Source organism: Segatella copri (assembly GCF_026015465.1).
Lineage (GTDB): Bacteria > Bacteroidota > Bacteroidia > Bacteroidales > Bacteroidaceae > Prevotella > Prevotella copri_E.
Map to the genome: position 1 here is coordinate 1 of NZ_JAPDUQ010000006.1, position 57,671 is coordinate 57,671.

Below are 57,671 nucleotides of genomic sequence, written 5' to 3' on the forward strand. Positions count from 1 at the left end.
TCATAATTGTAAACAGTAGCATTGCCATTTACTAATTCTTGGGCGTTTGTTTTCCATTTTCCACCTTTCAAGATATATATCTTGGTTTTATCGTCGGCATTCATTCCGTTCTGGATGAATGTTCCTGCTACATAGAGTGTTACGCCAGAGAATGGTTGGTTGCATTCTACAGTTTCGCCTGCTGCCACATAATAAGTTCCAGGAGTCAATGACCAAGTAGGATAGTCTTTCAGATTCTTGGCATCAGCAGGAATAGAAGCTGGAGCCTCTGGCATGCTGATGATATTTGAGAAATATGACTTGTTAGTTTCGTCAATAGTTCTTGACTTAGTTGCAATTTTGCTCTTGTAATTAAAAACACGGCTTGCCAATTCCTGGGCATTCGTGTTTTGCACCAAGTCGCTTCCTATAATCTTGGAATTCATGCTGGCGATAGGCACATTTGTTGTACCATCGCTATTGCTATCACTACATGATGCGAATACGAATGCCGCCAAACCGATGGCAGCAAGTTTAGAATTGAATACTTTCATATCTATTTAAGTTTAAATTGTACTTTCAGTTTTTTAATATCACTTACTTATATTCTTGTCCTTCAGCTCGTGTTTTTTTGGTAGTTTGACTATCGTTTTGGTAGTTTGACTATCATCATCTTGCGTACACTTACAAGTGGAGCTGTTAAACGCTGCAAATTTAATGTAATTTTTTCATAATCAGTTGATTTTTGCCGTTAAATAAAGTTAATCCGTTGCTTTTCGCTCTGATGGTCACGAGGTTGGCTTGGTGTGGGCGGTAACGAATTGGCTCTTCCACTTGTCAAATGATAACTATTTCTGAAATCAATAACACGAAAATTACTCCGAAAGATAGCAGAATATCTCCGAAGAATACGAAAATATCTCCGAAAGATAGCAGAATATCTCCGAAGAATAAACCAGGAAAACAAATGTTGGGAATACGATGATGGATATGTGTTGTGGTGTCGAGGTGAAGGGTGAAGGGTATATTTTAAATCTTATATTATATTCTTTTTTTAGGATTTTTGGAAAATCCAGAAAGTCAGAAAAATGAAAAAACAGATTTTTTCCCTTGCCGCGCGTATATATAAAAAAGAGTTTTCAAACCTTCACCCTTCACCTTTTTATTTAACGTTTTATGTGTCAAATAGTTACGGGTGAAGGGTGGTGAAGGGTGTTTTTCGCTTTTTATAAACATATTTTAAGAATACGGTATGATTTTACATATTTTAAGCGTTTATTTTTGGTTCCGAAAGAGGTGCCATTTTTTTAGGGTCCCATTTTTTCTCTTTTCTTACCGCTGAAATCTTTGAAAAGCGAGTGGGGCAGGCAATCCCGTCTTATGTTGTGTTAAACAATTATCAGATAAAAGAAGTTAACGATACTGAAAAAGGACTGATTTTTAAACAAATATTAACGCAGAAAATTTGAAGTTTCGCATATTTGGTTGAACTTTCGCATGTGAGAAAGTTAAGGGAAGTTAAAGAAATTGTCACTCTCTACGGTCGTTCAGTAAACCAGGAAAACAATACTGTTTCAGTGAGTAACGAATACTGTTTCAGTGACTAACGAAGGCTGTTTCTGTAAGAACAGGAGGCTGTTCCTGTGAGAACAGCTTCCTGCTTCACTTTTTTGTATTTTTTTCTCTTTCCCTGCAACCTTTATGTGTCTTCTGCCAGTGAAATGAAGGGAAATCTCAACTTTATGCAGGATGATTTGAGCGAGAAACCTTTCAAGGCTATTCTTCTTTGTTGGCAATGCCTATAGCCCATTCCGGAATCTCCTTCACGTATTCCTTAAATATTTTACCTTCTGTCATTCTGAAAAGAAGTTGAGCTTCTACACCGTCTTTTGAGTTGTCATATACGTATGTGCGGTCGGCGTATTGGGATGCTATTTCGCAATTGATGATGGATTTGGCATATCTTGAAATAATCTTTGTAATCGGTACATCGTGTCCACCTTTCATTACTCTAGTAGCAATTCTTGAAGCATTTATTGTTGGCGAGGAAGTTCCTACAAAAAAGAGACGAATAAAAAATCCAGCTTCTTTAGCTCTTTTGATAAAGTCAATTTTCTCGGCAGTGGACATTACTGTTTCGAAAATCATACTATGTTTATTGTTGAGGCATTCTTCTCTTTGAGCCTGGCAGTATTGGGCTGCTTTTAATACTGCATCTTGATTGTTCCAATCGCCAAACATATTTTGTGCAATATTGTCTGGGTTGATATAAATAGAATCTTCTAGCCATTCGTGGTGTAATACACGACTGGTTATTGTTGTCTTCCCAGAACCATTAGGTCCTGCAATGACAATTAAAACGGGTTTGTGTATTTTTGCCTCCATTAGTTCAAATTGAATTTTTGTCGTTGTTCTTTAGCCTGTTTTTGCATATTGGCAAAATAACTTCTGTAAGCTTCTTCGTTTTCTCTGTTGTATATTTCGGCTGCCTCATGCATAATCTGAGCCAGCATTTCATCTGTTGGCTCTTCCATGCTTGTCAGCCGATAGCTATTTAATTCTTTTTCTGAAATCATAATTCTCATATTTAAAATATGGCGCAAATATACGATTATTTTCTGAAACGTGCAAGAAAATCTTGTTTTTTTATAAAACTTGCATAATAAGCAAGGCAATTGAGGCTCTTTTTGCAATCTTTTTGGGTTTTCCTGCAACCTTTCTGCATCTTCTTACGTCTAACCATCAGATTTCCGAAACAGAATAGGTATTCGGTATATCACGTATTTAGAAACATAAAATTAGATATGAGTATGAAGAAATTTGGTATTTGGGCGGTGGCTGCCGCTTTATTCTTTGCCCCAATGGGCTTGAGTTCTTGCAGTATGGGATCTTCTGCCAGTGAAATGAAGGGAAGTCTCAACTTTACGCAGGATGATTTGACCGAGAAGCCTTTCAAGGCGATCGATGTGGATGTGATTGCCAACGTTTATTATACCCAGAACAATGGCGATGAATGCAGCGTTCGATTGGATTACTCTGCCATCAAGGATGCTGAGTTCGTACAGAAGCTCAAGGAGAAACTCAAGGTGGTTTATCGTGACGGCGAGGTGAAGATCGGACTCAACGGGAAACTCAAAGTGCCTGCCGCGTGTAACTCTGAAAAGAATAGACTCAAGATTTATATCACCAGCCCCGACCTGGTGAAGATTGCACAGGAAGGCGTGGGCTCATTCTATGCCAAGAGCATCAATAGCGACCGCCTGGAAATCGATAACGAGGGTGTAGGCTCTGTCAAGATTGGGAAGATTCTTGCCAACAAACTGGAGATAACCAACGAGGGTGTTGGCTCGGTAAATATCGATGATGTGGCTGGAGATGATATGAACATTGATAACGAAGGCGTAGGCTCGTTGAAAATCTCTAAGATTGAGATGGGAAGTGTGAAACTGGATAATGAGGGCGTAGGCTCTGTTAATCTAGGAATGTTTAAGGGCGGCAGTCTGATTATCAAGAACGACGGCGTGGGCAGCGTGAATGCCAAGGTTGATTGCCAAAGTGTAAAGGCTACATCCGGGGGTGTAGGCGGAGTTAACTTGAGCGGTGTAACCCGTCAGTATAGTAAGGAAAAAGGTGGAATTGGAGGAATTTCTGATGGCGGATTGACGGTAAGAAAGTAACGTAAGTTGTTGGAAAACAGAAAATAAAGTGGTTAAGAATTAGTGCGGAAAATTTTTAAAATGAATTTTTGAAAATTTTCCGCAGCTAAGAAAATTCGTAATTAGAAGTCCCACTTTACACCGAGGCAAGGGCGAACCATCCAGCCGGCATTGCTGCCGAAGTTGTGGCTGATTTCTACCTCGCTACCTACGCTCAGGTTCTCGCAGCCGAAGTGCTGGCCTATATTATACCAAAGCTGTGGCTCAGTAGTGAAGACGGTGTGCTCAGCTTTGTAGTCGATGTTGCCATCCTTGTCGAGCTTCGGGTCGCCATCCTTATCCAGGAAAGAACTGTGGTCCTCCCACCAGAAATCTGCGAAACCGCTAAAGTTCAATCCTTTTAATCCAAAGATGTCTTTGCATCCCCAAACAGCAGTCAACTGCATCGGTACGTTCTGGTCGGTCTTGCGGATAGTCTTGTAGAGTGCCTGGAGTGTCAAGGTGTTCTTGAAACTCTTGTCGTGCATGAAATACTCCACACCGAAGAGCCAGGCATTGTTGATAGGGTAGTTCTTGGTGATACCGCCATTATACTCAACGTGGAGGCTCCAGTTCTTCATCGGGCTGTTCTGCCAGAAGTTCAATGCACGTGAAATCTCAGTATAGGTTCCACCCTGTGCCACGTTTGGACTGCTGGTGTCCATTTTGTCGTAATTGAAGTCGTGGTCTACAAAGAAATAGGTGTTACCCCATTTGTCCTGCTTGAACATTTCGAGTGTGAGGGTAACAAACTTGCGGTCACTGCCGAAGTCGTAGAAAACTTGGGCGTTGGTCTGTGCTAAAGTTTTGCTCGCAGGGAGCAACGCAAGTGCCATGAGCAGTAGGCTTTTCATCTTTTTCATATTTTTTTTCTTTTCTTTATTATTTATTAAATGAAACAAAAAACTGCGGACGGAAGGCCCGCAGTTTGTAATTATATTTATCCGTAACGATTAGTATGCGAAGAGAGGGTAATCCTTCATTGTAGCATTCACCTTTTCGCGAACGCGGGCAATGACCTTCTCGTCCTCAGGAGCATTCAGAACCTCCTCGATGAGTTCGGCAATGAGGTGCATCATATCTTCCTTGGCGCCACGTGTGGTCATGGCTGCTGTACCCAGGCGGATACCTGATGTCTGAAAGGCAGAACGGCTGTCGAATGGAACCATGTTCTTGTTGACAGTGATGTCGGCTGCAACCAGCGCATTCTCAGCTACTTTACCTGTAAGGTCTGGATATTTACTTCGGAGGTCTACGAGCATAGAGTGGTTATCTGTACCACCGCTCACAATACCGAATCCGCGACCGATGAGGTCATCTGCGAGTACGGCAGCATTCTTCTTTACCTGAACTGCATACTCCTTCCATGAAGGCTGCAGATTCTCGTTGAAGGCTACTGCCTTGGCAGCGATAACGTGCTCCAGCGGACCACCCTGCTGACCTGGGAATACGGCAGAATTCAAGAGCATGCTCATCTTCTTAACCTCGCCCTTCTTGGTAGTCAAACCCCATGGGTTGTCAAAATCTTTGCCCATCAGAATGATACCGCCACGAGGACCACGCAGGGTCTTGTGAGTAGTAGAAGTAACGATGTGCGCATACTTCAACGGGTTGTCGAGCAGACCGGCTGCAATCAGACCTGCAGGGTGAGCCATATCAATCATGAGGAGAGCGCCTACCTCATCGGCAATCTTGCGCATGCGGGCATAATCCCACTCGCGGCTGTAAGCGCTACCACCACCGATAATCAGTTTTGGTTTGTGCTCAAGAGCCAGTTTCTCCATCTCGTCGTAGTCTACACGGCCTGTTTCCTTGTTCAGGTTGTAACCGATAGGGTTGTAAAGAATACCGGATGTATTGACGTGGCTACCATGAGAGAGGTGGCCGCCGTGGTCGAGGTTCAAGCCCATGAAAGTATCACCTGGCTTCAATACGGCAAGCAGAACAGCAGCGTTAGCCTGTGCACCAGAGTGAGGCTGTACGTTGGCATACTCAGCACCGAACACCTTCTTTACACGCTCGATGGCGAGGTTCTCTACGATGTCAACTACCTGGCATCCGCCATAATAACGCTTGCCTGGCAGACCCTCTGCATACTTGTTAGTAAGGTAAGAACCCATAGCGTTCATCACCTCGTCACTCACGAAATTCTCAGAAGCGATAAGCTCCATACCCTTCAGCTGGCGCTGATGTTCTCTTTCGATTAAGTCGAAAATCTCTTGATCTTTTACCATTTCCCTTTACTTTTTATGGTTGATGTTTAATGAAATCGGGTGCAAAAATAAGCAATATCTCTCAAACTACCAAATAAATCGTAACATTTTGAGTGATATTGCTTACTTTTTGTTATAAACTACCTGTTTTTATTACTTGCAGAGCTCTACTTTGCCCAATTGCTGCTCTTTGTCGCAGTAGTGGCAACGTACGATACCGAGCATCTTGTCTACGGTATGGAAGAGGGTCTGCATAGGCTCGTTGTTGGTGATACACTTAGGGTTGTTGCACTTTACGATGCCCTTCAATGTATCAGGAGTCTTGACGGTCTTCTTCTCTACGATTTCGTAGTCTTTGATGATACTCAGTCCGATGTTAGGTGCAACGACAGAGAGTCGGTTGATTTCCTCATCGGTAAAATACTTGTTGGCAACCTTGATGATGCCCTTCTTGCCAATCTTCTTGCTTGGCAGGTTGTAGCCGATAGTAACAGGAGTCTCCATCTTCTCCAACTGGAGCAGATTTACTACCTGATAGGTCTTTTCGGCTGGTATATGGTCGATTACGGTACCGTTCTCGATAGCCGCAACCACTAATTGACTTTTATTGTTTCCCATCTGTCTATTAACTATAAACTATTAACTATAAACTACTCAATAATGGTCTTATCGTTCTTCACATCATCGAGCGAGATGCCGAGGCAGTGGCAGAAGATAGCCTCACGCGCATAGAGGCCGTTCTGAGCCTGCTGGATATAGTATGCATGTGGATCATCGTCTACATCGTAAGCAATCTCGTTGACGCGTGGCAGCGGATGCATGATCTTCATGTTTTCCTTCGCCTTGCAGAGCATGTCGCGCTTCAGAATATACACGTTCTTTACGCGCTCATACTCCATCAGGTCGCTGAAACGCTCCTTCTGTACACGGGTCATGTAGAGGATGTCGGCACCTGCAATCACATCTTCGTTAAAGTCCTCGTGCTCAACATATTTGATGTTGTGCTCCTTGCAGTAGAGTTTATACTCTTCTGGCATGGCGAGTTCCTTAGGTGCGATGAAATGGAAAGTAGGATTGAAGTGGCGCATAGCTGTGATAAGTGAGTGAACGGTGCGGCCATATTTGAGGTCACCCACAAGATAGATGTTCAAGTTCTCCAGGGTACCCTGGGTCTTGTAGATAGAGTAGAGGTCGAGCAGGCACTGTGAAGGATGCATGTGAGCGCCGTCGCCTGCATTTACGATAGGCACTGGTGCTACCTCACTGGCATACTGGGCTGCTCCCTCGATGAAATGGCGCATGGCGATTACATCGGCATAGTTGCTTACCATCAGGATGGTATCCTTGAGGGTCTCGCCCTTGGTGGTACTGGATGTCTTGGCATCAGAGAAACCAATGACACGGGCACCAAGGCGGTTGGCAGCGGTTTGGAAACTGAGTTGGGTACGAGTAGATGGCTCGAAGAAAAGGGTCGCTACGACCTTTCCCTTCAACAACTCCCTGTTCGGGTGCTTTTCGAACTCTTGCGCCATTTCCAGGAGGTACATGATTTTCTCCTTGGAAAGGTCTGCAATGGTCACAAAATTATGTTTTTCCATTTGAAATATGATTGAATGTTCTAAAATCGCCCCCAAAGTTACATAAAAAATCTGATTTATGTGCGATAAGTCAAAACTTTTATGTAATTTTGCACAAATATTTAAAGAAATAGTGATGAGAAAGCGATTTATACATATTTTATGGGCTGTTTTTGGCACCGGAATACTCACGGTAATTCTTGCCTTTGTTGCCATCTGGTTTGGAAAGATTGGCTACATGCCCGACATCGAGGATCTGCAGAATCCTATCAACAGATTTGCCACTCAGGTTTACTCTGCCGATGGCAAGGTGCTTGGTACGTGGAACCTGAACAAGGAGAACCGTATCGTAATTCCTTACAAGAAAATGTCACCTTATTTAATAAAGGCACTGGTGGCTACTGAGGATGAGCGATTCTATGAGCATTCAGGTATCGACTTCCGTGCACTGGGACGTGCCATCGTCAAGCGTGGTATCCTGGGGCAGACTAATGCGGGTGGTGGAAGTACCATCACGCAGCAGCTCGCCAAGCAGCTCTATTCTGAGAAGGCAGGCAGTACGATGGAACGATTGTTGCAGAAGCCGATAGAGTGGGTGATTGCGGTGAAGCTGGAACGCTATTATACCAAAGAGGAGATTCTGGCTCTCTATCTCAATTACTTCGATTTCCTGCACAATGCTGTAGGAATCAAGACGGCGGCCAATACCTATTTTAATAAGGAACCGAAGAATCTGACCCTCTGTGAGTCGGCAACGCTCATCGGACTGTGCAAGAATCCGTCGCTCTTCAATCCGGTTCGCTATCCGGAGAGAGCGAGGGAGCGCAGAAATGTGGTTCTTTCGCAGATGGTGAAGGCGGGATATCTGAGCCGGAGCGAGTATAGCCAGTATGCTGCTGAGCCGCTGACACTCAATTTCCACCGTACCGACCATAAGGATGGTTCGGCTACTTATCTGCGTGAGTTCCTTCGCCAGTATATGATGGCTAAGCGTCCGGATCGTAGTGATTATCCATCCTGGAACCGTGCCCAGTTTGCGGTGGATTCTATCCAGTGGGAGAATGATCCGCTCTATGGATGGTGTAACAAGAACTATAAGAAGGATGGTTCGCCATATAATGTATACAGTGATGGACTGAAGGTGTTTACAACTATCGATAGCCGTATACAGCAGTATGCGGAAGAGGCTATGTATCAGCATGTAGCCCGCTATCTGCAGCCTCGCTTCAGTGCAGAGATAGCCCGCAAACCAAGCTCACCATACAGCGACAAGCTGACACCGAAACAGATTAAGAGTATACTGAACCGCAGTATCACCCAGAGTGAGCGTTACCGTACGATGAAGGCTGCGGGATATTCTGAGGATGAAATTAAGGCGGCATTCCGCAAGAAGCAGGAAATGACCGTATTTACCTATCATGGTGATATTGATACGCTGATGAGTCCGCTTGATTCTATCCGTTATTACAAGAGTTTTCTGCGTAGCGGTTTTATGAGCATGGATCCTAAGACGGGTGCTGTGAAGGCGTATGTGGGTGGATTGGATTATACTCATTTTATGTATGATATGGTGAGTCTGGGACGCCGGCAGGTGGGTTCTACCATCAAGCCATTCCTTTACAGTCTGGCGATGTCTAACGGCTTCCAGCCTTGCGATCTGGCGCCTAACCGTCAGCAGACCTATATGGTGGCTGGTCGTCCGTGGACGCCTCGTAACGCCAACCATTCACGTGCCGGACAGATGGTTCCGCTGAGTTGGGGTTTGGCACAGAGTAGCAACTGGGTGAGTGCTTATCTGATGAGTAAACTCAATCCGCAGCAGTTTGTCCAGATTTTGCGCGACTTCGGCATCAACAGTCCTGACATCCATGCATCCATGAGTCTCTGTCTGGGACCATGTGAGGTAAGTGTCAGCGAGATGGTGAGTGCCTATACCGTATTTGCCAACCACGGCATCCGTACTGCTCCAATGTTTGTGAGCCGTATCGAGGATAATGAAGGTAATACGATTGCTACCTTCCAGCCACGTATGAACGAGGTAATCAGTGCCGATAATGCCATGAAGATGCTCACCATGCTGATGGGCGTTGTGGATAATGGTACGGCAGGAAGACTGCGCTACCGTTATAACCTGGAAGGACAGATTGGCGCCAAGACCGGTACTACCAATAACAACAGCGACGGTTGGTTTATCGGCTTTACTCCACAACTCGTAAGTGGCTGCTGGGTAGGTGGTGAGGAGCGTGATATCCACTTCGATTCCATGAGTATGGGCCAGGGCGCTACCATGGCTTTGCCTATCTGGGCGATATTCATGAAGAAGGTTTATGCCGACCCGTCGCTGGGCATCAGTCCTGCTATCAAGTTCGATTTGCCGGAAGACTACAATCCTTGTTCCCGCAAGGCAGCCGAACAGGATGACTTTGAGGAAGTAGGAGCTGGCAGTATCGACGAAGTTTTCGAATAAAAAACAAGGCATTCGCCATTTTTGCATGTATTTATTTTAAATAGTGCAAAAATGGCGAATGTTATTTGTTTATATGCATTTTTTTTTGTATTTTTGCAGAGTTTTAGAACATGCATAGCCCGAATGATGTTTCTTCGGGTTTTTCAAAATAGAAATAAAATAAAAAATCATTATAATGAACGTTTCATACAAATGGCTTAAAGAATACGTCGATTTCGATTTGACACCACAGGAGACTGCGGACGCGTTGACCTCTTGCGGACTCGAAGTTGACGCTTTGGAAGAAGTTCAGTCTGTCAAGGGCGGACTGAAAGGTCTCTATGTTGGTAAAGTATTGACATGCGAGGAGCATCCTAATAGTGATCACCTCCATGTTACAACCGTTGACTTGGGTAAGGGCGAACCTCAGCAGATTGTCTGTGGTGCTCCTAATGTTGCTGCAGGTCAGAAGGTTATCGTTGCAGATTTGGGCTGCGTGCTCTACGACGGCGACCAGAGTTTTACCATTAAGAAGAGTAAGCTCCGCGGGGTAGAGAGTTTGGGTATGATTTGTGCTGAGGATGAGATTGGTGTAGGTACCTCTCACGATGGCATCATCGTACTCCCGGAAGATGCTCCGGTAGGTCAGCCTGCTGCTGAGTATTATCACCTGGAGAGCGACTGGCTCATTGAGATTGATATCACTGCCAACCGTGCTGATGCTCTCGGCCATTGGGGTGTAGCCCGCGACCTGTATGCCTGGTTGAAGCAGAATGGTTACAAGACAAGTTTGCATCGCCCATCTTGCGATGAGTTTGTTGTAGATAACGAAAATCTTCCTATCGATGTCGAAATTCAGAATACTGAGGCTTGCAAGCGTTATGCCTGTGTAAGCATCACCGGTTGTGAGGTGAAGGAAAGTCCTAAGTGGTTGCAGGATAAGCTGAACATCATCGGCTTGCGTCCAATCAACAATATCGTGGACATCACCAACTACATCATGATGGCATACGGCCAGCCATTGCACTGCTTCGATGCAGACATGGTTACCGGTCATAAGATTGTAGTTCGTACCCAGCCAGAGGGCACTAAGTTTGTTACTCTCGATGGCGAGGAGCATACCTTGGGTGAGCACGACCTGAGCATCTGCAATGCTGAGGAGCCTATGTGTATCGCCGGTATCTTCGGCGGTAAGGGTTCTGGTACTTACGAGACAACCAAGGATGTAGTCTTGGAGAGTGCTTACTTCCATCCAACATGGATCCGCAAGAGCGCTCGCCGTCATGGTTTGAGTACAGATGCCAGCTACCGTTTTGAGCGTGGTGTAGATCCGAACGGACAGATTTATGCTTTGAAGCAGGCAGCCATCCTCTGCAAGCAGTTGGCTGGCGGTAAGGTTTCCATGCAGATCAAGGATGTATATCCAGAGCCAATGCAGGATTTCCCTGTTCGCCTGAACTATGAGTATGCGCATCGCCTCATCGGTAAGGAGATTGGTGCTGAGACCATCAAGAACATTGCCACATCTCTCGAGATGAAGATCGTGAAGGAGGATGCTGAGGGCATCGACCTCCTGGTTCCTGCTTATCGCGTAGACGTTCAGCGTCCTTGCGACGTGGTAGAGGATATTCTCCGTATCTACGGATATAATAATGTGGAGATTCCAACCCAGTTGAAGAGCTCCCTGACAGTTCAGGGCGAGGCAGACAAGGCTTATCACAGCCAGAACCTCGTGGCTGAGCAGCTGGTAGGAGAGGGCTTCATGGAGATTCTCAACAACTCTCTGAGCAAGGCTAGCTACTATACCGACTTCGACCTCAACAAGTATCCTAACGAGACAACCGTGAAGGTGATGAACCCATTGAGTGCTGATCTCGGTGTGATGCGCCAGACGATGCTGTTCGGTGGTTTGGAGAGCGTGGTTCGCAACATCAACCATAAGAGCGCTAACCTGAAATTCTTCGAGGTAGGTAATACCTATTTATATAATAAGGAGAAATGGAGCGAGGAGAGTCCTATCAAGGCTTACTCTCAGGAGGCTCACATGTCTCTCTTCATCACAGGTAAGCGCGTAGAGGGCAGTTGGGCTCATGCTGATGAGCAGAGCAGTATCTACGAGTTGAAGGCTGTGGTAGAGAATATTCTCCGCCGTGTGGGTATGCCACAGAACAACGTGGTTATCAAGCACAGCGACAATAACATCTTCTCTAAGGGCGTAAGTTACGAGACCCGTGCCGGCAAGGTATTGGTAGAGCTCGGTATCTTGAGCCTGAAGCTCAAGAAGGCATTCGATATCGAGCAGGATGTATTCTATGCTGATATCCACTGGGATAACCTGATGAAAGCAGTGAAGAAGGTGAACCTTACTTACACCGACATCAGCAAGTATCCTTCAGTGAGCCGCGACCTTGCATTGCTCGTAGACAAGAATGTAGAGTTCGCTCAGATTGAGCAGATTGCCCAACAGACAGAGAAGAAACTTCTGAAGAGCGTTGTTCTCTTCGATGTTTACGAGGGTGAGCATTTGCCAGAGGGCAAGAAGAGTTATGCCGTTAACTTCATCCTGCAGGATGAGGAGAAGACTCTGAATGACAAGCAGATAGATGCTATCATGAAGAAGCTCATAGCCAACCTTACAGGCAAGCTCAATGCAGAATTAAGATAATATTATAAACAAACGATAAACATTTAAAATTTTATTCCAATGGGAAGAGCATTTGAATATCGTAAAGCTACAAAGCTGAAAAGATGGGGCCACATGGCCAAGACATTTACTAAGTTGGGTAAGCAGATTGCTATTGCTGTGAAGGCAGGCGGTCCAGAACCAGAGAACAACCCAACCTTGCGTGCTATCATCGCTAACTGTAAGCGTGAGAACATGCCTAAGGATAACATCGCTCGTGCCATCAAGAACGCTTGTGGCAAGGATACCAGCGATTACAAGGAGGTAACATACGAGGGATATGGCCCTCACGGAGTGGCTGTCTTCGTTGATACTCTGACAGACAACACTACACGTACTGTTGCTGACGTTCGTTCTATCTTCAACAAGTTCAGCGGAAACTTGGGTACAACAGGTTCTCTGTCTTTCCTCTTCGACCACAAGGCTGTGTTCACATTCAAGAAGAAGGAAGGTCTGGATATGGATGAGATGATTCTCGACCTGATTGACTACGGCGTAGAAGATGAGTTTGATGAGGATGAGGAGAACAACGAAATCACAATCTACGGTGCTCCTACAAGCTTCGGCGAAATTCAGAAGCACCTGGAGGCTGAGGGTTTCGAGGTAACTGGTGCTGAGTTCACTTACATTCCTAACGATTTGAAGGATGTAACTCCTGAGGAGCGCGAAACTATCGACAAGATGGTTGAGAAGTTGGAAGAGTTTGACGATGTTCAGACTGTATATACCAACATGAAGCCAGAAATTCCTGCAGACGCAGAATAAGCATTATGTTGCAGCAAGACAAACAGGATAAGTTGCAGAAGGTAACTTATCAGACTCATGGCACCTGCTCAAAATACATCTGCATCAGTATAGATGAAGATGGAAATGTGCAGGATGCCCAGTTCATCGGAGGCTGCGATGGCAATACCAAGGGCGTTTGTGCTCTGATTAAAGGCATGAAGGCAAAGGAGGTCATCGCCCGACTGAAGGGTATCACTTGTGGCAATAAGCCTACAAGCTGTCCAGACCAGTTGGCGACAGCTTTGCAGGAAATGGGATATTAAGAGTGTTTTAGGCACGGATTACACGGATTACACGGATTTAGGGCACTATATAATAAAGCGTATCTATAAATCCGTGTAATCCGTGTACTCCGTGCCTTTTCTAATACTTGAAGGTATCATCCAGCAACACCTCCTTCGGGTTCTTAGCCGAATGATATACGAAACGGAAGGTGAAATGCTCTTCCTTATATTTCTTCAGACCAGGGTTGTTGTCCAGGGCTTCCCTCTGAATCTTATGGAGTTTATCCTTGTTGGCATCAATCGCCTTCTTGTTATCTGCCTTGTTTCTCAAAGAGATATAGTATGTATACATCTTCTTGGTTTTATCAAATGCAGCACTGTCAGTCCTGGCGTCGTTGACGTATGGAGTAGGACAGTACTTTTCAGTATATTCCTTGGCTTCACGAGCCGCTTTGTCCTCCAGACTTTCTGTACAAGAAACGAGCAAAGAAGCAAAAATACCGATGTAAATCAACTTTTTCTTCATGATTTTTCTATATTTTATCTAAAAAACTCTATTATTTTCAATATTTTGTGCAAAGATACGAAAAAAAATACTATCTTTGCACTATAAAGAGAGAAAATTATATGGAGAATATAAATAAAATAAGAAATTTCTGCATTATTGCACATATAGACCATGGTAAAAGTACCTTGGCAGACCGACTTCTGGAGAAGACTCAGACCATCAAGATTACTGAAGGACAGATGCTTGATGATATGGATTTGGAAAGAGAACGTGGCATCACAATCAAGAGCCATGCTATCCAAATGGAATATAAGGCAAAGGATGGACAGACCTATATCCTGAATCTTATTGATACTCCGGGACACGTTGACTTCTCATACGAAGTTTCCCGTTCCATCGCTGCTTGCGAGGGAGCACTGCTGGTTGTTGACGCAACTCAAGGCGTTCAGGCACAGACCATTTCAAACCTCTATATGGCTATCGAGCACGACCTGGAGATTATTCCGGTAATCAATAAGATAGATATGCCTTCAGCTATGCCTGATGAGGTAGAAGATGAAATAGTAGACCTGATCGGTTGTAAGCATGAAGATATTCTCCGTGCTTCAGGTAAGACCGGTGAGGGTGTAGAAGATATACTGGAAGCTGTTGTTAATCGTGTTCCTGCTCCGGTAGGAGACGAGAAGGCACCGCTTCAGGCTTTGATTTTCGACTCTGTATTCAACTCTTTCCGCGGTATCATCGCCTATTTCAAGATAGAGAATGGCGTGATCCGTAAGGGCGATAAGGTGAAGTTCTTCAATACCGGCATGGAATATGATGCAGATGAAATCGGTGTATTGAAGATGGATATGATTCCACGCCAGGAATTGGGTACCGGTGAGGTAGGTTATATCATCTCGGGCATCAAGAATGCTACCGAGGTAAAGGTGGGTGATACCATTACTCATATCGCCCGTCCTTGCGACAAGGCGATCGCGGGTTTCCAGGAAGTGAAACCTATGGTCTTTGCCGGTGTTTATCCTATCGATCCTAGCGATTACGAGAATCTGCGAGCATCGCTCGAAAAACTGCAGCTCAATGATGCTTCATTGACTTTCTCGCCAGAGAGTTCTGTGGCTTTGGGCTTCGGTTTCCGTTGCGGATTCCTCGGTTTGCTCCACATGGAAATCGTACAGGAGAGACTGGACCGTGAGTTTAATATGGATGTCATCACTACCGTACCTAACGTATCTTATATGGTATACGACAAGCAGGGCGGTGAGAAAGAGGTTCACAATCCTTCCGGATTGCCAGACCCAACTCTGATTGATCATATTGAGGAACCATATATCCGGGCAACCATCATTACGGCTACCAATTATATTGGACCTATCATGAAACTCTGTCTGGATAAACGAGGCGAACTCATCAACCAGGAATATGTGAGTGGAAACCGTGTTGAGCTCCACTTCATGTTGCCGTTGGGAGAAATCGTCATCGACTTCTATGACAAGCTGAAGAGTATCTCCAAGGGATATGCTTCGTTCGACTATCATATCGATTCATTCCGTCATTCCGACCTGGTGAAGCTCGATATCCTGTTGAATGGAGAGCCTGTAGATGCTTTGAGTACTTTGACTCACCGCGATAACTCTGTGAGCTTCGGCCGCAGAATGTGCGAGAAGTTGAAGGACCTCATACCTCGTCAGCAGTTCGATATTGCTATCCAGGCAGCTATCGGTGCCAAGATCGTGGCACGTGAGACTGTTAAGCAGGTGCGCAAGGATGTTACTGCCAAATGTTATGGTGGTGACGTGAGCCGTAAGCGCAAGTTGCTGGAGAAGCAGAAGAAGGGTAAGAAGCGCATGAAGCAGATTGGAAATGTAGAAGTTCCACAGAAAGCCTTTCTGGCTGTGCTCAAACTCGACTAATGATTTAATATATGTATAAAGGAAAAGGAGGTTAAGTATTATGGCAGACTTTAAAGTAATTACCCCTAAGCGTGATATTGCACGCGAACTGGCGCGTAAATATAGTACGATGACTCATGATGAGCTCGATGTGGTGGAAGATATCCTTGAGCCTATCAAGTATGGCAAGGGCGAGATGATCTTGCCTGAAGGTGAACAGTGCATGGGTATCTCGTATATCGAGAAGGGATTGGTACGCCAATTTTACTTTAAGAATGGCAAGGAGGTGACCGAACATCTAGGTGTGGATCATACCATCTTTATGTGCATTGAGAGCCTCTTTAAGGAAGAACCTACCCGCTTGCAGGTGGAAGCTTTGGAGCCTACTCTGGTGTATATGCTACCGAAGAAGAAGCTGGAGGCGGCTGCTATGCGTAATGTCAATATCCAGATGCTTTATCGTAAAATACTGGAAGAGAGTTTGATTCAGTCTCAGATTCATGCCGATCTGATGCGATTTGAGTCGGCACCTAATAAATATAAGCGCCTGTGTGAAATGAACCCACAGGTGGTTCTGCGTGCTCCGCTCACCTATATCGCAAGTTATCTGCAGATGACTCCGGAAACGCTGTCCAGAATCCGCTCGAATACTTTATTATAATTTATAACTTATAAAAAATGGTGTGACTTCAAAACCGAAGTCACACCATTTTTTTATTTCATAATACAGGTTCTTTCTTTATTCTGCCGTATAGAGGAATCGCTTGATGCTCTTCTTAGGAGTCTTTTCAAACTCATCTTCATGTATACGTATTTCTGATACTTTGCTGTAAGCAGGAATCATGGTGTTGAGCTCCTGGCGGTTCTGCTCCATGACATCTGTCAGTTCTTTGGTACCGAGGTTCAGGGTCTGAGCTTCATCATAGTCTGGGTGAACCAGAGCAATGAGCTTGTCGCCCTTCTGTACAACCACGCTTTCTGCTACCAGAGCCAAAGAGTTGAGCTTATCCTCAATCTCCTCAGGGTAGATATTCTGACCGTTTGCGCCGAGCAGCATGTTCTTGCTACGGCCCTTGATGAAGACGTTGCCGTCACCATCCATGGTTCCGAGGTCGCCTGTATGATACCATCCGTTCTCGTCGATGGTCTGCTTGGTAGCTTCCTCATTCTTATAGTAACCCAACATTACGTTAGGACCCTTGGCAAGGATTTCGCCTGGTACATTCTCAGGATCAGGACTGTCGATGCGGACCATCATGTGGAGGGCAGCCTTACCGCAAGAGCCCGGTACGAAGTTTTTGTAATCCTCGTAGCAGATGATAGGGGCACATTCTGTTGCGCCATATCCCACGGTATATTTGAAACCTACGCTATGGAGGAAACTTTCCACTTCCTGGTTAAAGGCTGCACCACCGATAATCACCTCGTAGAAGTTGCCACCGAAGGCATTGGATACCTGGTCGCATATCTTCTCCTTCACCTTCTTGCTGATTACAGGCATGTGGAGCAGCATACGCATGCGGTTGTTCTGGATCTTAGGGAATACCTTCTTGCGGATAATCTTCTCGATAACCAGAGGTACAGCTATGATGACAGCTGGCTTGATGCGGCCGAATGCCTCGGCGATGATGGCTGGACTAGGGATGCGGGTGAGATAGAAGATGTGGCAGCCCTTGATGAATTCGAAGATAAACTCAAACGCCATGCCGTACATGTGGGCCATCGGCAGGATACTGATGACAGAATCTCCCGGCTTAATCTTCTTACCCAGTACGTCCTCAGCGAAATCTGCATTGCCCCAGAGTGCACGGTATGGAACCATTACTCCCTTGGAGAAACCGGTAGTTCCGCTGGTATAGTTAATCATAGCCAACTCATCCGGATTCTGTTCCATATAGTAGTTGACATGGTTTTTGCGGAAGTACTTAGGATACTTGATACCGAACATCTCGTTGAGGTGTTCGCGGGCATAAGTCAACTTGTCGGTACGTGAAACGACAAGTGAATAATCCGGTATATAGATGATGCCTTCAAGACCTGGCATCTTCGTTGCATCAATCTGTGTTGCTACAACATCACCCACGAAGAGCAGTTTGGCATCGCTGTGGTTTACGATGTTGTGAATCTGGTCTGGCATGAATTCATGCAGGATAGGTACGGCAATGGCACCATAGGTAAGGGTAGCAAGGAATGCTACAGCCCAGTTTGCGCTATTTCGACCGCAAAGTGCTATCTTGTCGCCCTTTACTACACCAGAGTTCTCAAACATGATGTGTAGCTTCTCAATTTTGCGTGCTACATCATGGTACTGCAAGGTTGCTCCCTTGTAGTCTGTCAGAGCATCCATATCCCAATGGTCTACGATGCTCTTTTGGATTAATGCGTTAAAGCTTGGAATCTCCATATTCTTGTTATTTAACGATTTGCTTTTTTATATTTTTCTCGTACTGAAGTCTGTTTGCTGATGATAGACCTTATCTGCTGATGGTCTGTCAGCAGATAGGGCCTGTCTCTAGATTGCGTTCTGATAGAGGTAACGCTTGATAGACTTCTTGGCTGTCTTTTCAAATTCCTGATTATGAAGTTTGATGCGTGATACCTTTGCGAAGCTAGGCATCTGCAAGTTCAGTTCCTTGCGGTTCTGCTCCATGATGTTCTCCAGGTCTTCGTCTGTAAAGCCGAGGTTGTTAACTTCTTCCATATCCGGATGAACCAGAGCTACCAGCTTGTCATCGTTCTGTATTACGATGCTCTCGTTGACCATAGCCATGGAGTTGAGCTTGTCCTCAATCTCTTCCGGATAGATGTTCTGTCCGTTAGGTCCCAGCAGCATGTTCTTGCTTCTTCCTCTTACGAAGAAATGTCCGTCGGCGTCCATCGTTGCCAGGTCGCCTGTATGGAACCATCCGTCTTTATCTATTACGGCATCTGTTGCCTCCTGGTTCTTGTAATAGCCCTTCATCACATTGATGCCGCGGCAAACCAGTTCACCGGCTACGTTCTCCGGGTCATCGCTCAAAACCTTTACCTCCATGTGCTTCACGGCAACACCACAGCTTCCTGCCACATAATTGTCCTGATGGGCAAAGGTGATAAGTGGAGCAGTCTCAGTGGTACCATATCCCATGGCGATAGGGAAACCTACGCTGATGAAGAAGTTCTCTATCTCCTTGTTGAGCGGAGCACCACCCACAACAACCTCGCAAGGACGTTCGCCAAACTTTCTCAATACAAACTCGCGAACCTTCTCCTTGATGCGCTTATTGATGACAGGCATGTTCATCAGCAGTCGTGCACGGTTGGTTTGGATATGTGGGAATACTTCCTTTCTTACAATCTTGTCTACTACAAGCGGCACCGCATAGAGAATGTCTGGCTTGATTTCTGACAACGCTTCTGAGATGAGCGTTGGGCTCGGCAGACGGGTAAGGAAGAAGATATGGTTACCCAATACTATATTGAAGAGAAATTCTGTCATGAGTCCATACATGTGAGCCATCGGAAGGGTAGAAAGGATGTTGCAGTTCTTACCTATATGAGGTTTCACTGAATCGATGAGGTAGTCAAGATTACCCCAAAGTGCTCTGTATGGGAGCATCACACCTTTTGAGAAACCGGTAGTTCCACTGGTATAGTTGATCATTGCCAGTTCTTCAGGATCGTCTACGTGATACTTCACGTGTTCTGGTCTGAAATACTTAGGATATCTGTGTCCGAACATTGCATTGAGGTTCTCGCGCGCATAAGTCAGTTTCTCAGAGCGCGAGATGACAAGCGAATTGTCCGGAAGATAGATGATTCCTTCCAGCGAAGGCATCTCCTCTGGTGTTATCTCTGTAGCTACCACGTCACCAACGAACAGAAGTTTGCTTTCGCTGTGGTTCACGATGTTGTGAATCTGCTCAGGCTTGAATTCGTTCTGTATAGGTACGACAATGGCTCCGTAAGTAATAATGGCCAGGAAGGCTACTGCCCACTGGCTACTATTTCTTCCGCAGACGGCAATCTTGTCGCCCTTCTTTACATCGCTGTTTTCGAACAGGATGTGTAGCTTCTCAATCTTTCTGGCAATATCGTGATATTGGAGGGTTGTGCCCTTGTAATCGGTGAGCGCATCCAGATTCCAATTCTTGATAATGCTGTTCTCAATATACGAGTTAAAACTTGGTATTGAATTCATTGCACAATTTACAAAATTTTGTGCAAAGATAATGAAAATAGTGCACACTGCAAAATAAAATGTGCACTATTTTCAAAAACTATATAAAATAATTAGTTTTTTTCCTTTTTAGTCTACATATTGTGGTATTATAGACTGTATTTTACTCATATCTCATTGATTTGGCTGGATGGATATGAGAAATCAGATAGCTTGGTGCTACGAGCATGAAGATGCTTATCAGCAGCGTAGCAATGTTCAGGGCTATGATGGCTAGCCAGTTGAATTCTACCGGAACGGTACTTACATAATAGGTCTGTGCATCGAGTTTGATGATGCCTGTAAAGTACTGGAGGGTAAGAATGCCGAGGGCGATGGTGTTGCCCAGAAGCATACCCTTGCCAATGATGAAGACGGCAAACCACAGGAAGGTGTGGCGGATGGTCTTGTTGCGGGCACCCAATGCCTTCATTACGCCTATCATGGAGGTGCGTTCCAGAATGATGATGAGCAGACCGCTGATCATGGTGACACCGGCTACTATCAGCATCAGACCGAGAATTATCCAGACATTCAGATCCATCAGGCTCAGCCATTGGAAGATGTTTGGATTCAGGTCCTTGATGGTAGAACTGCTGTAGGTTTCTCCATAGTGATCTACCGTGCGGTTCACCTTATTAATAATATAATCTTCAGTCTCGTTGAGCTTGTTGAAGTCGTTTACTGTCAGTTCTGCACCGCTCGTCTGGTCTTCTTCCCATCCGTTCAGCTTCACGGCAGTATAGAGGTCGGTGTATACCATTACCTCATCATACTTCTTCAGGTTGGTCTGATAGATACCCTTGATGGTGAAGCGGCGCATACGCACTCCGTTGTCATCAAAGAAATAGGCAAAGATGCGTTCTCCCGTCTTCAACTTCAACTTATCAGCCATCAGCTGTGAGATGAGAATCTGGTTATGACTCGCTTTGTCATCAAACTTAGGGATGCTGCCTTCAATCATGTTCTGATGGATAAAGGTAGAATCGAAATCAGGTCCTACACCTTTGAACATGACGCCCAGGAAATCGCTGTCCGTCTTCAGGATTCCCTCTTTCATGGCAAATTTCTGCACATGTTTTACGCCAGGTATCTTTTTCAGTACGTTGACCATCGAGTCGTTCATAACCACCGGATACTGGTTTTGCTGCTGCAGCGTCATGAAGTCGGCCACCTGTATATGGCTTCCGAATCCTATTACCTTGTCGCGTATGGTATGCTTGAATCCGAGCACAACGCATACCGACATAATCATAATGGCGAGTCCGATAGCAACACCTGCTGTGGCTATATGAATAGCAGGGCGAGAAACTTTACGTTTATCGCCCTGATCGCTATATAATCTCTTTGCTATAAATAGAGGAAAATTCATCTTTACTTTGAATTTTGAACTTTGATCTTTGAACTTTATGATTAGTGAAGCTGTTGTATTCTTCACTCTTCACTCTTCGTTCTTCACTTTCTTACAGTCCTTCGTCTTCCACTCTTCCCGGATAAGCCTCAAGCGCCTTACCCAGAACTATCAGGGCACGCTCCAGATCGTGTTTCTTCAAGACGTAAGCTACACGAACCTGATTGTGGCCGGCTCCCGGAGTTGTATAGAAACCGGAGGCTGGAGCCATCATGATGGTTTCGCCCTCATAGTTGAATTCCTCCAGACACCAGCGGCAGAACTTTTCAGAATCATCGATAGGCAGTTTGGCTACGGTGTAGAAGGCTCCCATAGGAATAGGAGAGTATACGCCCGGAATGCGGTTCAAGCCGTCTATCAGGCACTTACGGCGCTCTACATACTCATCGTATACATCGCGGTAGTACTCTTCAGGAGCATCCAGAGAAGCTTCGGCTACAATCTGACCAATCAGTGGAGGAGAGAGACGGGCCTGGCAGAACTTCATCACCGCCTTGCGGATTTCTGCATTCTTGGTGATGAGGGCACCCACACGGATACCGCACTCACTGTAACGCTTCGAAACAGAATCGATGAGAACCGTGTTCTGCTCGATGCCTTCCAGGTGCATCGCACTGATATAAGGACTGCCGGTATAGATATACTCACGGTAAACCTCATCAGAGAAGAGATAGAGGTCGTACTTCTTCACCAGGTCACGAATCTGATTCATCTCTCTGCGGGTATAGAGATAGCCCGTAGGGTTGTTAGGATTGCAGATCAGAATGGCACGGGTGCGCTCATTAATCAGCTCCTCAAACTTCTCCACCTTAGGCAGGGAGAAACCTTCTTCTATCGTTGTGGCGATGGTACGGATCTTGGCACCCGCCGAGATGGCAAACGCCATATAGTTAGCGTAAGCTGGTTCTGGTACGATAATCTCGTCGCCAGGGTTGAGGCAGCTCATGAAAGAGAAGAGTACAGCCTCAGAACCTCCCGATGTAATGATGATATCATCGGCAGTTACGTTGATGTTGAATTTCTTATAGTAATCTACAAGCTTCTCGCGATAGCTGAGATAGCCCTGACTTGGAGAATACTCCAAGACCGTGCGGTCTATATGCTTCAGGGCATCTAGGCCACATTGAGGAGTTGGAAGGTCAGGCTGACCGATGTTGAGGTGATATACCTTTACTCCACGTTTTTTTGCTGCGGCAGCCAGAGGAGCCAACTTTCTGATAGGTGACTCTGGCATTTCAAGACCGCGTACAGATATTTCTGGCATCTTAAAATATTGTTTCTTTCTATTAATTATCCGTGTCGAAAATTGAATTCTATGACCTTCTGGTCTTTTCAATTTACGCTAATCGGCTGCAAAGATAAGAAAATTAGATGAGAATTGAGAATAACTTTCGGTTAAATTTTATTTTTTGATTAAAAACTCTTTAAATATGTCGCTCTTTGCTTTCTTTTTTATAACTTTGCACTTAATTTCAAGAATTGTTATAAGATTATACTAATTAATTAAAATAAGTAAGAAGAAAATTATGAGAAGTAGAACAAGTACATGGTTTGAGACCAAAGTGAAATATCAGAAGACAATGGAGGATGGTTCAGAAAAGGTTGTCTCTGAAGCATACGTAGTAGATGCTTTGAGCTTTACCGAGGCTGAGAGCGCCATCATCGATGAGATGTCGGTTTATGTAAGCGGCGAGTTGAAGGTGAGCGGTATCGGTAAGGCTGGCTACGGCGAAATCTTCTTCAGCGATGTGGATGATGATGATAAGTGGTATAAGGCTAAACTCCAGTTCATCACGATTGATGAGAAGAGTGAGAAGGAGAAGCGCAGCAATGTTACTTATCTTGTTCAGGCTAAGTCTCTCGCCCGTGCCCTCCGTTATATTGATGAGGTGATGGGCAAGACGATGATTGATTATGATGTGATTGGTTTGAACGAAACCAAACTCATGGATGTATTCGAGCACCATGCTCCTAACGAGAAGAAAGAGGAGAAGAATGATGTGCCTGAATACGAGGAGCAAAAATAATTGAACTATGTATGATGTAAAAGGAAATCTCCATGAGGTGCTGGGCAGCTTGCCTGCCGGCGTCCGTCTTGTTGCCATCAGCAAGTTCCATCCCAACGAGTATATCGAGGAGGCTTATGCTGAAGGACAGCGTATCTTCGGCGAGAGTCACGAACAGGAACTCGCCAGGAAGGTGGCTTCGCTGCCTGAGGACATCGAGTGGCATTTCATCGGTCATCTGCAGACCAATAAGGTGAAGTATATCGCACCTTATATCTCGATGATTGAATCGGTAGACAGTCTGAAACTTCTCAAGGAGATTGAGAAGCAGGCTGCCAAGCACAATCGTGTGGTGAAGGTTCTTCTGGAACTTCATCTGGCAGAGGAAGATACCAAATCGGGTCTTTCTCTTGATGCTTGCCGCGAACTCCTGGAGGCAGGCGAATGGCGGGAGATGAAGCATGTGCAGATTTGTGGCTTCATGATGATGGCATCTAATACAGACGATGAGCAGCAGATTGCTCAGGAGTTTGATGAGGCTGCCCGGTTCTTTGATGAGATAAAGGCCAGATATTTTGCTGATGATGATGCTTTCTGCGAGCGTAGCTGGGGTATGAGTCACGATTATCATATTGCCGTCAAGCACGGCAGCACGATGGTTCGTGTAGGTACCACCATCTTCGGTCCTAGAATATATTAAAAAGCAAGGGAATTTATAAATTAGGCACGGATTACGCGGATTACACGGATTTATGGCGCTAATGCCAATAAACCATATTTATGGTTTTGTAAAAATCCGTGTAATCCGTGTAATCCGTGCCTTATCTTTCGTTTAGAATATTATCTTCTGTCCCTTGCTGGTGATGTAAATCTTGCCCTTTTGTGGAACAGAAACCTTTCTGCCTTCCAGATCAAAGTATGCTGTCGGTCTGTCTTTACCGATGATGACCGAAGAGATTCCGGTAGGAGAGAAGTTCTTGAGATAATCGAAGGTTACCAGACCGGTTGCTTCATCCTTTGTGATGTTGTAGAGCGGATGACTCGTATCAACACTGTTGTTCAGGGTGATACTGGTCAGACTGTTCACCTCATACTCTGTAGCAGAGCCCGCCTTGTAGGTTGGGAACGGGTCGTTCTGAAGACTCGTTATAATATCAGCATCGCTAACTTTCTTGTTATAGCTGTTGTATACCATTCCGTCTGCAGGAACAATCATTACCCTTGGCTTACCTGTCGTGTTGTTGGGATTATCAAACAGATTAACCGATGGCAATTCATCGTAGTCGATGCGCCATACCAGCAATCCGTAACCCAGAGCCTCCTTGTACCATCCCTCGTTTCTGATATTCTGCAGCAGCAGGTATTCGCCCTGGCTGTTGGCTATAATCTTGTATGCATCCGATGCCTTGTCGTATGGTTCCAGCTTTATCTGCTGCGCCTCGGTATCCGAAAGGAGGGTAGGCTGTTTCCATCCTACGATGCTCTTCTCCCATGGAGAATAGGGGATAGGCTGGTAGCCGTTAGCCTGATAACTGCCCATATCCATGACGTCCCAATATTCAGGACTCTGGTTATGGTTTGTGAGGTTGTTGGTCGGATAGATGTCTGGCAAACCGAGGGTATGCGAAAACTCATGGCAGAAGAGACCGATACCATTGATGTAGTATTTGCCGTCTTGGGTATCTGCAGGCTTATTGTTCAGCTCGTTGTTGATGCCGAATCGGGATACGTATTTCCCGTCATAGGTTCCCACTCCTACGGTACCCGATTTCGGCCAGAGACAATCGCCAGAATTACCTGAGATGCTTTCAGAATAGCCGGCATAGATTACATATACGAGGTCTACATATCCGTCGCCGTCGCTGTCGTAATCGGCAAAGTTAACCTTGGCGTTTACCTGCTGGCAAGCTTCCTTTATCATCTGAGGAAAGTTGGTGTCACTTCCGTCGTCAACTCCGTTCTTGCCATAATAAGCTGAATTCTTGCTTACCGTAACAGGACCCACTACGTCAAACTGTGGTATAAACTGGTTATCGCTCATGTCAGCGAAATACTGCTGTACGCTGCCGTAGTTCTGGCAGTAAGTCTCGTCGGTGATAAACACTTCTTTATCAGCCTCAGGCATAGCTTCTCCTTTCTTTCCGTTGAGGTAATGGTTGAATGTAGCAACCGGATCCTTACTCTTGAACTTCACATCCTGAAACTGCACCAGGAGTACCAATGCCTTCGGACTTCCCTTATGAGGGAAATAGCTTGGGCTCACGGTTCCTATTTCTGAAGCTCTTGTAAGATTCTCTGAAGAGAAAGCACGGGTCTTTCGGGTGTTCAGCTCTTCAGCAGTTATCTTTTCGTATTTTCCGTCTTGGGTTTCCCGCAGGGGCGTACCGTCCAGCAGCATGTAGTAGTGGAAGGTTTCGTCGCCATGCAGGGTAGCACATGCTACGGTTCCATCAGCCAGCATAATCTTGGCGATGCCCGGTTTAGCCTTTACGGCATAGAGATTGGCGATGCCCAGGAAGGCGAGCGCCAGAGAGATGATTGTCTTCTTCATAAACAGTTAGGATAGATGGGGGATTATTTATAAAAGTATTGTCCTTTCTTCTGAGTCTGGTGACCAAACTCGATGGCGTGATGCGGACAATGGTGATAGCAGGTAAAGCAGGTGAGGCAATCCTTGTGATGCAGCCATTCCGGATATTCTCCATGACCGCCCTTGATATCGCCTACAGGACAGACGTTGGCACAGATGCCACACTTCACGCACTTGTCTTTCTCTACATGAAATCGCTTGTCGGTGATGAGCACCTTCTCAAAGAATCCGCCCACAACCTTGGTGAAGAACCAGGGGATAGGACCTTTTACCAGACGGTTCACTCCCTCTTTCCTGTCGAATATCTCTTCGCAGATAACCGCCAGTTCCTGTGCCGATTTCGATTTTTTACGAACTTCGCGTTCCTTCGGATCAACATCCATGAAAGGAAGTCCTACATAAGATTCCGGCATGATGAGAGAGTAGGAGGATTTTACCTCCGTAATACCCAATGCCAGAAGCGATGCATTCAGCGCAATCGTATCGTTGAGGTTTTCGATGGTGAGTCCGATGCTGTCGCCTGCTGTACAGACGCAATAGGCGAAAGGATGTTTCCTGAACGTCTCCTTGTCTTCAGCTGTAGCATCAGGAGTTTCTCTCCGTATCTTCATCTTCCTGATAAACTCCCTTACAAGGCGTGGAACTCTCCAGCCATGTACGGGGAAAACGAATCCGAGCCGTTCATTCTCTTTCAGAATAAACGGCTCGGCTATATTGTGGCTTGAATCGTCCGCCCGCATATAGGGGGCGATAGGAATCAAGTCTTCGTGTGTAGCCGCTGCCAGTCTGGCTGCTGCCCACTTGGTATTTCCAGTTCCGGAGAAATAGAAAATCATGCTTACTTTTAAATATGTATTGAGCTAGATTATTTCTTTTCTGTCATAACACCTTCTATATAAAGACGTGACATTTCTACATTGCCGTTAGAACGGACGGTGATGCTCTTCTTGAAATGACCAGGGAACATGCCCTTGCCGTTATAGGTAACACTAATCTGTCCCTTCTCGCCTGGAGCGATAGGCTTCTTGGTATAAGAAGGTACGGTGCAGCCGCAGCTGGCAATAGCCTGGTTGATAATCAAAGGCTTGTTGCCTACATTGGTGAAGGTAAAGGTAGCCTTCTGTACCGGATTTGACTCTTCGAACGAACCGAAGTTGTGTATCAGTTTGTCGAACTTAATCTCTGCCTGAGCAGATGCAGTAGCTACAAGAGCCACCAGCATAGTGAGTGTCAATATGATTCTTTTCATCTTCATATCCTTTCTTCTTTTTTATATTTCCTCTTTAATTTGTTTCTTATTTTTATATAATTCGATGCAAAAGTACATATAAAGTTTAGTATTACGCTACTTTTTTACATTATTTAACCGAACTTTCGCAAGTTTTGTCCCACACGCCCTGTTTTACTCTAATTGAGCAAGCTTTGAGCGTATTTTTTAACGTTAATTATATTTAACGACCCTTGGGTCTTGCCTAATGAAGTTTGCGTCATAGTATTCACCTTTTTCCACGAGGGTGAATATGATCCTTAGCAACTTGTTTGCTATGGCATTTAGCACATAATGACGCGGCTTTTTATCTATTAAAGTACGTCTCTCGTAGTACAGTTTAATCTCCTTGTTGTGCAATCTGGCGCTTTCTGCGCAGATGTACAACAAGGTCTTTGACCGTCTATTACCAATCTTGGATATATGTGCTCCCTTGTCCATTTTCCCCGATGATTTTTCGTATGGCGCAGTTCCTGCATAAGCAGCATATTGGCGCGCTGTAGTTATTTTTGTGAAATTCTCTGTTTTTACCAATAGTTCTACTGCGGTAATCAGCCCAACTCCATCGACACTTTTAACAAGCTCATAGTTGTGGCGAATGCTCTCATGTCCATTTATGACTTTCAACATTTCTTTTTCCGTCTCTGCAATTTCCGTGTCCAACATCTCTTTGATGCGGTCCATGCTTCGCTTGACGGCAAGACTTCTGATAGGACGACAATCCTCGCTCTTGTCGGCTGTTATTAGCTGCTTACGCTGTTCTACGAGCATTTCTCGGTGGCGTGCCAATTGACGAAGCTCATATAGAGCCTCTTCTGGAAACGTCTTGTATTTCAGCTTATCAGGATATCTCTCTCCAAAATCTCTGAGCAGTGCACAATCCAGGACATCCGTCTTGGCACGGTCAGGTGTAGCTCTGTATCTATGGATGACATATCCACCCACAAAGGCAATCTTCACATTGCTATCCATGCAGCACTTCAAGAGAGTATCACCATAAACTCCGGTATGCTCAGCAACCAATACAGCATCGCTTGGAAGGGTTTCTAAAAACCTTCCGATACTCTTAAAATTGTTCTTTACAACCTTATGTGAAGGTTGGTTTGATACTTTTTTTGATGTCAAGTCGAAAAAACTTACGTCAAATTTCTCTTTTGCCAAATCTATTCCGTATATTTGCATATTGAATAAAGTTTTTAATAAGAAGGGTGCTCCGTTCTGAGCGGCTACAACTATACTACGAGTCCTGTCTTGTTCTACACAAGCAGGCTAATTTACTCTCAAGCTTCTGTTCAGAAAATATCCAGTTCCCCAAACAGGGCTAAGCCTTTACTATGCTAGAAAGGGCACAGGGTTAACGCTGGATATGGAGTATTCTTCTTTTTTTATTGTACTTATCTAATTTTCTGCAAAGTTAACAAAAGTTTGCAGATATAAAGATTTTTACCTCTTTATTTTTCCAAGTGCAAATATAATAGAAAGGGCAGAAGCTCCTAGCCCAGGGCATCGCCCTGGGTATAATGGCAGTCAACAATGCGCCCTATAAGGGCAAAAGCTTTAAAATACCGGGCAATAAACAAAGCTTTTGCCCTTTCTAACGCTTTCTGAAATAAAGGAGACAAAAAAATCCCCCAACCTTAATCACTTAAGATTGGGGGATAGAGTAGAAAAAATAATAAAGTATGAACAATATCAACAGAATAGAGGGCTAAATGTGGAAATTGATTTCATTCAGCCAAGCCTGAACACTGAAGCAGGGACAGGACTTGTGGACGTTCGGGAGATCACGATGACCTAGGATCTCGGCTTCGGGATAGTCTACGCACAGACTCGTCAGGAGATTCTGGAGCGACTGCTTCTGAGCCTTCGTACGGGTATCTGCCGGATTGCCGTCGGCGTCGAGTCCGCCTTCGTAACAGATGCCGATACTGTGTGCATTGAAATGGCGGGCGTGGGCACCGATTTCTGATTCGGGACGTCCGGGGTAGATGACGCCGTCTTTCGTGATGTAATAGTGATAACCGATACTGCGGAAACCACGGGCTAAATGACAGGCTTCGAGCTTTTCGAAGGTGAAGTCCTGTGTGACGCGGGTGGCAGAACAGTGGATGACAATAAGTGATATTTTTCTTGTGTTTTTCATAGTGCTGAATCTTTAAAGGGTTGATACTACTGGCAGCTCTGCACACAAAAGGCAGAGGCTACGGCGGTGAGAACGGTAATGACGAAATTCAGAATTTTCTTGAGTGTTTCTCTTTTCATTTTCATTTGATTTAAGGTTAATAAATGGATTGGGGGCTCGGATTTTCTATATCCGGGCGATACTGGAGAAGGAAGGCTGACAGGATGAGCAGATGGGCTTGATAGCGCGTGTTTCAATGATGCTTGCTATATTGATGAATAGCCGGGGGTGCTATAGCCGAATCCCGGACTGCATCCTGTCTAAAACCTTCTTTCTTCATCTACTGGCGAGGGGGCTACTCCAGACCATCGCTACCATCGGAGCCGCTGCTCCCGGTATTGCCTGATCCGCCAGTCTGGGTTGAGTCGCCACCCTGGGTAGTATCGCCTGTGTTGTCCTTACCGCCGTCTGGTGGAGTAACATCTCCTGTTACGGCTGTGGCCTTCTTCAGGGATGCATCGAGGTTCAGACTGTTTGCCTTGAACTCACCGGTGCCACGGGCACGGAGCTTCAGTCCGGCAATGTTCTTGGTGATGCTGAACTCCTTCTCGGAGGCAGCACCTTCCTTGTTCTTGATGCCGATGCTGAAAATGGCGAGGTCGGGAATCTTCACGGCGATACCCTGCAGAACCAGTTCTCTTACGCAGCTCACCATGTCGGTGAGCATACCCTTGATGGCTCCCTTTGAGAACGGGGTGTTGTGACTTTCCATGTGCTCTGCGAGTTCATCAAGACCATAGGTCTGGGTGACTACAGGGTAGGCGAAAAACTTGCCGTAAGCGGCGCTCAACTTCTCATTGACATACTTCTTCAATGTGTACAGAATCATAGTGTCTTCATTTTTAAGGTTAATAAATTGTGTTTGTGTTGTAGGGGGCGCTGCGCATTGCCTCTTGGTGGTATGAGATGTTATCTCTGAACCACAATGCAAAGATACGAAATCGGTGAGGGGTCAACTCACAGTTGCTCATACTTGCTCATGTTTTATCATACTTTTTCATAGATTCTTTTTTTTTCTAGAGTTTATAAGCCCACTGAACTTTCGCAAGTAAGATCCACACGCTCTTTTGGGCCTTCAGCCCGTACTTGAACCACATGCGAAAGTTCAATCAATTATTTGCATGTTTTGTAAATGTTTTGAGAATATTTTACCTTTTTCTGAAATTATTTTCGTACTTTTGCAAGCGGATTTCAGATTTACTGAAAGTGGATGTAAACGATTTGTTGAACAAAAAATGTATCAAAGAATGATAGACTCTTTATATTTCCTTCAGTTTGCATGTTTCATCTTCATGCTCATCAATGCCCTTATCCTCGGCATCACCCACCTGCACATGAAGTGGACCAACCGACGCTATGAGTGGTCACGTTGGCTGATACTTGCAGGTATGACGGGACTTGCCATACAATATCTCTTGCAGATGCTCTTGGGTTTTCGTGCGAAAAGCGATAACTTGGGAGCTATTTTCAACATTCTTGTCTATACCCCATGCTTCACCACTATCTCCATGGGCATATACAACATTGAGGCGACCCATGCCAACCGCCGAAAGATGAACATCGTCTGCGCTTGCATTTATGCCGCCATCATTGCAGTTTTCTGCATAGGCTACAGCAATAGCGGAAGTCTTAACATTGGCTACTGGCTCTATGCGATGCTCGTATTGTTCGGCGCAAACGTAGCGTATTGCATCTATATGATTATGATTGAGATGCGGAAACGCAAGAAAATGTTAGAGCTGATGACTGGTGGCGACATGCTGCCCTACGTGCGATATGCCCGAGCCAGTGTCTTCGCCCTGTTCTTCTCTGCCCTTACCATGCCTTTCGTCATCCTCTCTACCACCTTATTATATATAATAGGACCGTTGGCTCTGCTCTCTATCCTTTTCTTCAACCTGAGTTTCGTGGCTTTGGGCTACAATTACGTTCCTACCGAGGAACTCTTGGATAAGGAGGAAGAAGAAAGCGCAGCCATAGCAGATGAAGAAACAGAAAATGGGGGAGCATCTTTGGAAAGCTCCGATGTGCAGAATGCAGAGTCTGCCGATAGTAAAGAAAACTTACAGTCAATTTCTCAGGAGCGTCAGATGTTCATCAAGGAGAAGCTCGACAAGTGGTGTGCTGATTTGGGCTACAAAGACACCACAGTAAACATGTTCACCCTGTCACGCTCGCTGAACATTTCCAAGAACGAGTTATCACGCTACTTCACTTCATGCCTTAACTCTACCTTCCGCATCTGGCTTGCCGAGGTACGTTTTGAGGCAGCAAAGAAGATGATGCTCGACTATCCCGACTACAACAACGACATCATTTCTGCCGAATGTGGCTTCTCTTCACGCTCCTATCTCTATCGCATATTCAAAGAGAAAGAAGGTTGCTCCCCAACTGTCTGGAGAGCGAAAATACAATAAAATCACGCCTTAGGTGTCTACTTCCCCCACCAAGTAGACACCTATTTTGTAGGAAGTAGACACCTAAGTGGGGCAAGTAGACACCTTTTTTGAAAGAAAAACCCTATATTTGCACCATGGAAAATATAATTCAGACTTTCACGAAAGAAGAACAAGCCATTTTTTTCGTGGCATTGTTTCTTCTGATTTTCGCCCTGGTCATGAGCTATGCCATGGTTCAAGACTACAGGATGTATCTTGATGAGAACTACAAGGCTCGCTACAGCTTCTGTGATTTCATCAAGAGAGAACGCTTTTATATCTATTTGCTGTTTGCATCCATTTTTATCAGCCTGACAAATCTCTTGTATTTTCTGGAGTGAGCTTAACAATAAGCAGAAAAATTTAAATAACAAATATAATATTAATTTATGAAAAAAAATACCAATCAATTCAATGGGTCGCATGCCGACCGTATGAACTATGGGGGGGCAAAATTCTGTAGATTTGCTCTGTTCCCATTGATGTTGTTTATGTTGTTGCTTCTGCCTGCCAATATGGTGGCGCAGACCACAACAGAAGACCCTCGCTATGTTTTGTTCAAAGGCTTGGAGGGTATAACCGATGTTACCATTACTGACAATGGCAGTTATCCTTGGCAGGAGCTGGACTTGAACGCAGATGGAATGAAGGATCTTGGCTTCACTATTCCTGATGGTAGCAAGGGACTGATGTCAAGTAATTATCATGTGGACGGAAGTTCTTCAGAGACTGTAGTCAATTTCACTGTAGAAAAGCCTATGTTATTGATGTTTAAGTATCTCGTTTCTTCAGAAGAATTTGATGAAGCCACTATTACTTTAGATAACAAAAAGTCTTGGACGATTAGCGAAATAAATCAAATAGAGATTAAAGAATTATTATCTGTTGGCAAGCATTCTTTGAAGTTGTCTTACACAAAAGACGGCTCAGATAATGAAAATGCCGACCGCACATGCATATACGATCTGAAAACAGCAACCACTTTTTCTGAATATGTTGCAGACTACGTTGCTACGAACTCTACATTGACTTTCAAAAAAATCACTTCAGACAATCTGGAAGGTCTTGATTTAAGCCGTATGGCTGTGGTAGATAACATCGATATGGTGCAAAATGTGTGCACTAATTACAGTAGTATCAAGAATATCGTTTTCGATGAGAGTTTCAAGACTTACGCTCCTACATCGTTGAGTGAATTCTTTGGAGGCTGCGAAACCTTGGAAACAATTTCAGGCCTTGAATATTTGAATACAGCGAATGTGGAGTTTATGGACAATATGTTCAATGGCTGCTCCGCTCTCAAATCTCTCGACCTCACTAACTTCAATACAGCGAAGGTGACGGATATGGGCAATATGTTCTATGGCTGCTCCGCTCTCACCTCTCTCGACCTCACTAACTTCAACACAGCGAATGTGGAGTTTATGTACTATATGTTCGAAGGCTGCTCCGCTCTCAAATCTCTCGACCTCACTAACTTCAACACAGCGAAGGTGACGGATATGAGCTTTATGTTCTATGGCTGCTCCGCTCTCACTTCTCTCGACCTCACTAAATTCAACACAGCGAAGGTGGTGAATATGGGCAATATGTTCTATGGCTGCTCCGCTCTCACCTCTCTCGACCTCACTAACTTCAACACAGCGAATGTGGATTTTATGGACAGTATGTTCAATGGCTGCTCCGCTCTCAAATCTCTCGACCTCACTAACTTCAACACAGCGAAGGTGGTGAATATGTACATGATGTTCAATGGCTGCTCCGCTCTCGAATCTCTCGACCTCACTAACTTCAACACAGCGAAGGTGACGTATATGAACAATATGTTCTATGGCTGCTCCGCTCTCACAACCATCTACGCCAGCGACAAGTTTGATACGGACAATGTTAAGTACGGTTTAGATATGTTCACTGGTTGCAAAAGTCTCAAAGATTATAGCGATAGCAAGACCGACCACGCCTATGCCTACTGCGGCCCGGATGGTTATTTTACTCCTGGTGGATGTGGGTATGCCGAGTTTGACAATGCTACTGGAACTCTTACATTCCGCTACAAGGGAGTAAAGCCAGCAGGAGCTTATGACCTTAATGTGGAATCTAACAATCCGGGGTGGGATGCCCAAAGAGCAAATATCAAGAAGGTGGTCTTCGATGCTTCGTTTGCCAATGCAAGACCAACGAGCTGTTGTAGGTGGTTCGCAGATTGCTTTTATCTGACCGAAATTGATGGTATTGAGAATCTGAATACCCAGAATGTGACGGACATGAGAGATATGTTCGTTTGCTGCTATGCGCTTACCTCGCTCGACGTCTCTAACTTCAATACTCAGAACGTGGAAGATATGACAGATATGTTTCTGGGCTGTGAAGGACTCTCTTTGCTCGACCTCTCTAATTTCAATACAGAGCGCGTGGAAGATATGTCCTTTATGTTCTCTGGTTGCTCAACTCTCCAAACTATCTTCGCCAGCGATAAGTTTGTTACGGACCAGGTTTTTGGGGGTAGTGATATGTTCTCTGGCTGCACAAACCTTAAAGGTTTTATAGATTATATCAGTGACTCAGGCAAGGACGGTAACGAATACGCTAACTATAAGACTGGCTATTTCACCAAGCTGGTAGGTAAGAATGGTGAGAAGAAGATAGGTGCAGCGGGAGAAGCTCTTACTACGGAGAATCTTATTCTTGAAGACGGCAAGGATTTCGTGGCTTATGAGCCGTTCGCAGCCAAGAATGCATCTTACAGCCGAGATATCCCTGAAGGTTCTAAATGGGGAACGCTCTGCTTGCCTTTCGCCATTGACCAGAGCAAGGAAACAGAATGTAAATTCTATCGTCTCACAGGTATTGACAATGATAATGAATGCATCACTCTTGAGAGTTGCGAAGAGGGCATAATCCCTGCCGGCACTCCGGTGCTCTTCAAGATGAATAAGGATGAGCAGACACTCAGCATTTCTACAAAAGATGCAAGCATCGTTAAAGAGCCAGTAGCTGGAACAAACGTTACTAAGCCAGTAGCAGAAACTGCCTCAGATGTCAACCTCGTAGGTTCATTCACCAAGATTGGCGGCAATGGCAATCAGGGTCTTGACAAAAACGACTACATCATTGGTAAGGATAAGTTCTGGCTTGTCTCTGAGTTGAATGATGGCAAGGGCGTGGGCATCAAACCGATGCGTGCATACATCCATCCAGCCACAGCATCTCAGGCAAGAGCAGCCATGCTGAGCATCGGAAAGGGTGATGGCACTACTGCCATTGACAACCTCAACGCTATCAGCAACGATGCCAATGCAGAATACTATGATGCGAATGGTCGTCGTACCAATGGTCTGCAGAAGGGTCTGAACATCGTGAAGCGTGGCAGCAAGACTTATAAAATCATGGTTAAGTAAAGAATTTTAAAATCAAAAGGATATGAAAAAGAAAGAATATAAAAAGCCAGAGATGCAGGTGGTAAACATCACCTCTTGCACTCTCCTTGCAGCATCTACTATGCAGCAAGGAAAAGGTGACAGTGGTAGACCAGAAATGGAAGACGACTGGTATTATGGTGAGTAATAGTCATTATAACGCCTAACGGCAAAATACAGGAAGAGGGTGTGTCATAAGTCTATGGCGCACCCTTTTCGTTTTTCTTCTTTTTCCAGATACAGAACTGAAAAAATTGTTTTTATTTACAACAAAGCCCAAACTTTCACAAGCTCGGGCTTTGCCTTTCCGCAAAAGATTTGTATCTTTGCAGAAAACTTCTTTAAGTATGGCAAAGATACAAATAAAATCTGAAACTCGGCACGAATTGAGCTTTTTTCCTAACTCTTTCGATGATTATGTGCCAAAAGACAGCAAAGTTCGTATGGTGGATCATATTATTCGCAGTATGGACATCAACCCTCTCATGGATACCTATGATGGGATTGGTGCTCCTCCTTATAGTCCGAAGATGCTTCTAAGTTTAGTTGTTTTTGCCTATATCAATGGCGTTTATTCCTGTCGTGGCATAGCGGACGCACTTAAATACGATGTTCGCTATATGTGGATTTGTGGAGGTAAGCAACTATCTTTCGCAACAATCAACCGCTTTAGATCCAATCATATGATTAAATGCATCGACTTTTATTTTGATGCAGTCGTCTCCATATTGGTTGAAAAGGGCGTGATTAGTCTGGAGGAACAATATGTTGATGGTACTAAGATAGAGTCGAAAGCAAACAAGTACACGTTTGTATGGAAGAAGACTGTGGAAAAGAACAGGGCTAAGCTCTTGGAAAAGACCTCTGCTGCATTGGCTCAGATAAAAGAACAAATTCGCCTGAATGGCGGGAGTGACATTAAGGAAGAAGACAGCGAGCCAGCCACTTCCGCCAAGGATGTAGAGAGAAGTGCACGTTTGTGTGAGAGGCAAGCTAAGAACCTTCCTAAGGCAAAGCTTACAGGAAGAGAGAAGCAAAAGCTAAATACTCAGATAGATCACTTGTTCAAAGCCTCGGACAAACTGTGCGAGTATGAAAAATCACTGGATATACTGGGCGAGAGAAACAGTTACTCCAAGACTGATCCCGATGCGACCTTCATGCGCCTCAAGGAAGATGCCATGAACAATGGGCAGACAAAGCCTGCCTATAACCTTCAAATTGCGACAGAGAATCAATATTGGACGAATTTCGCCCTTTATCCCAATCCAACAGACACCCTGACCTTCAAGCCTTTTTTGGATAAGTACAAGAAAAGATATGGAAAGCAATCCAAGAGCGTCACCGCAGACTCAGGGTATGGCTCGGAGGAGAACTACGAGTACCTAGAGATGGAAGAAATGATGGGTTATGTAAAGTACAACTGGTTTCACAAGGAACAGCATAAGCCTTTCAAGGAGGATGCCTTCAACCAAGCGAACTTCTACTACAACAGGGATGATGACTATTATGTCTGCCCCATGGGACAACACATGGAACCTTGTGGACAACGGCAAACGAAAAGTGACTCCGGCTATGTGTCTGTCATTACATTATATAGAGCACAACGATGTGATGGATGTCCGCTTGGAAGTCTCTGCAAGAAATCCAAAGGCAACAGAACCATATATGTCAACCATAAACTGAATGCATATAAAAAGGAAGCCTTCCTGCTACTAACGTCTGAAGAGGGCTTGAAACACAGAAGCCAGCGACCGATAGAGCCGGAAGCTGTATTTGGGCAGATGAAGGCGGATATGCATTATAAGCGATTCAGGCATTTTGGAATGGACAAGGTTTATATGGATCTAGGATTGTTCGGAATGGGATTCAATTTGAAGAAATATTTGGGTATAAAACGATAAAACTCAATTTTGGTTGTTTTATCGTCAGGGATAACTATGCCCTTTTGTGAACTTCTTGCCTGTTTATAATAGAGAAGATCGGAAAAAGTAAAATTTGCAGACGATATAATATGATTCCCTTTTTGGAATAGGCTACGATACTTCTAGGATTATGCAATAAATAACATAAAAGAGGGTGCGCCATAGACTTATGACACACCCTCCTTTGCAATATACACCGTTGGGTGGACTTCATCCCCATTTCTGTCACGGTCACAGTTGTCACAGTTTTTTCTACAACTGTCATTTCTCATTTGTCATTTCTCATTTTTTTAATCTTTCTCATTTCTGTCCGTCTGCCATATAAAAAGGTTTAAATATTTTAATAAATGATTGTACTATCAGATTATTTATTTATCTTTGCATCATCCAAAAGTTGGAAAAGTGTAAAAAATAGCCTGAAAAAATATTGGAAAAATGTATAAAATAGGCTGTTTTTACCTTGGAAAAATGTAATTTAACGGTACAAGTGTATGATTAACAGAAAGATAGATAAATATTTAGATAATTTCTTTCAAGCAACGCATAAAGCATTGTTGCTTACGGGAGCTCGACAGATAGGTAAGACTTACTCAATAAGACAGGCTGCTCAGCGAATCTTTGATGATTTTGTTGAGATCAATTTCATAACTTCTCCTGAGGCTATTGGCATCTTCACTGGAGCCAAAGATGTAAAGGATATGCTGTTTCGTCTGACGGCTTTCGTGCATAAGCCTCTTGTTAAAGGAAAGACTCTCATCTTTTTTGATGAAGTGCAGGTTTATCCTGAAGTAGTAACCCTCATCAAGTTTCTGGTAGATGAAGGGAGTTATCGCTATGCCTTAAGTGGTTCTTTGCTGGGTATCGAATTGAATAATTTGCGTTCTGAACCTGTTGGCTATTTAGATGTTAAGGAAATGTTTCCACTTGATTTGCAGGAGTTCTATTCTGCTATAGGTTTATCTGCAGATGTTTTGGATGTTATCCGTAAAAACTGGGAAGAAAAGACGCCTGTAGATGATTTTGTACATCATGAATTGATGAGAGCTTTTCGCTTGTATTTGATAATAGGAGGAATGCCGCAAGCTGTTCAGACCTATTTGGATAGCAATAATTTACAGCGTGTGATTGATGTACAGAAGAGTATTCTTTTGGAGTATCAGCGTGATATCATGAAATATAAGATGGATGACAACAATCAAAAGTTGTATATCCAGGAAATATTCCAATTGATTCCATCAGAATTGAATGCTAAAAACAAGCGTTTTATTCTTAAAAGTTTGAATCAGCAAGCTAGATTTGCTAATTATGAAAATAGCTTTCTTTGGCTTCGGGATGCTGGTGTGGCTCTTCCTACTTACAATGTAGAGGAACCTAAATTACCATTGTTGCTGGCTAAGACAAGAAACCTTTTCAAATTATTCCAAAATGATGTGGGGTTGCTGATCAGTCAGTTTGCTGATGGCATTCAGTTGCGTCTTTTAAACGATGAACAGTTTATCAATTTTGGCGCCATCTATGAGAATGTGGTTGCTCAGGAGTTGAAAGCTCATGGCTTTGACCTCTATTACTTTAACAATAAGCGCTTGGGAGAGTTGGATTTTGTGGTGGAGTACAAAGGACAGGTTTTGCCAATAGAGGTGAAGTCTGGTAAGGATTATGACCGTCATAATGCGCTTTCGAATGTAATGGCATCAACAGAATACAAAATTCCTCATGGTTTGGTACTTTGTAATGGAAATGTAGAGACAAAAGGAAAGGTGACTTATGTTCCGATTTACATGCTGATGTTTCTGGAAAAAGATTCTGTTCAGAATATAACCTATAAGATGGATTTGTCAGGATTAAAAGTGTAAAACTCTGGTTCAGGGGAGATTGTCCGTGGATAGACAATCTCCCCTGAGCCCTTTTGTTGGCTCATTTTCAGATTAGGCGGAACAGAGTTAGGGCTCACCTAGGAAGTAGAGGATGTAGGAGACTTGCATCGGGGTGAACTCCTTGCAGTTCTTGCCGTAACCGGTGGCGGCGAGCTTCTGGAGAAGGTCGGGGATGCGCTGGATCCATCGCATCAGGTGAGCACTGGCTACTGCTGGAGTAGCATCGGGAAAATACAGGAGAGCTAGCTCTTGCTTGGTATAACTTCTTAAATCCATAGTTTTGTTTGATTTTTATGAGGGTTATGAATGAGGGTGCAGTTCATAAGCTACTGACTTTTGCATCGTAAGTCTCTGACTTTTTCATCGTAAGTCTCTGGCTTTTGAACTATAAGTCTCTGACTTTTGCACCGTAAGTCCTTGGTTTCCGTTTCGGAAGTAACTGGCTTCTGGGTGACAGGGTGACAGGGGTGACAGGGAATTCTGAAGATTTACTCTCGCGCGGGCAGGCAGGAAAAATCAGGCCGAAAGTTCCTGCCTGCCCGCGTGCGAGGCGAAAAGTTGAAAAACTCGTGTCACCGTGTCACCCTGTCACCCTGAACCGGATGAAACCGATGGTTTGGAGGAACGGCTAGAAGGGGGCATCATCATCGCATTGCGGCGGGTTGATGCAGACGGATACCTGGTAAGCCTTGATTTCCTCGGCTGTACGGACGATTGCCCTGTAACCACGGCTGTGCTTGGTGCGCATCTTTTCGAATCCGAGATCATTGAAAGCCTTGCCCAGTTTCGAACTGTTCAGCTTCTGTGAGAGGTTGCAACTGATGATCTGCATCGCTCTGGCTATGGACACGAACTCCCCTGTCTCCGCCTCCGTTGGCTTTCGGAAGTAGAGATCCACAAGTTCCTGTTCTAGTCGGGGCGCCTCAAAAGCGCGGTTGTGCCGGTTCTGCTTTTCTATCTCCTCATCGGTGAACCAGTAGCGGAAATCACTCTTGTAGAGGGCGTAAGCCTGGGCGTAGATGCCTTCGTAATTGAACGGATGCTCACGGGGTGAGAGGATGCTCTCTATCTCGTAGGGCAGCCAGCGACGGTTACCGGTAGGGTCGCTCAAAAATTCGGGATTGTTGCCCGTGCCGCAGAAGGTGTTGATATGCTTGCGCTGCTCGGCATAATGGCCGTATGCCGCCCTTTCGTTGGTATACTGCATCGTTACCACAGCCTTCAGCTGGTTCAGTTCCGACGGACTCATCGTGTCGAGCTCTTCATAACAGATGAGTGCATACTGCGAAAGGGCGATGATATCATCCTTCGTCATGCGCCTGGCATTCGCCTTCGTATAGAAGTATTGCTTCAGTTCCGGCGGCAGAAGATAGTTGAACCAGGTGGTCTTGTAGGCGCCCTGTCTGCCGATGAACACCAGGATGACATTGTTGACGGCACCTTCGTCTATCCATCCTGCTATCATCGCTACGAGCCATTTCCTGAGGGCTTCACAGAAGGGCATCACGGGGTCTCCCTTCATCTTTACCGTGGCAGCGAGTTCGGCTATATAGTCCTTGTCGCCTTCCTGCCAGGGTGGGAGATTTTCCAGATAATCGGTGAAGGGATTGTAGGGCGGGCTATAGTCGCTCTCGATGACATTGATCATGTCGCTCTTGCTCACCCTTGCGGTTAGCGACATGTTGCTCCATAGCGTATTCAGATTGCGGTCCTGGAGGATTCGCCATGTCTCCTTCAGATACTCGTAGCGTAGGGTGATGAGGTTGAAGCGGAGTTTGATATGCCCGTCGAGGAAGTCTTTGATTTCATCTACGGTGGCATAGGGAATCTTTCCGGTTTCTGCCTTCGCCTTCTGTGGGTGAGTGGTGTTGTCGTAGCACGATTTGAACACCTGTTCTACGTCGTCGTATTCGGGAAACTGCCTGATAGCCCACTGGGTGGCTTCTTTCCTGTCGTACCGTTTCTTAGCCATCATGTAGCCCACCCGCATCACATACTGGTTGTGGTTGCCGGGTTCGTACCTGATCTTTTCGCTTTCCAGCTTGGGTTTGACGATCTGCTCGTAGTAGTCGGCGATGCGTTCCTGTTTCTTTTTCTTCTGGGCGGTCTTGAGCGTAGCCGAATGGAAATGGCTGATTTCCTCGGCGCTGAAGGCTGTGGCTTCAGGATTGAAATAGACTTCGGGGTCGTAGGCGAGTCCGCTGAGCCTTGTGATGTTCTTGCAGAGCGGATCGCTTTCCTTGCCGATGAGATGCGCATAGTAGTCGTTTCCCATGGCGAAGGCGGCGGGATAATCCTCGCCTTCGTAGCGGTAGATGACGCGCAGTCCGTTGCCGCTCATGGTAACGTAACAGAGCAGGGTGTGGGCATCGTGGCAGATTCTCTCTTTGAGCGAGCGCAGGGTGCCGTCATCCGGTTTTTCTGTGATGTGGTCGAAGTCGACCAGCGACAGATGTGTGAGACTCCGGATGTTGTCCTTGCCTTTTCCGCCTTCGAAGATGCAGGCTACGGCGAAGAGGGGTGCATCGTGTTTGTACGACTTATTCCCCGTTTTCCGGTAAGACTCGGTGAAAAACCTGAGTTTCTCATCTTCCTTCATGAAGGTTACCAGGCCTTCCAACTGGCCAGGTGAAGGAATCTTGCTGGCCATGTTAATGAATGTACTGATGTTCATCATCTCCTAAAAATTTTATATTGTTATACAATATATGTATCAGTTATTCGTTTTATTATAGGTAAGCAGATTGTTGTATCTGTTTTACACGATGCAAAGATACTAAAAAGAAAATAAAAAAGAGTTCCCGTAGTGGGAACTTGTAAATAAATATATTCAATAATTTAAAATTTTTTAAGATGAAAATTGAAAAATTTAATGCAGACAACAGCCGTTTCGGTGTTGTTCTGAGTGAAGTGATGAAGAACCATCATGTATCTGGTTCTGATCTGATGTATTATGCTGGGATGCATAAGGAAAACATTTTTGCAATCTAAAAGGGTAAGGGCGATTATCGGCTCAGTGTTTATGTGAGGATTGTTTCTACTCTTCGGTACTTTATCGAAGATCCGGCAGAATACGCCCGAGTGAAGCAACGCCTTATCGAAGCAGCCTTCGATGATGGTTACTTTTATAACAGATAATTCTTTTGAATTGGTTTTTTAAATTAAAAAGTGGAATCCGGCGGTTGTCGGATTCCACTGATATCGTATTTTCACCCTGTGCGGGTGGGATTTCAGATGAATGCCTGATATCCAAAATTTGTTTCAGTTGTATGTTTCCAAATATCCTCTTGCACCATATAATGGTACATTGGTAATATCGTCCTGTTCCCGATAGTCGCTCATCGAAAAGCGCAGGCCTTTCATGCCGGGATTTTTGGCAATAGTCATTTTCAAAGACTTTGACTGAAAATTCTCCTCTGCCTTTACTTCTACCGGTATGACCTGCATTCCTACCTGAATAACAAAGTCAAGTTCCAACTGGCTGTTTTCCTTACTATAATAATATATAGGAATCTGGTGCAGCGATTCCAGCTGACAGCAAACGAAGTTTTCCGTAAAATCACCTTTCCCGGTATTGTCATTACTAGGAAGCAGAAGCAAGGCTGGCGGAGTTTTACTCATAGCCCCCAGCAGTCCACAATCCAAGAGATACAATTTGAAGGCACTGATATCCTCATGAATCTTCAGAGGAAGCCCCAAAGTCTTCACCCTACTGATTTTATATACCAGTCCTGCATCTATGAGCCATTGGATTGCCAACTCATAATCCTTGGCTCTGGCACCTTGTTTTACAATACCATAGATGAACTTTTTATTCTCTTTGGCTAGTTGGGAAGGGATGGAGTTCCATACCTGGTTGATTCTTACTACCTGCTCTTTTGGTGCATGCTTGGAAATGTCTTTTTCGTAGGCCCGAATAATTTCCTCCTGTACTTCCCTTACGGCATTTGCATCATTGGTTTCTATGAACTTATTTACGGCTTCGGGCATACCGCCAACAAGGTAATATTCACGAAGATGCTGAATATAGAGTGTTCTGAGCGATTTTACCACATCCCACATTCCATGCTGCAGCAGATCCATACGCTGCTTGAAACCACGTGCCCACAGAAACTCCTCGAATGTCATCGGATACATTTCCAGGGTGTTAACCTTTCCCACAGGATAGGATTCTCCCTGATGAAGAGACAAGCCGAGAAGGGAACCGGCTACTGCCACATGATACTCCCGTGCATTTTCACAGAAATACTTCAACGAGGCAAGTCCACGATGCAACTCCTGTATTTCATCCATAATGATGAGAGTCTTGCCGGCTTCTATATTAACACCAGTAATAGCTCCGATGGTGAGAAGGATGCGATCTATATTATAGTCTGAAGCAAACAAATCCTTAGCCATGGCATTGTTGTCACAGTTAATGTAGGCCACATTTTCAAACTCACGTTGCCCAAATTCCTTCAAGATATAAGTTTTGCCAACTTGTCTTGCTCCCAACAGAATAAGGGGTTTTCTATCCTCTCTGTTTTTCCAAGCAATGAGGTCTTGCATGATAAATCTTTCCATATATTGCTTTTTTGCTGCAAAAATACTGAAAATTTATGAAATAGTAAAATATATCACATTTTTATGAGGGACTTTTTGAAAGATTAACACACTTTTATGAGGGACTTTTATGGCTACATATACACTTTTATGAGGAACTTTCTGTTTTGCTTTCAGGTCAGTGTAGCAGTTCCCCAAAGTGGACACAAAAAATGATTATTAATTATTTATATTTTTAAAAGTACACATATCTATCAAATTTCGTTCCTTTTCATTTGCAAAAGTAGACAATCTCATCCATATTTGCAAGTTTTTCTTTATAAAAGTGAACATTATTCTTTATTTTTCTCATTTCCAGCCATTTTCTTCCGTTCTGTGACGAACTTCGGTGTTGCATTAGCCTCTCGCTTCCCAAAAGTGTCCTTTCTTGGAAGCTCCCCTTTATAAAACCTCTTCCTGTAATTATTTGGCGTATCATAGCCGATAGCATAACATGGTCTTTTCTCATTGTAATAATCCACGTATGCGTCCAAGGCCTCCTCGAACTCCTTTCTTGAATTACATGTCTCAATCTTGAAGTCTATGAACAATTCCTCTTTTATCCATCCGTTGAGGGATTCGTTCACAGGGTTGTCTGTAGGCTTTCCTGCCCTGGACATAGACCTCACAATCAACGTGTCCTTTATCAGCTCATTATAGGCGAGTGAAGCATACACGCTACCTTGGTCCGTATGAAGAACAGTTGGCTCATCTGTGCCCTTCAACAGGTTGATGACATCATTTAGCCCATCAATGTACTGGTCTCTATGTCCACGTCTCTCAGCCACATGCCACGTTAGGATTTCTTTCGTAAAGACATCGAAATACATGGTCAACTCAAAGAAGAACCAAGAGTATTTGATGACTGTCATGTCAGAGACGATAACTTGTCGAGGTCTGTCTACCGTGTCCCACGTGGAATAAATGAGGTTGGGGTACTTATCCTTTACTTTACGTGGTTTGTAATGTATCTTGTGTCTCGTTTGTGACTGAATACCAAGATATTGGAAGCATTTATAAGAGAAATTGTCGCTGATACTCAACTGTAAATTGATTCTTATGTACGCCGCCACCCACCTGTAGCCATGTGTAGGGTGTTCCGAGTGTATGTCCTCAACCACACCCACCATGAACTCACGATTGATCTCACGGGATGAAGGCTCTCTTCTAAGCCACTTGTAATACCCCGACCGACTTACTCCCATCATCTTGCAGATATCCTTGACAGGATACTCGTGCGATAGCATGTCCACTATTTTGAACTCTTCATTTTTAAACGAACATACTCCGTTTGCCCATCCTCGTTCTGCCTCACCAGATATTTTTTTTTGAGCCGTTCATTCTCAATACGCAAGCGTAGGATTTCTCGCTTATACCCCTCCTTGGTTTTGTCAATGCCCTCAGGAAGTATGTTCCCAATCTCAGCATCAGCACGAGCCAACCCCTCTATGCCTGCTTCTTCATATTGCTTCAGCCACTTCTTAAAAGAAGTTTCCGAGACATTGTTTGCCCTGCAGAAATCACTGAGCTTAACTTTGGAGTTTCCCTTGAACTTACGAATCAAGAACTCCTTTTCCAATGGATTTAAATGCTTTGCCATAAAAAGTTTCCTTTCTGGTGAATACTTGACGATAAGATAACCGTGCTTCGGCAAGTTGTGTGCCCTTACGTTCGGGCTACGCCCTCTCTACAGGGCACACAACTCTATCTGCTTGCAAAGGTAATCATTTTCCATCAGTTTTCCACCTTTCTGTGTCTACTTTTTGAGGGGCAGCACAGGGTCTCAATTGTCCTTAGCCTTTCATTGGTCAATAATTCAGGTGTTCCAATTTACCTGTTGTTCAGATCTGGTTGTACTCAGTATTCAGTACATCGTCAAAATCGAGAAAAATTATTTTCTTCATACACATTATTTTATTGGATAATGAGAGATGTGCTAATCCTAAGAGAGTGCTTCACGGTATGAACCCGTGAAAGCAACTCCCTTGTAGTGGTCGGTATTGAATAGCCAAGAAGTCATCTCATTTTGAAAGCTTTTTCAATATTAATATTCTCATAAATAACCTTAATTAAAACCGGACAGGTCTTCAAATACTCTAAGAAATATGCTATATCAAAAAACTTTATCTTTCAACATATTCTTCAGAATCGTTTATCTCTTCGGCAAAATCGATGATTTCTACATTATACTCTTTAAGTATCTTCTGCCAATCCTGCGATAGGGTTATTCTATTCTTTGAGTCTAAGTAACGTTTCGCTTTCCAGATTCTATCCTGTCCCAAGAATATTTCACTTTTTGATTCTGCATCATCATTCATGTAAAATGCAACATTGGCATGATCGTCATCCCAAATACTTCCATTAACAGAAAGCAAATCATATAGGATGGCCAGTTTCCTGTGACTCCATTGCTTTTCGTTTCTGTCCAAAGTCTTGTTTTCAAAAAAGAACTCGCATCTTTTTTGTTGAAGTAGTTCCTGGATATTCAGACCTTTGTTAAAGAAATCTTTGTAGAAGCTAATGAAATGCTTTGTTCGGACAATCCTCTTCCATTCGCTGGTTTCGTAATTGCTATAATACCAAGGCGATTGCTGTTCCCAAAATGCCTTGTTGTCCACAACATAAAATAGAAGTATTTTCTTAATGTCTATGTGTGACGTATTTGTAGGCTCTGTGCCAAGAAGACTGACAATTTTATCCTTGAATGATGTTATGCTATCGAGGAGCATGTTTCTGGCAATAATCTCTTTATCCTGGAAAAACTCAAGAATGGTATTACCTCCTACACCCTTACCATCCAGGAAGTAGGGAAGCTCCTGAATTTCCCAGATACAGGATTCTATCTTGCTCGTGTTGGCTTCATCAGAGAAGTAGAGACTAGATAAAAGTACTTCTTCTTCACTGAAGGTCTTACTGTTGATGTTATCCTCCTCTTCTTCGTCTTTCGTAGCAATATCAATTTCGTGGATACGTCCACTTTTGTTAATGAACGCATTGACTATTGTTTCGATAGATGTTGCAGAACGTTTGTAGCACCGGAATCTGATGTAATAAAAATGCAGTAATCTCACCAAAAGCTGGTCATCTCTTTCTGAGTCTTTGCACTTTTTAAAATATGTCATCCATGGCCAAAAGAGCATAGACTTGTTTCTGGCGATAGACTTATTCTTGTAGTCATTCCTTACTTCCTGGTTACCACCTCTTGGATCACTAATGTCCCATTTGCCATCATAAGTGTTTATCTCATTCCAAAGACAGTTGATAAATGAGTCGAACCAACCTGTGTAAAGACCATTGTAGAGAGACTGCAGTTCATTTCTGAATTCCTGGCTGCAGATATGCATCAGACCAGTCATATAGTTTTTTATGACATCGACCTTAATATTGCTTTCCTTTTTGGATGGATCATTGAAATATTCCAAGCCTTCAATACAGGCAAGAAAATTGTTGAATCCCTTGTCTGCATTCACATTTTTGGCATTTCCTTTTGTCCTGTTTCTCCAGAAGAAAGTTTGCCACTCCTCCCATTTACGGCCGTATTTTAAGAGTTCTGAGCTAGGCAAGACTCTTGATTTCTGCATTTCATTATCAGATAACTGCTCACCACGAGAATTCATTGTTATGTACAGTTCCTCGCCCTGAGATGTTGCTTCTGTTTTGAAGTGCCAGAAATGAATATTTGTGAGAAGATAATCAAAGTAAAAATTTGATGCGTTACCAAAAATTTTCTTGATTGATTTGAGTGCAGAAATCATGGACATCACTGTCTGGTCACTTTTGTAATCATCAAGGAACCAGTGAGGAGAATTGTTTAAATCCATGATGAAATCAAAAGCGCTGCAGCCTTCTTCTCTAGCATGTCTTATCAATTGAACTAGGAACTGCTGGGTCAGGCTTCTGACTTTGTAGGTGAAGCCCATATGCAAATCATCCTCATCTGCTCTACATATTGTCAAGAAATCATCAATTCTCTCTTCAATGGTTGCTCTATAGAGAAGAAGCAAAAAAAGAGTAGTGATTCTCTGTTGGCCATCAATGAGAAATTCATCAAGGATTCTCTCACTTTCGTACTTTACATATGAGGGCTTGTAGGAATAGAGGAATCCTACGTTTATGTTCTTGTTTGTGTGAACATGGTGGCATTCCTGACAAGGAGAGCCTTTTTTCTCCAACTCCTGAAGAAATTTTTCCAACACATCACTATTGTTACCCCATACATATTCTCTCTGTATCTCCGGAACAATCATATTGTTCAGAGAAAACAGAGTTAGAAGGTTTTCATCTTTAAGATATGCGTTATGCTTGCTCATTTGATGTATTTAAGAAGTTACTTATTCGTTTAATTATATATTCTCGTCTTGCAAGGATATCAGACCTATCCCATCGGTTCATCATTTTCATATCGATGGATTCGTCATGGCGCTCTAGAAAAATCTTGTTGAAAGCATCATATACATGAGGTCTGATAAAGAAACCTTCTTGAGACTTACGCATGATATCTATTCGTTTCTCCAAGAAAAAGTCATTTCCATAGCCTCTGTTGACAGATTCATGAAGCACGCACATATTTCCAAGAGAATTGACCGGTATGACTTTCTCAATTCTATTATTGATACGAGACTTAATACCATCTTTCCAGTTTTGACTTTCCCAATCTATATCGCTGTCATTAATATAGATCTTTTCTTCTTCACTGAGCGATTGGTTTATGATATCAATATATTCTATGAGAATCTGTGTTTGTTTTATCTTGTCCTTGATTCTGTCTCCAACGGGTGTCTGCGGGAATATATGTTCTAAGTCTTCCTTGTAGGCCTTGAAGTGTCTGGCAGGAAGACATGTACTATTCGAAGAGAGGATGCTGATGATGTCGAGTAATACCGATACCGTAATCAGCTTATTATCATACCAGTTTTCTAAGAACGCGGTTTTTTCATTTTCCTCTTTGCATCTTTCCGATTGATTGATTAAATCATTAAAAACTTCGGTGCTTGCAATTCTTTTCTTTAGGAAGCGAATGAAGTCTTTCCTATAAAGCTTCTTCCATTGGCATAAAAGCTCTTTGAAGCTAAGAACTGGCTCTTCTTTTATCTTTTCTCTAGCATAGATGCTTGTGAAGAGTATGAGATGGTATAGTTCTTTATCATTGTACCAGTTCTCCATTGTTCTTTGTAGCAATTGTAACTCATCTAAAAAGCCATCTTCTATTACTTTCTTCTCGAAGAATTCCATATCCAGCACAGCTTCTCCGTATGCCAGAACATACAGTTTATAGAGATGGTTTATAGGGTATGTTACATCATTGAATGATATGGACTCCTCATCTGGGACTTTGGATTCTTTAGTGAATTGATGAAAGTAGTTCTTCTTGTTTTCGTCAGCCCACCAAAGGTTAATGCGGTCAAGCATAAGTCCTATCTTTACTCTTCGCTCGTTAATCAATACGTTCTGTTTTATGCTGTCATCAATTTCTCCAATCTCTTTTTTGGCAACTCTAGTAATGATTAATGCACGGATAAGGTCGGCTCCATCCAAAGGGACTCTTTTTCCGTTCAAATTTTCAAACAACTCCTGCTCCTCGATATTCTTAGGGAGATTCACAATTAGCTTGACATGGTTGAGAATCTTGTCTTTCATCGCTGTAACTGAATTAGGATTGGTTTCAAACCAAGTCTGGATAGCCTTGTAAGCATTGAACAAATAGAATACGTCCTGATAGTCGTAGTCCTTTCCTTCAATGCTTGAAATCTCCAGAAATTGCTCCCAATTCTGTATGTTCTTGAGTTCGTTAGGTTTGAAAATATATTCCTTGAGAAACTCTTCTGTTTCCTTTCTTACATTATATTGCAACTTCTCGTTGATTAACTCATATTCGTTGAGATATGAAAGGATGACAGTAAGGGTAGTCAGCCTTTGCTGTCCATCCACAACGTTGAATGTCTTAGAATCCAGACTCTCAACAAGAGTGATGTTCTGAAGACAGTAAAAAAGATTAAGGTCCTCATTGGGTGAGAACTCATAGATGTCTTTTAGCAAACGCTCGATGTCTTTTGTATCCCATTTGTATCCTCTTTGATAAGGAGGAATGGAATATGTCTTCCCTTGCAAATAGGAGTCGAACAGTTCTTTAGAACTATAAAGTAATTTGTCGCATGCTATCATATTAGAATTTTGTTAAAATTTGTTCTTTGTATTTTTATGCATCATAATATACAAAAGCTATACATCTTTGTTTCATAGCTTTGATTCTGTGCCATTTTTGTATATTACATTTGTTATTGATAACGTTTCGACAGCAAAGATATTGCCATGGTGTGCCTTTTTTGTTCATACTACCATAAATTTTATCAAAACTACAGATTTCTGATAGGTTTCCAACAGGAAATGGCATTTGTTTTACTTTTGCCGATGATGTTTCTATACTCCATGCGGCAAGATTCATTTTAGACACAATATAACACTTTTGCTGCAGTAGTTATAGTAGTTCCCTGGCAATCCAAGCACAGGCCTCTGCGTCAGCCAGGGCATTATGGTTTTGGGTTAGGTCGTACCCGCAATAAGCAGCTACAGTTTGTAGTTGGTGGTTGGGTAGGAGAGATTCCAACTTTCTTCTGGAGGCTCGGCATGTGCAATGGAACTCATAATCGGGATAGTCCATCTGATACATTTGGAACAAAGACTTCAGGCATCCCTCGTCAAAGGGAGAGTTGTGAGCCACCAATGGCAATCCCTCAATCTTTGGCAGAATCTCAGCCCATACCTCTGGAAATACCCTGGCGTTCATGGTATCCTCCATGGTAAGTCCATGCACCCTAGTATTCCAATAGGAATAATACTCAGGCTCTGGCTTGATGAGACTGTAGTAGCTATCCACAAAATCTCACCATTCCTTACTATCACAATGCCTACGGAGCAAACGCTGGTTCGTTACTGGTTGGCTGTCTCAAAATCTATCGCTGCAAAATTCTTCATGAGTGCAAAGTTACTAATTATAGATGTAGTCACGTCCTCCCGCTACAATCACCTTGTAACTATTGAGATACTTTGTCTTGATGGTATGTTTGATGGTTTCTTTATCCATCTTGCCATTTGATATTTTTTTGCCCATATTCATGTTTGTTCATTAAGCTTATGCAAACGTTATGCAAAAAAGGTATGAAAATGAAAAAGGCGGTAAATACGTTAAATTTGTATTTACCGTTTTTAACATTCCATGATGGAACTTGCCGTGCCGGCTGGAATTTCGCAGATACTTTATTATACTTCATCAGATTGTGATGAGGTTGCAAAAGTAAACTGTGTCAAATTACTTTGGTTGTAACTTGACACATTTTTTTTTATATCTCCAACTCTTAACGCAAGAACTTTCCGGTAAGGCTTGCCTTGCAGGCAGCTACTTCTTCCGGAGTTCCGGCTACAACGAGATTGCCGCCTTTATCGCCGCCTTCCGGACCGAGGTCGATGATATAGTCGGCACACTTGATGACATCCAGATTGTGCTCAATCACTACCAGCGAATGGCCCCTTTCTATCAGGGCATTGAAGGCATGGAGCAGGCGCTTGATGTCGTGGAAGTGAAGACCCGTGGTAGGCTCGTCGAAGATGAAGAGCGTAGGCTCCTGTTCCTCCTTACCTATGAAGAAGGCGAGCTTTACACGCTGATTCTCACCACCCGAAAGCGAACTTGAATTCTGACCGAGCTTGATATAACCCAGACCCACATCCTGAAGCGGTTTCAGGCGGTTTACGATGATGCGGCAGTTGTCGAAGTCGCCCTCGTTGCGCTGCAGCTTTTCATCGCTGAAGAACTCAATGGCCTCGTTTACCGTCATGTTCAGCACATCATTGACGTCTTTTCCGCCATAGCGAACCTCCAGGATATCGTGCTTGAACCGCTTGCCCTTACAAGCCTCGCAGGTCAGCGTGAGGTCTGCCATAAACTGCATCTCGATGGTAACATATCCCGCACCCTTACATTCCTCGCATCTTCCGCCTTCGGTATTGAAAGAGAAGTACTGCGGCGTGAATCCCATCTGCTTAGCCAGTGGCTGGTTGGCAAAGAGGGCACGTATCGCATCGTATGCCTTCAGATAAGTGGCAGGGTTGCTGCGGGTACTCTTTCCGATAGGGTTCTGGTCAACAAACTCTACATGATGGATGCTCTTCCAGTCGCCTTCCATCGATGCATATTCGCCTGGGGCATCTGCTACGAGGTCCAGACGGCGACGCATGGCAGGATAGAGGATTCCCTTGATGAGCGAACTCTTGCCTGAGCCTGATACACCGGTTACACAGGTGAATACATTGAGCGGTATCTTAACATCGATGCCGCGCAGATTGTTCATCCGGGCTCCCTTGATTTCGATATACTGGTTCCAGGCACGGTGGCTCGTTGGCACCTTTATCTCCTCGTTGTGGGTCAGGTACTTGATGGTATAACTCTCTGGATATTCAGCCAGCAGCTTTTCCTGTTCAGCCTTGTCGGTGGTTGAATATTCTGATGACGGACCGGCGTAGACCACTCTTCCGCCCAGTCTGCCGGCATCGGGACCGATATCGATGAGATAGTCGGCTGCCCGCATAATCTCTTCGTCGTGTTCTACCACAACCACCGTATTGCCCAGTTGCTGCAGTTCTTTCAGCACCTTAATCAGTCGGGCGGTATCGCGGCTATGGAGTCCGATACTAGGTTCGTCAAGGATATATACGCTACCTACGAGCGATGAGCCCAGGTTGGTGGTCAGGTTGATGCGCTGACTCTCACCGCCGGAGAGGGTGTTGGAGAGTCGGTTGAGCGTAAGATAACCCAGACCAACATCCAGGAGGAACTGCAGGCGGTGGGTGATTTCGGTGAGCAGACGCTTGCTGATTTCCTTCTCATGCTCAGAGAGTTCCAGTTTCTTGAACCATTCGCTCAGGTTCACAATCGACATCTCAACCAGTTCGGTGATGCTCTTTCCGCCAATCTTCACATAGTTGGCTTCCTTCTTGAGTCGGGTACCATGGCAGTCAGGACAAATCGTCTTTCCACGGAATCGGCTCAGCATCACGCGGTATTGTATCTTGTACTGGTTCTCCTTTACCATTCTGAAGAACTCGTCGATGCTCACCCTTTCCTGCTGTTTACGTTTCTTCTCGCCAGGCAGACCGTGCCACAGCCAGTCCTTCTGCTGCTGAGTCAGTTCGAAATAAGGCTTGAAGATAGGGAAGTCGTATTCAGCAGCTCTGCGGATGAATTCCTTGAGCCACATACCCATCTTTTCGCCTCGCCAGCAAACCACACATCCGTCATATACGCTCATCGAAGTGTTCGGGATGACGAGTTTCTCATCGATGCCTATTATGCTGCCGAAACCTTCACAGGTAGGGCAGGCTCCGAGAGGAGAATTGAAGGCAAACATATTGTCGGTAGGCTCTTCAAACTGCATGCCGTCAGCTTCGAACCGGGTAGAGAAGTCGTAGCAGATGTTGCTTGGCAGGAAGACGAGGCGGCAGGCTCCATCGCCCTCATAGAAGGCAGTTTCGGCAGAATCCATCAGTCGGCTGATGTCATCCTTCTCATCGCTTACCGAAGCACGGTCGATGACCAGGAAGATTTCTTCATCCTTCTGTTGCATTCTCTTTCTCAGTTTATCGCCGCTTACTTCCAGCAGTTCCTTATCAGCCTGCTCCATGAAGTCTTCTATGCGTACGAATTCACCTTTTATATATATACGCGCGTAACCTTCCTGGTTGTACATCTCCAGCTGTTTGCCCAGACTGCGCCCTTCGATGACGTGGATAGGGGCGAGGATGACAAACCTGGTACCCTGGGAATACTGTCGGGTACAGGCGAGTACATCTTCGGTAGTATGGCGTTTCACCTCCTGTCCGCTGATAGGCGAATAGGTTTTTCCGATGCGTGCGTAGAGCAGTCGCAGGTATTCGTAGATTTCGGTGTTGGTGCCCACGGTAGATCGTGGGTTGCGCGAAATCACCTTCTGTTCGATGGCGATGGCAGGTGGCAATCCCTTGATGAAATCACATTCCGGTTTGCTCATACGTCCCAGAAACTGGCGAGCGTACGAAGAGAGCGACTCCACATAGCGGCGCTGGCCCTCTGCATATAAGGTATCAAAAGCCAACGATGATTTTCCCGATCCGGAGACACCCGTAATGGCAACAAACTTGCCCTGAGGTATCTTCACATCGATATTCTTGAGGTTGTTGGCTCTTGCCCCTTTTATTTCTATATATTTATCTTTTGGCATATTCTTTTTGCTTTTTATGATTAAGGGTTGGAGGGGGACCAGCGATGGAATCGCTGGGAACGGGGGCGCAAGGGGGAAAGGCTCTTTTTACCTTTTTACTTTTTTACCCTTTTACCCTTTTACCTTTATTCATGGTGGTAAGGCTCACCTTTTATAATAGTACATGCGCGATAGAGCGCCTCGGTAAAGATAAGGCGCACCATCTGATGCGAGAAGGTCATCTTGGAGAGGGAAATCTTCTCGTTGGCGCGGTCGTAGACAGACGGTGAGAAACCGTAAGGACCGCCGATGACAAAGACGAGCCTTCTTGCCGTGGCCTGCTTGCGCTCTATCCATTTGGCAAACTCGATGCTTCGGAATTCCTGTCCATGTTCATCCATCAGCACCACGGTATCCGAAGGTTGGAGGAGTTTCAGAATCAGTTCTCCTTCCCGTTCCTTCTGCTGCTGTTCGCTGAGACTCTTGGTGTTCTTGAGCTCAGGAATGGTTGTTATGTTGAAAGGCATATAATGGGTGATGCGCTCGGCATAATCCTTAATGCCCGCAATGAAATGCTTGTTTACGGTCTTTCCGACCAGAATGAGTTCTGTCTTCATTTTCTTCCTATACACTTGAATTCTTCACTGAAGTTTCGCAAGTAAGCCCCACACGCCCTGAAAGGGCAGAAGCTCCTAGCCCGTACTTGAACCACATGCGAAACTTCAGTTCCTCGTTCTTCACTCTTCGTTCTTCACTTCTTCTCGTCCCTGTAATATCCTGTTCCTATTCTTTTCGGATTCTTCGGGAACCAGCCTTTCTCGCAGCGTTGTCTCTGTTCGAAGAGTTCACCGATGCTCCAAAGGCATGAAGCACCTACTACGCCCAATATGGCAGAGAAGAGCACGTTGGCAACCAGGAAGGCAGCTCCGATGCAGATGATGCCTGCAACGAGGAAAACCCACCAATAGCGAGTGCCCGTATAATATTCCGTCTTCATAACGATAGGGTGAAAGATACCTATTATTAAAAAGGTGGATACGGCGATGATGACGCCCGTGTAATATACTTCCATATTCTATTGTTTTTATATTTCGTTCATTCAACTTCTGCTATCTTACCAATACAATATTGCTAAATATTAGCCTTATTCTATTTTCAATTCCATTTCAATGTGCAAAAATACAAAAAAAACTTCATTCTTGCTTGGTTTATCAAAATTTTTATATAACTTTGTACGCAAATAGAGAAATTATGCATTGTTTTCGTGCACATCCTTCTCGATAAGAATTAATTAATAACATAATATAATCAAACTATGGCTAATAACGCAGAATTGATCAAGCAGTGTGAAGAAAGAGCACAGCAGTGGCTCACACCTGCTTTTGACGAAGAAACTCGTAAGGAAGTAAAGGCAATGCTCGACGCAGAGGATAAGTCTGCTCTCGTTGATGCATTCTATCAGAACTTGGAGTTCGGTACTGGTGGTTTGCGCGGTATCATGGGCGCAGGTACCAACCGCATGAACAAGTATATCGTTGGTATGGCTACACAGGGCTTTGCTAACTACATTCTCAAGGCTTTCCCAGGTGAGGAGAACCTTTCTGTAGTGGTAGGTCACGACTGCCGTAACAATTCCCGTCTCTTCGCTGAGACCGTAGCTGCCATCTTCTCTGCCAATGGCATCAAGGCTTATCTCTTCGAGAGCCTCCGTCCTACACCAGAGATTTCTTTCGCTATCCGTGAGCTCGGTGCAAAGGCCGGTGTCAACGTAACAGCTTCTCACAACCCTAAGGAGTACAACGGTTACAAGGCTTACTGGAGCGACGGTGCTCAGGTTCTGGCTCCACACGATACAGGTATTATCGAGGAGGTAAACAAGGTTACTATCGACCAGGTGAAGTTTGAGGCTAACTGGGATAAGATCAAGATTATCGGTGGTGAGATGGATTACGACTACATGACAGCCGTTCATTCTGCTATGATTGACCAGGATGTTATCAACCGTCAGAAAGACCTCAACATCGTTTATTCAGCTATGCATGGTACAGGTCGTGTCATCGTTCCTCTCTGTCTGCGTTCTTGGGGCTTCCAGAACATCAATGTAGTTCCTGAGCAGATGGTTGTAGATGGCAACTTCCCAACAGTCGTTTCTCCAAACCCAGAGAATGCAGAGGCTATGACTCTCGGTATGAAGCTCGGTACCAAGTTGAACGCTGACCTCGTGGTAGCTACCGACCCAGATGCTGACCGTCTGGCTATCGTTTGCCGCGACGACAAGGGCGAGTGGATGATCATCAACGGTAACCAGACAGCCATGATGTTCTGCTACTACATCATTGAGAACAAGAAGAAGTTGGGCAAGTTGAAGCCAACAGACTTCCTTGTAAAGACCATCGTAACAACAGAGGTTATCGCTGAGATTGCCAAGAAGAACAACGTAGAGTTGCGCGACTGCTACACCGGTTTCAAGTGGATTGCACGCGAGATTGCTATCTCTGAGGGCAAGCAGCAGTACATCGGTGGTGGTGAGGAGAGCTTCGGTTTCTTGCCATACGATAAGGTACGCGATAAGGATGCTCCTGCATCTATCTGTCTGATTTGCGAGATTGCAGCATGGGCTAAGGATCAGGGCAAGACACTCTACGACCTCCTGATGCAGATTTATGCAGAGTATGGCTTCAGCAAGGAGTTTACTGTAAACGTAGTTCGCCCAGGTAAGACTGGTGCTGACGAGATCAAGCAGATGATGGCAGACTTCCGTGCCAACCCTCCACAGGAGTTGGGTGGCAGCAAGGTGGTAACCTGGAAGGACTACCAGTCTTTGGAGGCTAAACATGCTGACGGCAGCGTAGAGAAGCTCGATATGCCTGCTACAAGCAATGTACTCCAGTGGTTCTGCGATGACAACACTAAGGTAAGTGTCCGTCCATCAGGTACAGAGCCTAAGATTAAGTTCTATATTGAGGTTAAGGATCCTTCATTCAAGTGCGCTGGCTGCTACAACCGCTGCACAGCTGCTGCGATGGATAAGATCGAGGCTATCAAGAAGAGCCTGAAGTTGGATTAATTTCATAGGAAATCATATCATGGCGCTCCGGTAATTATTGCCGGAGCGCTTTTCGTTTCAGTAGCCGTTTATTCTTCTCGAAATAGGGTAGCAAGTTACCCTCATTATCATGTTTTTATAGAAAAAAAGCAAAAAGACTTGCATATTTTCTGATTTTTATTTATCTTTGCACCCATATTACAAAATTATAACATATAATTATACTCTTATGGGAGGCATTTTCGGAACTATTTCCAAGAAAAGCTGTGTCGCTGATCTCTTTTACGGCACAGATTACAACTCACATCTCGGCACACGCCGGGGCGGTTTGGCAACCTACAGTAGTGAGAAGGGCTTCGTGCGCTCTATTCACAATCTGGAAAGTTCATACTTCAGAACGAAGTTTGAACCTACACTCAACAAGTTTGAAGGAGCTACATCGGGCATCGGCGTGATTAGCGATACAGATGCCCAGCCACTCATCATGAACTCTCATCTTGGCCGC

49 protein-coding genes and 1 pseudogene (1 of these 50 running past the window's edge) are annotated in these 57,671 nt (G+C 44.4%); 18 read left to right on the top strand and 32 right to left on the bottom strand.

What is annotated here, in order from left to right:
• The 3 genes from ONT08_RS15515 to ONT08_RS15525 form a co-directional block, all read right to left on the bottom strand.
• Positions 1 to 533: hypothetical protein (locus tag ONT08_RS15515; protein WP_264960402.1), on the bottom strand; the 533-nt coding region annotated here is incomplete at its 3' end.
• A gap of 1,222 nt (positions 534 to 1,755) precedes the next feature.
• A complete protein-coding gene (locus tag ONT08_RS15520) occupies positions 1,756 to 2,364 on the bottom strand; it encodes a zeta toxin family protein (RefSeq protein WP_118201272.1) in 609 nt (202 codons plus the stop codon).
• Positions 2,364 to 2,564, bottom strand: coding sequence for a hypothetical protein (locus ONT08_RS15525; RefSeq protein ID WP_264960403.1), 201 nt, complete (start codon positions 2,562 to 2,564; stop codon positions 2,364 to 2,366). The genes ONT08_RS15520 and ONT08_RS15525 overlap by 1 nt, the downstream gene beginning before the upstream one ends.
• Positions 2,565 to 2,789: 225 nt before the next feature.
• On the opposite strand from ONT08_RS15525, the gene ONT08_RS15530 reads away from it, so the two are divergent.
• Positions 2,790 to 3,656: a DUF2807 domain-containing protein gene (locus ONT08_RS15530; protein ID WP_264960404.1), complete on the top strand. Its 867-nt coding sequence runs from the start codon at positions 2,790 to 2,792 to the stop codon at positions 3,654 to 3,656.
• Between the two features lie 101 nt (positions 3,657 to 3,757).
• Here ONT08_RS15530 and ONT08_RS15535 read toward each other — a convergent pair whose 3' ends face one another.
• From ONT08_RS15535 to pyrB, 4 genes are all read right to left on the bottom strand, one after another.
• Positions 3,758 to 4,537, bottom strand: a complete 780-nt coding sequence (locus tag ONT08_RS15535; protein ID WP_259326643.1) for a DUF5020 family protein — start codon at positions 4,535 to 4,537, stop codon at positions 3,758 to 3,760.
• Positions 4,538 to 4,627: 90 nt separating this feature from the next.
• The gene (gene glyA, locus ONT08_RS15540; protein WP_264960405.1) at positions 4,628 to 5,908 is read right to left on the bottom strand and encodes a serine hydroxymethyltransferase; all 1,281 of its coding nucleotides are present in this window, start codon (positions 5,906 to 5,908) and stop codon (positions 4,628 to 4,630) included.
• A 132-nt stretch (positions 5,909 to 6,040) separates the two neighbouring features.
• A complete protein-coding gene (gene pyrI / locus ONT08_RS15545; protein ID WP_118253472.1) occupies positions 6,041 to 6,505 on the bottom strand; it encodes an aspartate carbamoyltransferase regulatory subunit in 465 nt (154 codons plus the stop codon).
• Positions 6,506 to 6,537: 32 nt separating this feature from the next.
• Positions 6,538 to 7,485: an aspartate carbamoyltransferase gene (gene pyrB, locus ONT08_RS15550; RefSeq protein WP_006846975.1), complete on the bottom strand. Its 948-nt coding sequence runs from the start codon at positions 7,483 to 7,485 to the stop codon at positions 6,538 to 6,540.
• 115 nt (positions 7,486 to 7,600) lie between these two features.
• On the opposite strand from pyrB, the gene ONT08_RS15555 reads away from it, so the two are divergent.
• The 4 genes from ONT08_RS15555 to ONT08_RS15570 all read left to right on the top strand — a co-directional run bounded on the left by ONT08_RS15555 (position 7,601) and on the right by ONT08_RS15570 (position 13,642).
• Positions 7,601 to 9,931, top strand: a complete 2,331-nt coding sequence (locus tag ONT08_RS15555; RefSeq protein WP_264960406.1) for a penicillin-binding protein 1A — start codon at positions 7,601 to 7,603, stop codon at positions 9,929 to 9,931.
• A 175-nt stretch (positions 9,932 to 10,106) separates the two neighbouring features.
• Positions 10,107 to 12,575: a phenylalanine--tRNA ligase subunit beta gene (pheT, locus tag ONT08_RS15560; RefSeq protein ID WP_264960407.1), complete on the top strand. Its 2,469-nt coding sequence runs from the start codon at positions 10,107 to 10,109 to the stop codon at positions 12,573 to 12,575.
• Positions 12,576 to 12,614: 39 nt separating this feature from the next.
• The gene (locus tag ONT08_RS15565; protein ID WP_117587314.1) at positions 12,615 to 13,358 is read left to right on the top strand and encodes a YebC/PmpR family DNA-binding transcriptional regulator; all 744 of its coding nucleotides are present in this window, start codon (positions 12,615 to 12,617) and stop codon (positions 13,356 to 13,358) included.
• 5 nt (positions 13,359 to 13,363) lie between these two features.
• The gene (locus ONT08_RS15570) at positions 13,364 to 13,642 is read left to right on the top strand and encodes a TIGR03905 family TSCPD domain-containing protein (protein ID WP_006846971.1); all 279 of its coding nucleotides are present in this window, start codon (positions 13,364 to 13,366) and stop codon (positions 13,640 to 13,642) included.
• 100 nt (positions 13,643 to 13,742) lie between these two features.
• On the opposite strand, the gene ONT08_RS15575 is transcribed toward ONT08_RS15570, so the two are convergent.
• Entirely contained in the window at positions 13,743 to 14,129 is a 387-nt protein-coding gene (locus tag ONT08_RS15575; RefSeq protein ID WP_118201279.1) for a hypothetical protein, read from the bottom strand.
• 101 nt (positions 14,130 to 14,230) lie between these two features.
• Between ONT08_RS15575 and lepA the strand changes: the two genes are divergently transcribed.
• Together lepA and ONT08_RS15585 are read left to right on the top strand one after the other, a co-directional pair.
• Complete coding sequence (gene lepA / locus ONT08_RS15580) at positions 14,231 to 16,024, top strand: translation elongation factor 4 (protein ID WP_118062882.1); 1,794 nt, start codon at positions 14,231 to 14,233, stop codon at positions 16,022 to 16,024.
• 40 nt (positions 16,025 to 16,064) lie between these two features.
• Complete coding sequence (locus ONT08_RS15585; RefSeq protein ID WP_118201281.1) at positions 16,065 to 16,664, top strand: Crp/Fnr family transcriptional regulator; 600 nt, start codon at positions 16,065 to 16,067, stop codon at positions 16,662 to 16,664.
• A gap of 78 nt (positions 16,665 to 16,742) precedes the next feature.
• Here ONT08_RS15585 and ONT08_RS15590 read toward each other — a convergent pair whose 3' ends face one another.
• From ONT08_RS15590 to ONT08_RS15605, 4 genes are all read right to left on the bottom strand, one after another.
• A complete protein-coding gene (locus ONT08_RS15590) occupies positions 16,743 to 18,407 on the bottom strand; it encodes an AMP-binding protein (RefSeq protein ID WP_264960408.1) in 1,665 nt (554 codons plus the stop codon).
• A 108-nt stretch (positions 18,408 to 18,515) separates the two neighbouring features.
• The gene (locus tag ONT08_RS15595; RefSeq protein WP_264960409.1) at positions 18,516 to 20,183 is read right to left on the bottom strand and encodes an AMP-binding protein; all 1,668 of its coding nucleotides are present in this window, start codon (positions 20,181 to 20,183) and stop codon (positions 18,516 to 18,518) included.
• Positions 20,184 to 20,325: 142 nt separating this feature from the next.
• Complete coding sequence (locus tag ONT08_RS15600; protein ID WP_118201283.1) at positions 20,326 to 21,573, bottom strand: ABC transporter permease; 1,248 nt, start codon at positions 21,571 to 21,573, stop codon at positions 20,326 to 20,328.
• A gap of 91 nt (positions 21,574 to 21,664) precedes the next feature.
• Complete coding sequence (locus ONT08_RS15605; protein WP_118085744.1) at positions 21,665 to 22,876, bottom strand: pyridoxal phosphate-dependent aminotransferase; 1,212 nt, start codon at positions 22,874 to 22,876, stop codon at positions 21,665 to 21,667.
• 262 nt (positions 22,877 to 23,138) lie between these two features.
• Here ONT08_RS15605 and ONT08_RS15610 point away from each other — a divergent pair, with 262 nt between their 5' ends.
• Positions 23,139 to 23,639, top strand: a complete 501-nt coding sequence (locus ONT08_RS15610) for a DUF4494 domain-containing protein (RefSeq protein WP_117587310.1) — start codon at positions 23,139 to 23,141, stop codon at positions 23,637 to 23,639.
• A 7-nt stretch (positions 23,640 to 23,646) separates the two neighbouring features.
• Entirely contained in the window at positions 23,647 to 24,318 is a 672-nt protein-coding gene (locus tag ONT08_RS15615) for a YggS family pyridoxal phosphate-dependent enzyme (protein WP_264960410.1), read from the top strand.
• Positions 24,319 to 24,450: 132 nt separating this feature from the next.
• On the opposite strand, the gene ONT08_RS15620 is transcribed toward ONT08_RS15615, so the two are convergent.
• The 7 genes from ONT08_RS15620 to ONT08_RS15650 form a co-directional block, all read right to left on the bottom strand.
• Positions 24,451 to 26,169 carry a M6 family metalloprotease domain-containing protein gene (locus tag ONT08_RS15620; protein WP_264960411.1) on the bottom strand — a complete coding sequence of 573 codons (1,719 nt, stop codon included), beginning with the start codon at positions 26,167 to 26,169 and terminating at the stop codon, positions 24,451 to 24,453.
• Positions 26,170 to 26,192: 23 nt separating this feature from the next.
• Complete coding sequence (locus ONT08_RS15625; RefSeq protein WP_117587307.1) at positions 26,193 to 27,044, bottom strand: EFR1 family ferrodoxin; 852 nt, start codon at positions 27,042 to 27,044, stop codon at positions 26,193 to 26,195.
• Between the two features lie 29 nt (positions 27,045 to 27,073).
• Positions 27,074 to 27,457 (bottom strand): DUF1573 domain-containing protein, encoded by a 384-nt coding sequence (locus ONT08_RS15630; protein ID WP_117587320.1) that lies wholly within the window; start codon positions 27,455 to 27,457, stop codon positions 27,074 to 27,076.
• A gap of 192 nt (positions 27,458 to 27,649) precedes the next feature.
• A complete protein-coding gene (locus tag ONT08_RS15635; RefSeq protein ID WP_119235899.1) occupies positions 27,650 to 28,657 on the bottom strand; it encodes an IS110 family transposase in 1,008 nt (335 codons plus the stop codon).
• A 526-nt stretch (positions 28,658 to 29,183) separates the two neighbouring features.
• Positions 29,184 to 29,618: an N-acetylmuramoyl-L-alanine amidase gene (locus ONT08_RS15640; RefSeq protein ID WP_117587306.1), complete on the bottom strand. Its 435-nt coding sequence runs from the start codon at positions 29,616 to 29,618 to the stop codon at positions 29,184 to 29,186.
• 26 nt (positions 29,619 to 29,644) lie between these two features.
• Positions 29,645 to 29,737 carry a smalltalk protein gene (locus ONT08_RS15645; RefSeq protein ID WP_167529916.1) on the bottom strand — a complete coding sequence of 31 codons (93 nt, stop codon included), beginning with the start codon at positions 29,735 to 29,737 and terminating at the stop codon, positions 29,645 to 29,647.
• Positions 29,738 to 29,952: 215 nt separating this feature from the next.
• Complete coding sequence (locus ONT08_RS15650; RefSeq protein ID WP_264960412.1) at positions 29,953 to 30,486, bottom strand: DNA-binding protein; 534 nt, start codon at positions 30,484 to 30,486, stop codon at positions 29,953 to 29,955.
• A gap of 418 nt (positions 30,487 to 30,904) precedes the next feature.
• On the opposite strand from ONT08_RS15650, the gene ONT08_RS15655 reads away from it, so the two are divergent.
• From ONT08_RS15655 to ONT08_RS15680, 6 genes are all read left to right on the top strand, one after another.
• Positions 30,905 to 32,074, top strand: coding sequence for a helix-turn-helix domain-containing protein (locus ONT08_RS15655; RefSeq protein ID WP_264960413.1), 1,170 nt, complete (start codon positions 30,905 to 30,907; stop codon positions 32,072 to 32,074).
• Positions 32,075 to 32,190: 116 nt separating this feature from the next.
• Positions 32,191 to 32,436, top strand: coding sequence for a hypothetical protein (locus tag ONT08_RS15660; protein ID WP_117587304.1), 246 nt, complete (start codon positions 32,191 to 32,193; stop codon positions 32,434 to 32,436).
• Between the two features lie 48 nt (positions 32,437 to 32,484).
• A complete protein-coding gene (locus ONT08_RS15665; RefSeq protein ID WP_264960414.1) occupies positions 32,485 to 35,493 on the top strand; it encodes a BspA family leucine-rich repeat surface protein in 3,009 nt (1,002 codons plus the stop codon).
• A 22-nt stretch (positions 35,494 to 35,515) separates the two neighbouring features.
• Entirely contained in the window at positions 35,516 to 35,659 is a 144-nt protein-coding gene (locus ONT08_RS15670) for a hypothetical protein (protein ID WP_254973565.1), read from the top strand.
• A gap of 199 nt (positions 35,660 to 35,858) precedes the next feature.
• Positions 35,859 to 37,415, top strand: a complete 1,557-nt coding sequence (locus tag ONT08_RS15675) for an IS1182 family transposase (RefSeq protein ID WP_264959388.1) — start codon at positions 35,859 to 35,861, stop codon at positions 37,413 to 37,415.
• 512 nt (positions 37,416 to 37,927) lie between these two features.
• A complete protein-coding gene (locus ONT08_RS15680; protein WP_264960415.1) occupies positions 37,928 to 39,289 on the top strand; it encodes an ATP-binding protein in 1,362 nt (453 codons plus the stop codon).
• 87 nt (positions 39,290 to 39,376) lie between these two features.
• Here the strand turns inward: ONT08_RS15680 and ONT08_RS15685 are convergent, their stop codons facing one another.
• Both ONT08_RS15685 and ONT08_RS15690 read right to left on the bottom strand, forming a co-directional pair.
• Positions 39,377 to 39,586, bottom strand: coding sequence for a DUF4248 domain-containing protein (locus ONT08_RS15685; protein ID WP_006846942.1), 210 nt, complete (start codon positions 39,584 to 39,586; stop codon positions 39,377 to 39,379).
• 352 nt (positions 39,587 to 39,938) lie between these two features.
• Positions 39,939 to 41,987: a VapE domain-containing protein gene (locus ONT08_RS15690; protein ID WP_264960416.1), complete on the bottom strand. Its 2,049-nt coding sequence runs from the start codon at positions 41,985 to 41,987 to the stop codon at positions 39,939 to 39,941.
• 176 nt (positions 41,988 to 42,163) lie between these two features.
• Between ONT08_RS15690 and ONT08_RS15695 the strand changes: the two genes are divergently transcribed.
• On the top strand, positions 42,164 to 42,301 hold the full coding sequence (locus ONT08_RS15695; protein WP_153087059.1) for a hypothetical protein: 138 nt from the start codon (positions 42,164 to 42,166) through the stop codon (positions 42,299 to 42,301).
• A gap of 270 nt (positions 42,302 to 42,571) precedes the next feature.
• Here the strand turns inward: ONT08_RS15695 and ONT08_RS15700 are convergent, their stop codons facing one another.
• The 11 genes and pseudogenes from ONT08_RS15700 to ONT08_RS15750 all read right to left on the bottom strand — a co-directional run bounded on the left by ONT08_RS15700 (position 42,572) and on the right by ONT08_RS15750 (position 55,192).
• Complete coding sequence (locus ONT08_RS15700) at positions 42,572 to 43,873, bottom strand: ATP-binding protein (protein WP_264960417.1); 1,302 nt, start codon at positions 43,871 to 43,873, stop codon at positions 42,572 to 42,574.
• A gap of 311 nt (positions 43,874 to 44,184) precedes the next feature.
• The gene (locus ONT08_RS15705; protein ID WP_117695121.1) at positions 44,185 to 45,138 is read right to left on the bottom strand and encodes an IS3 family transposase; all 954 of its coding nucleotides are present in this window, start codon (positions 45,136 to 45,138) and stop codon (positions 44,185 to 44,187) included.
• Positions 45,139 to 45,143: 5 nt separating this feature from the next.
• Complete coding sequence (locus tag ONT08_RS15710) at positions 45,144 to 45,491, bottom strand: helix-turn-helix domain-containing protein (RefSeq protein WP_117695123.1); 348 nt, start codon at positions 45,489 to 45,491, stop codon at positions 45,144 to 45,146.
• Between the two features lie 523 nt (positions 45,492 to 46,014).
• Positions 46,015 to 48,201, bottom strand: a complete 2,187-nt coding sequence (locus ONT08_RS15715) for a DUF262 domain-containing protein (protein WP_264960418.1) — start codon at positions 48,199 to 48,201, stop codon at positions 46,015 to 46,017.
• The gene (locus ONT08_RS15720; protein ID WP_264960419.1) at positions 48,188 to 50,053 is read right to left on the bottom strand and encodes a DUF262 domain-containing protein; all 1,866 of its coding nucleotides are present in this window, start codon (positions 50,051 to 50,053) and stop codon (positions 48,188 to 48,190) included. Before ONT08_RS15720 ends, ONT08_RS15715 begins: the two co-directional genes overlap by 14 nt.
• Before the next feature lie 34 nt (positions 50,054 to 50,087).
• Complete coding sequence (locus ONT08_RS15725) at positions 50,088 to 50,342, bottom strand: hypothetical protein (RefSeq protein ID WP_264960420.1); 255 nt, start codon at positions 50,340 to 50,342, stop codon at positions 50,088 to 50,090.
• 24 nt (positions 50,343 to 50,366) lie between these two features.
• Positions 50,367 to 50,863: pseudogene (locus ONT08_RS15730) on the bottom strand (3'-5' exonuclease).
• Positions 50,864 to 50,876: 13 nt separating this feature from the next.
• Positions 50,877 to 50,999 (bottom strand): hypothetical protein, encoded by a 123-nt coding sequence (locus ONT08_RS15735; protein WP_264960421.1) that lies wholly within the window; start codon positions 50,997 to 50,999, stop codon positions 50,877 to 50,879.
• 244 nt (positions 51,000 to 51,243) lie between these two features.
• A complete protein-coding gene (uvrA, locus tag ONT08_RS15740) occupies positions 51,244 to 54,141 on the bottom strand; it encodes an excinuclease ABC subunit UvrA (RefSeq protein WP_153082000.1) in 2,898 nt (965 codons plus the stop codon).
• Between the two features lie 125 nt (positions 54,142 to 54,266).
• On the bottom strand, positions 54,267 to 54,737 hold the full coding sequence (rlmH, locus tag ONT08_RS15745) for a 23S rRNA (pseudouridine(1915)-N(3))-methyltransferase RlmH (protein WP_022120940.1): 471 nt from the start codon (positions 54,735 to 54,737) through the stop codon (positions 54,267 to 54,269).
• A 134-nt stretch (positions 54,738 to 54,871) separates the two neighbouring features.
• Positions 54,872 to 55,192 carry a DUF4491 family protein gene (locus ONT08_RS15750; RefSeq protein WP_022120939.1) on the bottom strand — a complete coding sequence of 107 codons (321 nt, stop codon included), beginning with the start codon at positions 55,190 to 55,192 and terminating at the stop codon, positions 54,872 to 54,874.
• A gap of 243 nt (positions 55,193 to 55,435) precedes the next feature.
• On the opposite strand from ONT08_RS15750, the gene ONT08_RS15755 reads away from it, so the two are divergent.
• Together ONT08_RS15755 and ONT08_RS15760 are read left to right on the top strand one after the other, a co-directional pair.
• Positions 55,436 to 57,187, top strand: coding sequence for a phospho-sugar mutase (locus tag ONT08_RS15755; protein WP_153084021.1), 1,752 nt, complete (start codon positions 55,436 to 55,438; stop codon positions 57,185 to 57,187).
• Between the two features lie 208 nt (positions 57,188 to 57,395).
• Positions 57,396 to 57,671 carry the 5' portion of an amidophosphoribosyltransferase gene (locus ONT08_RS15760; protein ID WP_153082001.1) on the top strand. 1,164 nt of this gene lie beyond the right edge of the window, so the window shows 276 of its 1,440 coding nt (coding positions 1-276); its start codon is at positions 57,396 to 57,398; its stop codon lies beyond the right edge, outside the window.

Bases quoted from the DNA above. Each gene is read 5' to 3' on its own strand.
- ONT08_RS15520 (WP_118201272.1), bottom strand. From the start codon at position 2,364: ATGGAGGCAAAAATACACAAACCCGTTTTAATTGTCATTGCAGGACCT.
- ONT08_RS15525 (WP_264960403.1), bottom strand. From the start codon at position 2,564: ATGAGAATTATGATTTCAGAAAAAGAATTAAATAGCTATCGGCTGACA.
- ONT08_RS15530 (WP_264960404.1), top strand. From the start codon at position 2,790: ATGAAGAAATTTGGTATTTGGGCGGTGGCTGCCGCTTTATTCTTTGCC.
- ONT08_RS15535 (WP_259326643.1), bottom strand. From the start codon at position 4,537: ATGAAAAAGATGAAAAGCCTACTGCTCATGGCACTTGCGTTGCTCCCT.
- glyA (WP_264960405.1), bottom strand. From the start codon at position 5,908: ATGGTAAAAGATCAAGAGATTTTCGACTTAATCGAAAGAGAACATCAG.
- pyrI (WP_118253472.1), bottom strand. From the start codon at position 6,505: ATGGGAAACAATAAAAGTCAATTAGTGGTTGCGGCTATCGAGAACGGT.
- pyrB (WP_006846975.1), bottom strand. From the start codon at position 7,485: ATGGAAAAACATAATTTTGTGACCATTGCAGACCTTTCCAAGGAGAAA.
- ONT08_RS15555 (WP_264960406.1), top strand. From the start codon at position 7,601: ATGAGAAAGCGATTTATACATATTTTATGGGCTGTTTTTGGCACCGGA.
- pheT (WP_264960407.1), top strand. From the start codon at position 10,107: ATGAACGTTTCATACAAATGGCTTAAAGAATACGTCGATTTCGATTTG.
- ONT08_RS15565 (WP_117587314.1), top strand. From the start codon at position 12,615: ATGGGAAGAGCATTTGAATATCGTAAAGCTACAAAGCTGAAAAGATGG.
- ONT08_RS15570 (WP_006846971.1), top strand. From the start codon at position 13,364: ATGTTGCAGCAAGACAAACAGGATAAGTTGCAGAAGGTAACTTATCAG.
- ONT08_RS15575 (WP_118201279.1), bottom strand. From the start codon at position 14,129: ATGAAGAAAAAGTTGATTTACATCGGTATTTTTGCTTCTTTGCTCGTT.
- lepA (WP_118062882.1), top strand. From the start codon at position 14,231: ATGGAGAATATAAATAAAATAAGAAATTTCTGCATTATTGCACATATA.
- ONT08_RS15585 (WP_118201281.1), top strand. From the start codon at position 16,065: ATGGCAGACTTTAAAGTAATTACCCCTAAGCGTGATATTGCACGCGAA.
- ONT08_RS15590 (WP_264960408.1), bottom strand. From the start codon at position 18,407: ATGGAGATTCCAAGCTTTAACGCATTAATCCAAAAGAGCATCGTAGAC.
- ONT08_RS15595 (WP_264960409.1), bottom strand. From the start codon at position 20,183: ATGAATTCAATACCAAGTTTTAACTCGTATATTGAGAACAGCATTATC.
- ONT08_RS15600 (WP_118201283.1), bottom strand. From the start codon at position 21,573: ATGAATTTTCCTCTATTTATAGCAAAGAGATTATATAGCGATCAGGGC.
- ONT08_RS15605 (WP_118085744.1), bottom strand. From the start codon at position 22,876: ATGCCAGAAATATCTGTACGCGGTCTTGAAATGCCAGAGTCACCTATC.
- ONT08_RS15610 (WP_117587310.1), top strand. From the start codon at position 23,139: ATGAGAAGTAGAACAAGTACATGGTTTGAGACCAAAGTGAAATATCAG.
- ONT08_RS15615 (WP_264960410.1), top strand. From the start codon at position 23,647: ATGTATGATGTAAAAGGAAATCTCCATGAGGTGCTGGGCAGCTTGCCT.
- ONT08_RS15620 (WP_264960411.1), bottom strand. From the start codon at position 26,169: ATGAAGAAGACAATCATCTCTCTGGCGCTCGCCTTCCTGGGCATCGCC.
- ONT08_RS15625 (WP_117587307.1), bottom strand. From the start codon at position 27,044: ATGATTTTCTATTTCTCCGGAACTGGAAATACCAAGTGGGCAGCAGCC.
- ONT08_RS15630 (WP_117587320.1), bottom strand. From the start codon at position 27,457: ATGAAAAGAATCATATTGACACTCACTATGCTGGTGGCTCTTGTAGCT.
- ONT08_RS15635 (WP_119235899.1), bottom strand. From the start codon at position 28,657: ATGCAAATATACGGAATAGATTTGGCAAAAGAGAAATTTGACGTAAGT.
- ONT08_RS15640 (WP_117587306.1), bottom strand. From the start codon at position 29,618: ATGAAAAACACAAGAAAAATATCACTTATTGTCATCCACTGTTCTGCC.
- ONT08_RS15645 (WP_167529916.1), bottom strand. From the start codon at position 29,737: ATGAAAAGAGAAACACTCAAGAAAATTCTGAATTTCGTCATTACCGTT.
- ONT08_RS15650 (WP_264960412.1), bottom strand. From the start codon at position 30,486: ATGATTCTGTACACATTGAAGAAGTATGTCAATGAGAAGTTGAGCGCC.
- ONT08_RS15655 (WP_264960413.1), top strand. From the start codon at position 30,905: ATGATAGACTCTTTATATTTCCTTCAGTTTGCATGTTTCATCTTCATG.
- ONT08_RS15660 (WP_117587304.1), top strand. From the start codon at position 32,191: ATGGAAAATATAATTCAGACTTTCACGAAAGAAGAACAAGCCATTTTT.
- ONT08_RS15665 (WP_264960414.1), top strand. From the start codon at position 32,485: ATGAAAAAAAATACCAATCAATTCAATGGGTCGCATGCCGACCGTATG.
- ONT08_RS15670 (WP_254973565.1), top strand. From the start codon at position 35,516: ATGAAAAAGAAAGAATATAAAAAGCCAGAGATGCAGGTGGTAAACATC.
- ONT08_RS15675 (WP_264959388.1), top strand. From the start codon at position 35,859: ATGGCAAAGATACAAATAAAATCTGAAACTCGGCACGAATTGAGCTTT.
- ONT08_RS15680 (WP_264960415.1), top strand. From the start codon at position 37,928: ATGATTAACAGAAAGATAGATAAATATTTAGATAATTTCTTTCAAGCA.
- ONT08_RS15685 (WP_006846942.1), bottom strand. From the start codon at position 39,586: ATGGATTTAAGAAGTTATACCAAGCAAGAGCTAGCTCTCCTGTATTTT.
- ONT08_RS15690 (WP_264960416.1), bottom strand. From the start codon at position 41,987: ATGATGAACATCAGTACATTCATTAACATGGCCAGCAAGATTCCTTCA.
- ONT08_RS15695 (WP_153087059.1), top strand. From the start codon at position 42,164: ATGAAAATTGAAAAATTTAATGCAGACAACAGCCGTTTCGGTGTTGTT.
- ONT08_RS15700 (WP_264960417.1), bottom strand. From the start codon at position 43,873: ATGGAAAGATTTATCATGCAAGACCTCATTGCTTGGAAAAACAGAGAG.
- ONT08_RS15705 (WP_117695121.1), bottom strand. From the start codon at position 45,138: ATGCTATCGCACGAGTATCCTGTCAAGGATATCTGCAAGATGATGGGA.
- ONT08_RS15710 (WP_117695123.1), bottom strand. From the start codon at position 45,491: ATGGCAAAGCATTTAAATCCATTGGAAAAGGAGTTCTTGATTCGTAAG.
- ONT08_RS15715 (WP_264960418.1), bottom strand. From the start codon at position 48,201: ATGAGCAAGCATAACGCATATCTTAAAGATGAAAACCTTCTAACTCTG.
- ONT08_RS15720 (WP_264960419.1), bottom strand. From the start codon at position 50,053: ATGATAGCATGCGACAAATTACTTTATAGTTCTAAAGAACTGTTCGAC.
- ONT08_RS15735 (WP_264960421.1), bottom strand. From the start codon at position 50,999: ATGGGCAAAAAAATATCAAATGGCAAGATGGATAAAGAAACCATCAAA.
- uvrA (WP_153082000.1), bottom strand. From the start codon at position 54,141: ATGCCAAAAGATAAATATATAGAAATAAAAGGGGCAAGAGCCAACAAC.
- rlmH (WP_022120940.1), bottom strand. From the start codon at position 54,737: ATGAAGACAGAACTCATTCTGGTCGGAAAGACCGTAAACAAGCATTTC.
- ONT08_RS15750 (WP_022120939.1), bottom strand. From the start codon at position 55,192: ATGGAAGTATATTACACGGGCGTCATCATCGCCGTATCCACCTTTTTA.
- ONT08_RS15755 (WP_153084021.1), top strand. From the start codon at position 55,436: ATGGCTAATAACGCAGAATTGATCAAGCAGTGTGAAGAAAGAGCACAG.